The following is a 57,671-nucleotide window of genomic DNA, read 5'->3' on the forward strand; positions in this document are numbered from 1 at the left end:
CCATTGCGATCTTTCCGCAGGCGGACGATGTTGATCAGCGTCCACGACCCCACGTAGGCCCAGCTGAAAGGCCACCTCAGATTCCTACGTGCCAGCCAAACACGGTTTCGGGCGTTCAGCCGATAGAATTCGCCGTGCCGTCGTGGATCTACCACCGGGTGGAAGACTTGCAGGTCCCCTGCGTACCAGACACGATGCCCTGTGTCCCACACACGCCACGCCAGCTCAATTCCTTCATGGGCGTACCAAAACCCACCAGCCCAACCACGGGTCGCCTCAAAAATCGCCCTGGGTAGGAGAAGGCAGGTCTCCCCAACATGGAAGATATTGCTTGACTCCCCCGCCGTCCTTTTATTCAAGCGAGGAATCCAACGACGGGGCGATTCCTCGTTTTCCGGATCGGCGATGCGCGGCATCAACATCCCCATATCCGGGTACTTTCGGAAACGGGCAACGGCTTTTTGCAGAAAATCGATGTCTGGAAGCCACGAATCATCGTCGAGGAAAAGGATGAATTCGCCACGAACGTGCGGCACGCCGGCATTGCGGCCAGCTGGGATGCCTAAATTCTCTTCCAAGTAGACCGGGACAAAACCTTCCGGTAGTCCTCCCGGCTGTGTTGCCGGGTCCCAACCATTGCCGACAACGGCAACATCCAAGCGGACGCCTTCTTGTAATTGAAGCGAACCGAATGCGCGCCGAAGATCCTGCGGCCGGTCCCCCATGGTCAGGATCACGACTCCGACACTGGGATCTACGTTCGTTGTGCCCATGACTGCCTCCTAGGCCTTGAGCCTGGATGATGCGAGGCTGGCCGCAAAATGCCCGCAATTAACGAAAAGTGTGACCGGCACAAGCAGCCACAACAACCAGCTTTCGGCCAGTCCGGAACTCCCGAAAATCGTGGATACGATGGTCGCTACCAGAAACAAAAGGCTCAATTCCACAGCGTGCAAAAGCCGGTGAAAAGGCAGGAAACCAGCGAGTTTCCGCAATTTACCCAACAAGGACGTCGGGGGGATTGCCCGCGCATCCCCGGTATCGGGAAGCTTGCCGAGTCCAGCCATTCCCCGAGCAGCATGGACCATCAGGCTCAAGGAACGGTTGAGCACCAGAAGCAAGGCCACGAGTGCGCCGATGAACAGCACCTGGTCATCGAGCCCGGCGGGGAGCCCCGCTTCGTTTCCACGAGAAATCCGAACCGCAAGGGCGATGGGTAGTAGCGCCTCGGTAGTATGGTGGCCAACCATGTCAATGAAGATACCCTTGGGTCCCTGGGTTTGCCGCCATCGAGCGACTTCTCCATCGCAACAGTCAAAATAGAGCTGCAGTTGGGACAGCACGACAGCGAGTACGGGGCCCCAGATACCCGGAATCAGCAAGGCTGCGGACATACCCCAGCCAGCCAGAATCATCAGTCCCGTGACTCCATTGGCACTGATCGGGGTTCGAACCAGTAATGCGGTGAGATAGATGGAGATATGTCGAAGATATAGTTCCGCAGTCCAATGCTCGGCGTTACGTCTGGATCTGACCTCCGGAGGCTGACATACGGCACGAAGCTCATCAAACGACGGTCTGGCCGGTCGTGTTTCCGACGGGGTCATTCTGTACCCTCGGAGTTTTCTTCCAAGTTCTTTACCGGTCGGCTCTGATCCGTGGTCTGGCCGGCCCCAAGAATTCTTCCACGCACAAAGCCGAACGCCCACGGAAAGTGGATGGTCGGTAAGACACGCAGCAGTTGGAGCCGCTCCAACCCGTTACAGCACTTCGTCTGGACTGAAGCCGCTATGATCATCGCTCCATAGACCGCAGGGGCACTGCGCACGGCTCGTTGAACGAAGCGTCCTAGGCCACTGACATGATCTGAACGCACGAGCCACGACACGACCCCCGCCGCAACCGATACGGCCATGATTGGCGGCGCGAAATGCCTAATTGACTTTCCTTCCGGATACCTACGAGCCAATTCCCCTCGCCAAACCCCGGAAGCGTAGCTTTGTGCGGCCAACCGACGGTAATCATCCCGAGGAAAATACGTCGTCTTCAGCAGTGGATCAAACCACACTTTTTCACCGGCCTGTCGGATGCGGAGACACAGTTCCCAATCTTGCCCACGCCATAAGGACTCATCGTAGAAGCCGACTTCGTCGAAGATCGAGCGGCGAAAAACTCCAAGGTACGCCGATTCAGCCGGGCCTTCGGGAGCACCCGAGTGGTAAGCAGCTCCCCCCAGTCCCAGAGGAGAATTATAGGCTGCCGCGACGGCGCGTTGCAGAGAGTTGCGGCCTTGCGCGTCCATACGACCGCCGACATCGGCCGCCCCACTGCGCAACAAGGTATCCACGCCGCGACGTGTGTACTGGGGATCCAGAACGCTGTGCGCATCCACCCGGATGATGATGGGAGCCGTAGACGCCTTGATGGCCAGGTTCAGGCCTGCTGGAGTGCGTCCAATGGGGTTGTGAACCCACCGAATCCTCGGGTCTTCTAGTGCCATCTGCTCCACCACGGTCTCAGTCCCATCGTCGCTTGGGCCCAGAGCAAGGATGATTTCCTTGGGCCCATCGAAATCCTGGGCGAGAATCCCTTGGACAGCGTCTTTGACGTACTCAGCCTCGTTCAGGACAGGCATGACGTACGAAACGGCTGTCCTTCGGTCGGGGAAATTCATTTTTTCGATTCCCTGTACGCCTTGACGACTTCCTCGGCGTCCCCGTCCATTTCCAGAACACCCTGGTTGATCCATAGCACCCTGTTGCAGGTATCGAGGATGGACTTCATGGAATGCGATACCAGGAAGACTGTTCCGGCCTGTTCGCGGATCTGCCGGATACGAGCTTCACTCCGCTTCCGGAAACGGGCGTCGCCAACCGCCAGAGCTTCGTCAACGATGAGAATTTCGTGCTGCTTAGAAGCCGCGATCGCGAACTTCAGACGAGCCGACATCCCGGAGGAGTACGTCCGCATGGGCAAGTCGATGAAGTCCTCGAGTTCAGCGAATTCAATGATATCGCTCCTCATCGCTTCGATTTCTCGGCGGTTATAGCCCAGGGCGAGCCCCCCGAGGGTGATGTTCTTATCCCCTGAAAGATCAGGAATGAGCGCGGCCCCCACGCCCAACATATTGGGACGAGAAGTCGCGTAGACGGCGCCCGATGCTGGAGGGGTCAGGCCCACGATGCTGCGCATCAGGGTGGACTTTCCTGAACCGTTTGAGCCGATGATCCCGATTGACTCGTTCTCATAGGCCGTGAAGGAGATCCCTTTCACTGCGTGCACCTCCCGCAGCCCGCGGGTTTTCGTCATCAGACGTCGACCACCAGCCGAACCAGCGGACTTCCCACTGGAATAGACCTTGTACCGAACATGCAGGTCCTCCACGACCACCACTGGATGTCGTCCGTCCGGGTGTGAATCAGCGGATTCGGGTACTGGAGAAACTGTCGCGGATTCCGTCTCCAGCGTCGCGGGGGTGGACTCTGCCTCTGACGATGCCGAGACACGAGACGCCGTGTCTTCAGGTGGGATCTCGCTAGGAGGACCGCTGGGTGGTTCGACCTGGTGGTGGTTTCCCATGGAGTTCCGGCGTCTCCCCCGGAATCCTTCAGAGGCAGTATCCGCGTTCGTACCGGCGCCGTCGGTTTCGACACGGTCCGCAGAACGTCGCCTCGGACGAATCAGATCGTCAAAATCAATTGACTCGGCCATAACGCTCCTCTGCTACCCAAAAGAAAATGATCCCGAAAATCAACAGCAGTACCGACCAAATGGACAGGTATGCCCAATACTCAATGGGGTATTCGGTGCCCATGATGCATCCGCGGGCGATCTGGAGCGTTTGGTAGATCGGGTGGAAGTCGAACAGCGTCACCATAACCGGGAGCATGCTCAGAATGCGATCCACCGAAAATAAAACACCGGACGTATAGAACAACAGCCTATTGATCAACGGCAAAAGCTGAGTCAGGTCCCGCACATGCACGGTCAGTCGTGCAGCAACGAGGGCGACCCCGGTATTGAACAAGGTATATATACCTACGAGCGGCAAAACCAGAAGCCAGCTCCATGACGGTTTAGCACCCAGAATGAGGCAGTAGATATACATCACTCCCAGCATGGGCGCCAGAGTGAGTAGCTGCTGAAGAACGGTAGCCAAGGGAAGCGTAATACGAGGGAATGAGAGCGACTGCACCAGCGCAGTGTTTCCGGTAATCGACTTTGCGCCCTGGTTCATGGACTGGCTGAAGAACTCGAAGAGGAAGACACCGATGACGACATACATCGGAAAGCCTGGCGGCCTGCTGTCACCCTGTAATAGCCCAAAAATAGCGCCATACATCAGTGCGTTCAAAGTCGGCTTCAGAACGACCCACAACATACCCAGGCGGTTACGCCCGTTGCTGGCCTCGATCCGGCTACGCGCCAGTTCGAAGGCGAAGTCACGCCGCTCCCAGGCTTGCTTCAGGTAGGTAAGGAGGCGGGGTCTGGCTCCCACACGGTGAAGCCCTTCGGGTCCCACTGAACCAATGACCGTCATGCCTGCAAACTCCTCATTTGGTCTTGGCTTCCAACTCGTCGAAATAGGAGCCCATCGTATCCTGAGTCAAGGCCTCACCGACGTCGGCAACGGCCTGCTCGTCTTCCAACACTATGGACTGTCCGTCCGCGCTGGTGGATGTGCCAGCCGTGGGGAGCGTGAACAGATGGACATCCCCGGACCGCAATCCCTTGAACTGGACAGCCAAGCCGGCGACGGTGCCGGCGTCCAGTGAATCGTCGAGTGAGACGTAGGGCGAGACCTTGTCAATGACCCTATAGACCTTGCTGGGGTTCGTGAGTGTTTCGGCTCTGAGGAGCTTATCCATGACGGCCTTCAAGAATGTTTGCTGGTTCTTGACCCGCTGGTAGTCACCATCGGAAAATGACTTCCGTTCCCGAACAAAACGAAGTGCCCGATCCCCCTCCAACTCGAGGTTTCCCACCGGATAGAAATAGTCGGTGTCATTTGCCGTGAAGGGAATCTCATTTTTGACCGTTACGCCGCCCAGCGCCGTGGTGAGGTCCCGGAATCCTTGAAAATCCACGACAGCAACGTGATCAATCTTGGAGTCAAACATTCCTTCTAAGGTTTGGACCACCAGGGGAACGCCACCAAAAGCCATTGCAGAGTTGATCTTGTGCTTTCCATGGCCCGGAATCTCCAGCCAGGTATCGCGCATGACAGACATGACGTAGATGCCGTCGCGGTCCGCCGGAACATGAACGAGCATCATGGTGTCCGAGCGTTGCCCAGTGCCGCCGGTGTCGATGACATCGTCGGTGACCTGGTTCGCTCCCCCATGATCCGCTCCCATGAGCAGGATGTTCATGGATCTATCACCAGGGTCCTTCACTGGCCGCAGCGACTCCTGGGGAAACGCGGAACCGAGTTCGGGAGTTTTGTCGTCGAACGTGTTGGCGAGAGTGAAGAGATACCCCCCAGCGACCATAGCGACAACGACCAGCACCGCCAATAGTGACAGAATGACGGCGCGGACTGGATGCTTTTTCCGCGGCGCCATACGGCGGGGGGCATACCCGGATTCAGGCTGCGTTCTGTTCAAGTCTTCTCCCGTGGGGGGACGCCGGCCGTGAGATGGCCCGAATTTGGCCGCGACGATGCCCGAATCAAATAGTTGGTCGTAGCAAGCAAGTCTAACGTCATTCGATAGCTAGATTTACTTTGGCTAGATTCAGCTGAATCTAGGCTTCCAGCTCCGCAACGAACTCCTTGAGCCACGGAACAAGTCGTTCCCCGATATCCTGCCGCTCTGCCGCGAGAGTGATGACCGCTTGAATATAGGACAGCTTGTCGCCCGTGTCATATCGGCGACCGCGGAAAACGACGGCATGAACACCACCGCCCGGTTCATCCGACTCCGCCAGCTCCTGCAGTGCATCGGTCAGCTGAATTTCATTGCCACGTCCTGGTTCCGTCCTCTCCAGGACGTCGAAGACGGCAGGATGCAGGACGTATCTCCCGATGACTGCCAGATTTGAAGGCGCCTCGGCGGGTTTTGGTTTCTCCACCAGTCGATTCACCTTGACATAGTCTGCTCCGTCCACGGCGCTGACATCGGCACAACCATAGGCACCGATCTGAGCGGGGTCGACTTCCATGAGCGCGATCACCGATCCGCCCGTTTCCTGCTGCACCTTGATCATTTCGCTGAGCAGCTCATCGCGTTCGTCGATAAGGTCATCGCCCAAAAGCACTGCGAAGGGGTCATTTCCCACATGCAGCTTGGCGCAAAGGACAGCATGCCCCAGCCCTTGGGGGTCTCCTTGGCGAATGTAGTGGATCTCACCGAGATCAGTCGCCTCTTGGATCAACGCAAGTTTCTCGGTGTCACCTTTTTCCGTCAAGACCTGCTCGAGATTGGGGACGCGGTCAAAATGATCTTCAAGGGCACGCTTGCTGCGTCCGGTGATCATCAGGACGTCGTCCAGTCCTGCGTCGGCGGCTTCTGCCACGACGTATTGGATGGCTGGCTTATCGACCACGGGGAGCATTTCCTTGGGCATCGCCTTGGTCGCCGGCAAAAAACGGGTCCCCAATCCCGCCGCCGGAATCACTGCCTTGGTGATGCGCTTAGTTTCACTCATGATTCGACTTTACAAGACCGATACCGTTTCGGCCTGCAAGCACTAACGACCATTGCGAAAGCGGCTGACGACCGAGCGTGGAAGATATTCATCCACGTCACCGCCCAACGCCTGTACTTCCTTGATCAGGCTCGACGAAAGATGCGCATACCTGTTATCCGCAGACAGGAAAACCGTTTCGACCCCGGTCAGATGTCGGTTCATGGCCGCCATCGGGATTTCATATTGATAGTCAACAACTGAACGCAGTCCCTTGACGATCGCGTCGGCTCCGACTTCGCGACAGAATCCTGCCAAGAGGCCATCGCCCATGGCCACCACACTGATCCCTGCCAGCCCGGAAACGGTTTCCCGGGCCATCGCGATCCGCTCCTCCTGGTCAAAGCGGTACTTCTTGGAATAGTTCGTCGACACGGCCACCACGACCTCGTCGAAGAGGCTGCTGGCACGGGCAATGATTTCCACATGGCCCTTATGGATGGGATCAAAGGATCCGGGGCAGACGGCAAGACGCATACCTGCAATCTATCAATGGCAGGCGCCCTTGGCTTGCAATAGTCGTCATGTTGGCCGCGTCCTTGCCATACTGGGTTCCATGTCCCACAGCTTTCCCTGGCAACGTGCCGCCCATGGCGCCAATCTCCTCGGCTCCGACGGCCACCTCGCAGCGACCATCTTCGAGGAAATTACTGTTTTGGCGCGACAACACGAAGCAGTTAATCTCGGTCAAGGCTTTCCCGATGCAGACGGGCCCGCCTTCATGGCCGAAGCAGCCGCCCGAAATATCCATTCGGGTCATAATCAATACGCGCCGGGACCGGGCATTCCCGAGCTCCGCACGGCCATCGCCGACCACCAGCACCACTTCTACGGGCTCTCGCCTGACCCGGAGACAGGAGTGGTCGTGACCACGGGCGCTACTGAGGCGATTGCCGCGTCGGTCCTGGCCCTGGTCAATCCCGGGGACGAAGTACTCACCTTCGAGCCGTTCTATGACTCCTATGGGGCGACCATCGCTCTGGCCGGAGGTGTCCACCGGACGGTTCAATTGCGGACTCCTGACTTCCAGCCCGACCCGGACGAGCTTGAACATGCCATCACCGATAAGACGCGGATGATCCTGCTCAACAATCCGCATAATCCTACGGGGACCGTCTTTGAACGCGAGGTCCTCGAACACATAGTTCAACTCGCGGAACGTCATGACGTGCTCATCGTGTCCGACGAGGTCTACGAACATATGACCTTCGGCTGTCAGCACATCCCAGTGGCCTCCATCGCCGGCGCTTGGGACCGGACGATCAGTATTTCTTCTGCCGGCAAGACTTTTTCCTTCACCGGGTGGAAAGTCGGTTGGGCCAGCGGCCCGGCCGACCTGGTTGCTGCCGTACGCACGGTGAAGCAGTTCCTTTCCTATAGTTCGGGGCCGGCCTATCAGCCTGCCGTGGCCGAGGCGCTCAGGCTTCCTGACGAGTACTTCGCCAACTTCGCTACGGACTTGGCAGGACGTGGCCAGTTGCTGGCCGACGGTTTGGAAGCCGCGGGCATGACGGTGTACCGACCGTCGGGCACGTATTTTGTCGTCGCCGACGTAGCGCCCCTGGGAATCGATGACGCCGCGGATCTGGCGCGGCGGCTGCCCGAAATCGTCGGGGTTGCCGGGATTCCACTCTCGGTCTTCTGCCACGAGGAGGGTGCCGCTGCCACCCGTACACTGATCCGCTTCGCTTTCTGCAAGCAACCCGATGTCCTCGCCGAGGCGACGAAACGCCTCAGCGGATTGCGCGGAGCGATCATCCGGTGAACACCCCGCAGCATAAGACGCATCGACGTTGGTTGTCCGGTGTGGGGCAGCACGCCGAGTTGATTCCCGACACGTGGATTCCCGGGGCTTGGGTTCTCTCCATCGGAGGGGCCGAGCAGTCCCATGTCAACCCGGCAGCTCCCCACGAGATCTTCTACGAGTACCTCCGGCGGACCGCCAACCATCTGGATCTGCTCGGGTCTCCGGGCACCGCCTTGAAGGTCCTGCATCTGGGGGCAGGAGCACTCACCCTCGTCCGTTATCTCTCCACGACACGCCCAGGCAGCAGCCAGTTCGCCGTGGATTCCGAGCGGGAACTGATGGGCTTCGTCACCGAGTCCCTTCCGCTGCCGGCCGACACGAATTGTGAGCTCATGATCGGCGATGCCCGTGAAGTTGTTGCGGACAAACTGGCCGGAGAGGCTTTCGACGCAGTCATTTTGGATGTCTTTGCCGGTGCTGATGCTCCGGAACATCTGCGGGCGGATGAATTCCATCGCGAGATCCGGGATCTGCTGGCCCCTGAGGGGATATCGTTGGTCAACGTCGGGGATGATCCGCCCTTTGCCTTCATCCGCCAGCAAATCAACGCCATGGAAGAGACGTACCGGCAAGTCACCGTCGCCGCTCCCCAAGAGCTGTTCAGCCGACGTGCCCCAGGGAACTTCATACTCATGGGAACGGATACGGCATGGGACGGCTCTCGGCTGGATGCCTTGCGAAGCATGGGCCCCCACCCCGGCAGCGTCCTCTCAGGGGTCGATCTGGACGGTCTCCGCAAACCATAGGGTCGTCTCCCCGTATTTCTTCGCCGAGAGGCTGGCCAGCCCCTCCGGCCACGATGGTTCAGGGGATCGCGTGGAACGCTCCAACACCACCAGTGCCCCTTCGTTCAAGACCGGTACCAGTTCCAATAACGTGGCCGAGAGTTCGGTATCCGTGAGCGGGTAAGGCGGGTCCAGGAATACCAGGTCCCAGCCACGCCCCGACTCGATTTCGGCCGCCAGGAAAGTCTTGACGGATCCTCGTCTGGCCGCGACCGCTTCCCTGCGAAGGTGCTTGTTGACCAATGCGGCATTGGCTTGGCAAGCTGCCAAGGCCTTGGGGGCCTGTTCAACGAGCACTACCGTCCGTGCCCCACGGCTGGCCGCCTCGACCCCGAGCGCCCCGGACCCGGCATAGAGATCCAGGACGCGGGCACCTTCAAGTTCGTCCTGACTCTCCAACCGCGAGAAGAGAGCTTCCTTCACCCGGTCGGTTGTCGGCCGGGTGGCATCCCCCGGGACGGAAGTCAGTCCCAGTCCCCCGGCTGCCCCGGCAATAACACGTCCCATGTACTACTAACCCCGTTCCAGGAATGCTTGCATGTCATCATCCACCCAGCTGTGCACCAATTGGCGAAGTCCCGGATGCCCAGCGAGTCCTCCGAGGCTTTCTACGATCTGTTCGGCATCGGTCCGGGCCGCAGTGATGATCTTCCGTTCTCGGACGACTCTGAGGATCTTCAGGGTGTTCTGTGTTCCCGACTGACGGGCACCCAGCACGTCGCCTTCGCGGCGTTCCGCAAGGTCGACTTCGGCCAGTTCAAAACCATCCGTGGTGTTGGCCACGGCAGCGAGCCGTTGCAAGGAAGGATGCCCCGAAGGAAGCCAAGATGCCAGCAGACAAGTCCCCGGCAGTCCACCACGGCCAACGCGCCCGCGGAGCTGGTGCAACTGGGACACTCCGAAGGAGTCGGCGTCGAGGATGATCATCGCGGTGGCGTTCGGGACATCGACGCCTACTTCGATGACCGTCGTCGAGACAAGGATTCCGGTTTCCCCCGACTCGAATCCCGACATGGCTCCTGTCTTCTCCTCGGTCGTCATCCGGCCGTGGAGCATGTCGATGCCAATTCCCTCGAAAAGTGGCATGCCTCCCAACCGCTGGTACATTTCTTCGACCGTCGCCTTCGGCGGTGCGGGTGGACCCAATCGGTCGGCTCCACCGGATCCTGCCTCTGGCCCTGTCCCCTCGGATGTACTCGACTCCGGCCCCATGCCCTCTTCGGCCGTCTGCTCGGAAATGCGCGGACAGACCAAATAAACTTGGTGCCCCCGATCCACTTCTTCGCGCATCAAGGCGAACATCCGATCGCGGTAGCGTTCGTCGTGCAGATCCACGAGATAGGTGCTGGTCGGGGCCCGGCCGGCCGGCAGTTCAGATAGAGTGCTGATCTCCAGGTCCCCGAAGACCGTGATCGCGACGGTCCGCGGAATGGGTGTCGCCGTCATGACCAGCATATGGGGCTGCACACTGCCCTTGGCTCGCAGAGTGTCTCGCTGTTCCACACCGAAGCGGTGCTGTTCGTCGACCACGACGAATCCCAGTTCGGCAAAAATGACATTTTCCGAAAGCAAGGCATGGGTTCCGATCAGGATCCCGGTTTCGCCGGAAGCGACCCTGAGCAGTACCTCCCTACGCTGGGCGACCGGCATGGATCCGGTCAGTAGATCCACACGCGTCCCCTTCGGATCTCCGTCAAGCTGTCCGGCCCGTCCGAGTGGGCCCAGCATTCGGGAGATCGAAGCATAGTGTTGCTGGGCGAGGACCTCGGTGGGCACCATCAGTGCCGTCTGCGCTCCGGCGTCGATCACCTGAAGCATGGCACGCAATGCGACCACGGTTTTACCAGACCCGACTTCTCCTTGGAGCAGGCGGTTCATCGGATGTTGGCGTGCCAGATCCGCGGAGATTTCCAACCCCGCTCGGACTTGCCCCTCGGTCAGTGTGAAGGGCAAGGATGCTTCAAACTTATTGAGCATGCCGTCCACTCCCCCGACACGTGCGGTCGCCGGTTGGCGGAATCGATGAGCCCGCCGCTCAGCCAAGGCCAGCTGGAGCACCAAGGCCTCGTCGTATCTGAAGCGTTTCTTTGCTGCTTCGCCATGGGCCACGGTATCCGGTGCGTGGACCGCATAGAGCGCCCGGGCAAGTTCAGGGAGGCGGTGCTTCTCGCGGAGGGATGCAAGCAACGGATCAGGGTAGGTCTCGGGTGACACGCCAGCCAACACCAGCTCCATCATTCCGCGCAGCGCCTGGCTGCTCACGGCGGCGGTTGCCGGATAAATCGGGATCGGACGGGGTTCGGCGTCATCGGCGGTTTCCAGGAGGGCATATTCGGGTTGGGCCAGTTGGAGTGTTTGCCGGTAGGCACCGACTTTCCCGCTGAACATGGCCACCGTGCCGGTGGTCAGTTCCCTGGCTGCCTTATATCCGTTGAAGAAGGTCATGTTGAGACGTCCATGCGTTTCTCCTAGTTCGTCCTCGACGGCCACTTGGAGCAGCATGCCCTTGCGTCGCTGCATCCTGCGTTGTTCCGATGAGACGACCCGGGCCACCACGGTGACGGTTTCACCGAACGGAAGTTGGTCGATACGTGTCAGCTCGCCGACATCGAGATATCTTCGGGGGAAATGATGGAGCAGTTCACCACAAGTTTCAAGCTGGAAGGCCTTGGCTACTGCGTCGGCTGCGCGGCTGCCGATGGCTGATCGCAACGGTGTTTCCGGGCCGAAGGATGTCGAGTCAGCCACTGTGGGTGCACAAATCCGTGATGGAGACGTTCACTGGCTCACCGGCTTCCCGTATGGCCTCCAGCGCGTCCTCGGCGTGATCGACGTGCACATGGACCCGCCACCTGTATGCTTCGTCGGGCCCGTTGACGGCGCTCATGATCACCGAGTTGCCGAGTGAGTCAAGGCGTGCCCGCAGCGTTGCTGCTTCCAACGCACCCAACGTGATCGTACACATGACCTCGACTCCTTCCTCGTTGGAGGACGTGGCATGAATGTGGGGATCCTGGATCCCATAGCCGTGGAGCGGCGTATAGCGGGATTCATCGGGTTCTTCACCGGTCACCGCCGCACAGAGCGTGTCGAGCACCAGCATCATGCCCACGGCGCCGGCATCGACCACCTTGGCTTGGGTGAGTGCCCCGAGTTGGTCCTCCGTGCTGACCACGGAACGGAGGGTGACATCCTGCACGGCAGCCAGGACCTCTCGCAAGTTCGCCCGGCTGGACGGGTCGGCATTCGACTCTGCCACCGCACTGCTCGCGGCCCGGGCCGCGGACTCCGCAACGGAGAGCATGGTCCCAGGAACCGGATCGCTGAGCGCCGACCAGGCACGGACCCTTCCGCGCTCCAGCGCCGCCGCAAGCAGCGGCCCGGTCAACCGCGGCTGTCCCAGCAGAGGTTCTGAAAATCCGATGAGGAACACCGACAGCAATGTGCCCGAATTTCCACGGGCGGATTCCATTCCTGCGCGCCCTGCCGTTGCCAGGTATTCACCCAGATCTTCCGACTCGAGCACAGACACGGCGTCCTGGGCCGTACGCGCGGTCAGGTAGAGGTTGGACCCGGTATCCCCGTCAGCCACGGGAAAGATGTTGATGGCGTCCAGACGGTCGCTGTGGTTGGCCAGGGCACCGACCATCGATTCGAGCCAGGTGGCTGCCGCGGGCACCCCTGAAGCGATCTTGGCGGTCATGTTCGTTCCCCTTACGGGTTGCTTAGAGTCCGTGCGACTGCACGAACTCGTCGACGTTGTCATCCTTCAGTGCAGCAGAGAGCTCCTTGATGGCCGCGTCGTCGGGCACGACGATGGATTGGCCGTCGTCGGACCATCCGGTCCCCTGGTTCGGCAGGGTGAAGAAGTGCATGTCGTTGCTCCGCACACGTGCCAGGGAAGCACCCAGCATGCCCACCTCCACGGCACCGAACTCGTCATCGACGGCGATGTAGGGCGAGATCTCGTCGACCACATCGGACATCTTGGCCGGGTTGGCCAACGTTTTGGGAGTGAGCACCTTCGCTACCACTGCCTTGATGAAGGTCTGCTGGTTCTTGACCCGCTGGTAGTCGCCGTCCTTGAAGGATTTTCGTTCCCGGACGAAGGCCAGGGCTTTGTCTCCCTCGAGATGCGTCTGGCCCTTGGTGAAATCGTAGTGCCCGTACCCGGAGGTGAAGTTGGAGGGGACATCGACATCAACGCCGCCGATCGCTTCGGTGAGTCCCTTGAAACCCTCCATGTCAATGGAGGCAACATGGTCGATACGTGTGTCCAGGAGTGTCTCCAGCGTCTGTACTGCCAGTGGGACCCCACCATAGGAGAAGGCCGCGTTGATCTTATGACTGCCCTTACCTGGAATGGGCACCCACGTGTCCCTCATGATCGACGTGACAAACACATTCTTGCGGTCAGCCGGCACGTGGATCAGCATGATCGTATCCGACCTGCCGGCATTGGGAACGCCCTTGAGGTTCTCGGAGTCACCGGAGCCACCACCGGAGTCGCTGCCCAGAAGCAGGATGTTGACGGCGCCCTTCTCCGACGCATCGGGACGGACGGATTCGGCGGGGAAGGCCGACTCGATCTTGGAACTATTCGAATCGAAGTTCTTGGCCAGCATGAAGACATAGCCACCCGCGACGAGAGCGGCAATCACGACCAGGGACAAAAGGGTGATGATGGTGGCCCGTACCGGGTGTTTCTTTTTCGGTTCGGGGTCCCCGAAACCAAAATCCATGTTCTCTCGGGACATGTCAGCCTTTCATCGCCGTGGTTGCCGTCCCATCCTAGCCGCGGCCACGCAGGTTAGAGTGGAGGGGTGCGTTTTCCTGTTGATTTTTCTGTTCAGCGCCGGGTCATTCCGGCGGCCGTTCTGCTTCTGGCAGGCCTGTCACTCGCCGGATGTTCCAGTCCCGCTACCGTTCAGTCAGCCGATGACGCAGCCAACCCGCTTTGCGCGGACATGATGGTTGCGATGCCCGAGGAGTTGGCCGGCTATGAGCTCCGCGCCACGACCAGCCAGGCGACCGCCGTATGGGGGGACCCTGCGAAGATCATCCTTCGGTGCGGGGTCAATGTTCCGGGCCCGACGACCGACCAGTGTGCCGGGGTAAACGGCGTGGACTGGGTGGCCAAGGAGGGCGAGGTTGCCTGGACGTTGACCACCTACGGTCGTACCCCCGCCACCGAGGTTCTCTTCAACCCAGATGAAGTCCCGTCGAGCACCGTGTTGTCCCAGCTCGGCTCCGCCGCCGAACGTATTCCCGCCCAAGGCGGATGCAGTACCCAGGACACGTCCGAGGACCTGCCTTAGGTCCCTGCCGGGACTCATGGGCTGCTAACGCAGCCCGGTTTTCCGGTTCAAGGCCAACCAGATGAGTTCATCCACGAGGTCTGCGTAGCCGATTCCTGTTTCCTGCCAAATACGCGGATACATGCTCACCGGAGTGAAACCGGGCATGGTGTTGATCTCGTTGATGATCCACCGGCCATCATCGGTGTAGAAGAAGTCAACCCGCGCCAGGCCTTCACCGCCGATCGCGTCGAAGGCCGTGGCTGCCTGTTCCCTGATGATCGAGATCTGGTCTTCGGGCAGGGCAGCCGGGCAGGTGAGCTCCGCTGCACCCCCGTCGACATACTTGGCATTGAAATCATAGAACGTATCGGCGCCCGCCGTAACAACGATTTCGCCGGGCAAAGAGGTTCGCGGCGCATCGGAGCCGCGCCCTTCCAGAACGCCACATTCGATTTCGCGGCCTTCGATGCCTTGTTCGATGATCACCTTGGGATCGTGCTCGCGTGCGGCATCGATGGCTTCAACCAGGCCCGCTTGATCAGCCACCCGGCTCACGCCCACGGAGGATCCGGCCCGGGCAGGTTTCACGAAGATCGGATATTCCAAGCGCGACAGCCGGTCCAGACAGGACTGGCGATCACGCTGCCATTCCTTGTCGGTGATCACTTCGTAGGGACCGATTTCCAGCCCGGCGGCTTCGAAAACAAGCTTGGCGAAGTGCTTGTCCATACCGATCGCACTGGCGGCAACGCCGGAACCTACATAGGAGATATCCGCCATTTCCAGCAGACCTTGGACCGTCCCGTCCTCACCGAAGGATCCATGCAGGACCGGGAAGACTGCGTCTACTCCCCCAAGGCTCCGCATGGCCCCGGATTTGCTGTGTCCAACGAGTTCGCTCGCCTCGTTGGTGTGGGAGAACTGCAGGGACTCGTTGCTGGGCTCGACCTCAGGTGCTGCGCCCGATCTCAGCGACCAGGACTCCGGGTCGGCTTCCTCGATGGTCCACTGTCCTTGACGGGTGATACCGATGGGGATGACTTCGTATTTCTCCGGGTCCAGGACCCGGAGGATCCCGGCGGCAGTGACACAGCTCACGGAGTGTTCCGGCGACCGGCCGCCGAAGAGCAGTGCGATCCGTGTTCTGGTCTTCTTGGTCTCGCTCATGAGCCCTCTCCCTCGGATTTCAGTTCGCGGCCCAGCAGGCGTTCGGCCATGGCGGAAACGGTGAGCTTGCCTTCGAGGACCATGACGACGGCCTCGGTGATCGGCATTTCCACCTGCACGTTCCGCCCTAGGTCCAACACGGCTCGGGCGGACTTGATGCCCTCTGCCGTCTGCGTCATCGTGTCGTTGACTTCTTCGAGGGTGAGCCCGTTGCCCAGATACCTACCGGCCGTGCGGTTGCGTGAAAGCGGCGAGGAACAGGTGGCAACCAGGTCTCCCAGACCGGCAAGTCCGGACATGGTTTCCAGTTTTCCACCGATGGCCAGGGCCAACCGGGTCGTTTCGGCCAATCCACGGGTGATGACGGAGGCCTTGGTGTTGTCTCCCATCCCGCGGCCGTCGCAGATGCCGACGGCCAAGGCGATGACGTTCTTGACGATGCCACCGATTTCGACTCCGATGAGGTCGGTGTTCGTGTAGGGCCGGAAGTAGTCGGGAGAGCACGCGTTGGCGATCCATGCCGCGGTATCCCCGTCCGGGCAGGCAACCACCGAGGCGGTGGGCTCCTCACGCGCAATTTCCATGGCCAGGTTCGGGCCGGAGACCACGGCAATTTCGTCCTGGGTTCGGTCGAGCTCCTCGGCAATCACTTCCGTCATCCGTGAATCTGTGCCGCGCTCGAGTCCCTTCATCAAGGACACGATGACGGCGCCTGCCGGAATGAGGCCTGCTACGTTCCGGAGTTGTTCGCGGAGTTGTTGGGCCGGCACCGCCAGCACGACCATTTCCGCGTCGGCCAAGACGGCTGCGGCATCCGAGGAGGCGATGATGTTGGCCGGAAGGACAGTCTCCTTCAGATAGGTCGAGTTCGTGTGCTTCGAGGTGATTTCCTCGGCAACCTCGGCACGACGCGCCCAAAGTTGGACCGTGGTTCCGTTGTCGGCACAAGAATCCGCCAGGACCTTGGCGAAGGTCGCTCCCCAGCTCCCCGCTCCGAGAACGGCAATCTTCTGCGGTGTTGGCCTCATCGGTCCCCTCCCGGTCGGTCGTCTTCGGTGCCGTTCTTGTCTTCTGACTTCATACGTCCTGTCGCAGCCTGTCCGTGCGCGGCCGGGTCCCAGGGAGTTTCCGGTGGCTGCTCGCCACGGAGTTCCCCGACCTCGACCGACACGGCGGCAATGATTCGTGTGGTTGCCTGGTCGAGAACTGCGCGAGTCATCGGCTGGTCCCGCAGATCATCGAGATCCACCGGCTCGCCGGCCCTCACATAGACCCGCTTCCGCGGAAGGATCTTCAAGGATTTTCCGTACCGGGGCAGCACCTTCTGGGCCCCCCAATGGGCGATCGGGACCACCGGAGCGCCGGTCTGCAAGGCGAGCCGGGCGGCCCCGGTGCGTCCGCGCATGGGCCATTCCTCGGGATCGCGGGTCAGGGATCCTTCGGGATAGATGATGATCACGTCCCCGGCCTCCAACACCTCCTGCGCGATAGCGAGGGATCCGCTGGCACCCAAAGTGGCTCGGGAAACCGGAACCTGTCGGGAAGCCCGCAAGGCTGCCCCCAGGAGTGGAACCTTGAACAGCGAATCCTTCGTGAGGTACCGCGGAAGGCGCCCTTGGTTGTAGAAGGCATGGCCCACCACCACCGGGTCGAGCTCCGTGACATGGTTGGGGCAGGCGATGAATCCGCCTGCCGGCAGGTCATCGAACCCGATCCAGGTTTTGGCCATCAGCACGTTCATCAGGGGTCTGGCAATACCGGCCAGCACCCCGAAGACCAGTCGCTGTCCCCGTTCTTCCTTCATGCGGGCCCTAGACGATTTCGCTGATTTCGACGCGCGCTCCGAGGCCCTGGATCTTGTCCAGGAAACGCTCGTAGCCACGGCTGATCAGCTCGATACCGGTCACGTGGCTGGTCCCCTCGGCAGCCAGGGCCGCAATCAGGTGCGAGAAACCTCCGCGTAGGTCCGGAATGTCGATATCGCGGCCCATGAGCTGCGAGGGGCCGGTGATCACTGCCGAGTGTTTGAAGTTTCGTTGTCCGAAACGGCAGGGAACCGCGCCGAGGCATTCGCGGTGCAACTGGATGGTTGCTCCCATGCGCACCAAGGCCTCGGTGAACCCGAAACGGTTTTCATAGACAGTCTCGTGGACGATCGAGACCCCATGGGCCTGGGTCAGGGCAACCACCAGGGGCTGCTGCCAGTCGGTCATGAATCCGGGGTGGACATCGGTTTCGAGAACCAGAGGCTTCAGTTCCCCTCCGGGGTGGAAGAAGCGGATCCCATCATCGTGCACCTCGAAGTCCCCACCGATCTTGCGGTAAGTGTTCAAGAAGGACGTCAGGTCCTGCTGGTCCGCTCCCTCGACATAGATGTCTCCCCGCGTGGCCAACGCCGCAGAGGCCCACGAGGCCCCTTCATTGCGGTCGGGAATGGCACGATGGTTGTAACCATGGAGCGCGGCGACCCCCTCGATCCGGATGACCCGGTCGGTCTGGACCGTGATGATGGCACCCATTTTCTGCAGGAGCGCAATCAGGTCCATGATTTCAGGCTCCACCGCAGCACCGGTGAGTTCGGTGATGCCTTCGGCACGGACGGCCGTCAGCAGGACCTGCTCGGTGGCACCGACACTCGGATAGGGCAAATCCACCTTGGCGCCCTTGAGACCGTGCGGCGCACTGATCGAAATGCCATTGGCACGCTTATCGACCACCGCACCGAAGTTGCGGAGGACGTCCAAATGGAAATCGATAGGGCGGTCCCCGATCCTGCATCCCCCGAGATCGGGGATGAAGGCCTCACCGATGCTGTGGATCAACGGGCCACAGAACAGGATCGGAATACGAGAGTCCCCGGCATGGGCATCGATCTCATTGGACGGGGCCGTCTTGGCGCCCTGGGGGTCGAGGGTGAGATCACCGGATTCAGGATCCTTTTCGACCGTGACGCCGTGGATCTGCAACAGACTCGTGACGACGTCGACATCCTTGATTTCCGGAACGTTGCGCAGTACCGAGGGGGTGTTTCCCAAAAGAGAAGCCACCATCGCCTTCGGAACTAGATTCTTGGCCCCCCTGACCTTTACTCTCCCCTGTAGCGGGACGCCGCCGTGGATAGTCAGGACCTTGCCCATGTATCAAAACCTCACACTTGTATGGTTCTTCGAGTTCTCCGAAGGTTCTCGGCAAGCATACAGCCACCAACCCCGACGACCTTTGAACGCGCGGCGGTTCGGCGTGCGCGATTCGCTGTCGGCGGAAGTGTGGAACACCTACGCTCAGGAATATTTTGCGGGAAGCGTCTTCGGCTTCCAGCTCGGTCTGGTCTGCTCGTAGGCGGTGATATCCGGCTCCTGTTGCAGGGTCAGGCCGATGTCATCCAGGCCTTCCATGAGCCGCCAACGCGTGTAGTCGTCAATCTCGAAGGGTGCGACGAGCGATCCGCAGCTGACGGTCCGCGATTCCAGGTCCACGGTGACCGTGGTCCCTGGATGATTATCGAGTTCCTTCCAGATGAGCTCGATATCACCCTGGTCGACCTGCGCAGCGACCAGCCCCTGTTTACCGGAGTTGCCCCGGAAGATGTCGCCGAAACGCGACGAGAGGACTGCACGGAAACCATAGTCCTTCAGCGCCCAGACGGCGTGCTCACGGGAGGAGCCGGTCCCGAAGTCCGGTCCGGCCACGAGGACGGAACCCTGGGAGAAGGATTCCTGGTTCAACACGAACTCGGGATCCTTGCGCCAGCGGGCAAACAACGCGTCGTCGAAGCCCGTGCGGGTGATCCGCTTGAGGTAGACGGCGGGGATGATCTGATCGGTGTCGATATCCGACTGCCGCAGCGGAACGCCGATACCCGTATGTGTGGTGATCTTTTCCATGTCTGCTTCCTTAGGCTGCTGAGACGGTTGCACCGTCGGCTGGTTCCAGGTCCGAGGGCGAACTCAGGGTTCCCCGAATGGCGGTGGCTGCTGCCACCAGCGGGGAGACCAGGTGGGTGCGACCGCCCTTACCTTGTCGGCCTTCGAAGTTGCGGTTGGAGGTGGAGGCACAGCGCTCTCCTTCGGCCAGCTGGTCCGGGTTCATGCCCAGGCACATCGAACAGCCGGCAAAGCGCCATTCGGCGCCGAAGTCCTTGAAGATCCGGTCCAATCCTTCGGCTTCGGCTTCGAGGCGCACGCGCGCGGAACCGGGAACCACGATCATGCGGATCTCCGGATCCTTCTGCCTACCGTTAATGATGTTGGCGGCAGAGCGCAGATCCTCCATGCGGGAGTTGGTACAGGAGCCCAAGAAAACGGTATCGACTCGGATGTCCTTCATCGGGGTGCCCGCTGACAGATCCATGTAGGTCAAGGCCCTTTCGCAGGCGGCACGTGCGTTCTCGTCCTGGAAGTCCTCGGGGGCGGGGACCGATTCGGAGAGTGAAACTCCTTGGCCGGGGTTGGTCCCCCAGGTGACGAAAGGCTCGAGTTCATCGGCGTTGACGTTGACCTCGGCATCGAACCGGGCGTCTTCGTCGGTACGCAACGTCTTCCAATAGTCCACGGCAGCATCCCAGTCTTCGCCCTCCGGGGCGTGCGGGCGGCCTTCGAGGTAGTCGAAGGTGGTCTGGTCGGGGGCGACCATACCTGCGCGGGCGCCGGCCTCGATCGACATGTTGCAGATCGTCATGCGGGCTTCCATGGACAGCGCACGGATGGCCGATCCACGGTATTCCAGCACATATCCCTGTCCGCCGCCGGTGCCGATCTTGGCGATGACCGCCAGGATGATGTCCTTGGAGGTCACACCCGTACGCAGCGTCCCCTCGACATTGATGGCCATCGTCTTGAACGGCTTCAATGACAGGGTCTGGGTCGCCATGACGTGCTCGACTTCGGAGGTGCCGATGCCGAAGGCCAGCGCGCCGAACGCCCCGTGGGTGGAGGTATGGGAATCACCGCACACCACGGTGACCCCGGGCTGAGTCAGGCCCAGCTGCGGCCCCACAACGTGGACGATTCCTTGCTCCTGATCGCCCAACGAGTGCAGCCTCACACCGTACTCGGCGCAATTGGCCCGCAGCGTCTCGATCTGGGTACGGGACGTCGGGTCCGCGATGGGCTTGTGGATCTCCAATGTCGGAGTGTTGTGGTCCTCGGTGGCGATGGTCAAGTCCGGCCGACGCAGCGGTCGGCCGGCCAGTCGCAGTCCTTCGAAGGCCTGCGGGGAAGTCACTTCGTGAATCAGGTGCAGGTCGATGTAGATGAGGTCCGGGCGTCGTGCCGAGCCCTCACCACCACCTTCTCGGACCACGTGTGCGTCCCAGACCTTTTCGGCCAGCGTCTTGGGCGTGGTGGGTGCCGTGGATCGTTCCTGTTCAGACATTGGGTTCCTCCTGGATTCTTCCCTCGCTATCTAGGACACCACCAGCGACACTCCGCACGCTAGCAGAATGACGTGCATCTCATATGTTGAGACGCTAGTATCAATAGATGGACACATCAAGCGGGGTCGGCGTCATCGACAAGGCAGCTTTGGTTCTCGATTCGCTCGAGGCCGGACCCATCAGTCTGGCTCAATTGGTCGCAGCCACGGGACTCTCACGCCCCACGGTCCATCGGTTGGCCCAGGCCCTGGTGCACCATCGGCTGGCGGGAAAGGACATCCACGGGCGCTTCATGCTCGGGAGCCGGCTGGTGGAACTGGCCTCGGCAGCCGGTGAGGACCGCCTCATCGCCGCCGCCGGCCCCCTCCTGGTCCAGTTGCGCGACGCCACCGGAGAAAGCTCGCAGGTGTTTCGGCGCCAGGGCGAGAACCGGGTCTGCGTTGCCTCGGCAGAACGCCCCGTGGGTTTGCGTGACACCATTCCGGTGGGAACCCAGCTTTCGATGAAGGCCGGTTCCGCCGCCCAGGTCCTGTTGGCGTGGGAAGACCACGAACGGCTTCTGCACGGACTCAGCCACGCCCGCTTCTCCCCCACCATCCTTGCCGGCGTACGACGGCGCGGGTGGGCCCAATCCCTGGGGGAACGGGAACAAGGGGTGGCTTCGGTTTCGGCACCCGTCCGCGGACCCTCCGGCAGGGTCATCGCGGCAGTGTCGATCTCGGGTCCCATCGAACGCCTCGGTCGTCAGCCGGGCAAAGCCCATTCGGAAATCGTGTGCCGAATGGCCGCCCAACTCAGCGATGCCTTGAAGAAGCCAACGGTCTAGGTGCGACTTTCCTGCACCTTATTCGCTGAAATGGTCGAATCCTTCGGGGGAACCCTTCACGACTCCTGAAGGATACCGCTGGCCATCCAGGAATATCCGCTGCCGGGGTCCCTCGCCGGTCTTCTCGCGGCCCACCTGGCCGACGGGCACGAACCCCTGCGGCAGAGCGGTCTCTCGAGGGAAGGTTGCCAGCAACCCGTGGTCCTCTCCCCCACCGAGAACCCAACCCAAGGGCTCCCGCTCCAACAGTTCCGCAACGGCCCCGAGATCGAGGCCTTTGTGCCCCATCAAAACGAGGTGGGCCCGAAGCGCCATGGATTCCAACTCAATCAACACCCCGCTGGCCTCTGCCAACCGACCCGCGTCACGGACCAACCCGTCGGAGAGGTCCATCGCCGCCGTGGCTCCGGCGGCTGCTGCCCGGGGGCCTGCGTCCAAGGGCGGCCGCGGCCGGCACTGGCGTTCAACGACGGTCGAGCATGATGGACCGAGCGCAGCGTAGTCATGCTCGGATTCCAACAGGTCCAAGCCGGCCGCGGCAGCACCCATCACCCCGCAGACGGCGACGATGTCACCTGGACGGGCCCCGCTCCGTAGTAGCTCGGAACCAGGAATCATACCGGTCAAGGCGGCCGTGATCGACAGCTCACCGCCCGAGCTCAGGTCCCCGCCGGCCAGCGCACAGTGGTCGGCGCCGAGTTCCCGCACGGCGTCCGAGAAGCCGTCGGCAATCCCCTCGACCCAGGACACCGGTGTCTCCGGGGGGAGCGTCAGGCTAATCACTGCGGCCGTCGCCACGGCGCCCATGGCGTTGATGTCCGAGAGGTTCTGCGCCGCCGATTTCCAGCCGACGTCATATCCTGTGCTCTGATAGCCGTTGCGCCAGTTCAGGCGGAAGTCCTGATCCTGGACGAGGGTGTCGATGGTCACCACGAAGCGTCCTCCCGGTGCGGAGATGATGGCCGCGTCGTCCCCGGGGCCCAGCAGCATGTCGGCACCGCGCAGGCGCGGCAGGATCCGCTTCAGGACCCCTGCTTCGCCGATCCCGGCCACCGTGCGTTCCTGATCCGGAGTCTCAGCCACGGGCCCTCCGAACGGCAGAACCGAAGTTGTTGAAGCGACTGACTTCGGCATTCACCGGTTCCACCACCAGGTCCTGCGCCACGCGGGTGATGGATGCCCTGAGTTCCCTACGCGCCCTTCGGGCCCTCCCGGAAGCCGCTGCCCGAGCCAGGAGACCGGTCACCAGACCGAGGACGATCCCCAGCAGCACTCCCCCGACCAACATCAACGTCGGCACAGGAAATCCCTCAACCCGGGGTGCCGCAGGGGCGTCGAACTGGAGATATCCCATGATCGCCAGCACGGCCAGCCATCCAGCCCCGGCCAGAGCCACAGCCAAGGCGGCCCACTGCACGACCGATACGACGGGCCACCACCAGGACCCGCGCCCTGCCGAGATATCTGTTGAGGCTATGGCCTGATCCAGGGCATCGGGCAGATTCTTTGAGCTCGCTCGGGCGGCACGCCGGATCGATCCCCGCCAGGCTTCGGGAGCACCCTTGCTTGCCCCGTCGGCGAAGACCCGCACCGCGGAATCCGACTGGGCCCGTTGGGCAGCACCGGGCGCCGGTAACGACGTCCTGTTCACTGCAGGGTTGACATCACGGCTGCGCAGGTTGAGCCGCCGCAAGGGATCGGGGCGAAGCTTCGACAACCACCGGGTCACCGGCCAGCCGGTCCGTCCTCGAGCTTGGAGCCGGTAGGAGGTCCGGGTCGCGGCAACCACGGTTTCCACGCCGGATGCATCCGCCAAGTGATCAGCCAGTGCTCGTTGCTCAGCAGTGCCGGGTTCGGGCAACCCCCTCCCGATGGCCCATGCCGGGTCCTCTCCAGCTCCCGATTCAGGAGCCGCCGCTGGGTGTGTTGGTCCCACCAGACCGTCCGCGGCAGCCGCCACGTCCTGAAGTAGGCGATCCGTCGACGCCGATCGGGCGACCGCGACATCGGCAATTGCTTCACGCAACCCATCGATGCCCTCCCCGGATTTCGCCGACACGGCATGGAGCCGTGGACGGCGCAGACCATCGGTCTCCAGAATGCCGCGGAGCGACTCGATGACTGCCGTGCGATCCGAGGAATCCAGGAGATCTATCTGGTTCAACACCACGAGCGTGATCCCGGCATATGCGGCCAGTGGACGGATGAATTCGTGATGAACCGCGGCATCGGCATATTTTTGTGGATCGAGAACCCACACCAGGACATCCACCTGGCCGGCAAGTCGCTCCGCGGTTTCACGATTCCCTGCCGTCGTGGAATCAAAATCCGGAAGGTCCACCAGGATCAGCCCGCTGGCCTGGCCGCTTCGTCGTCGCAACAGCCCGGCCCGGCTCGTACCCAACGGCTGATCGAGTTGGTGGCGTTCCGGAACCTGCAGCCAATCCAAGAGATCATCACTGCCCTCTGCCTGCCACACTCCGGCCAAGGGCACGCTGGTCGTCGGACGCGTGGCCGCGGCACGGGCCAGATCCCTACCGGTCACCGCGTTGAAGAGCGAGGACTTGCCGCTACCGGTGGCACCGAAGAATCCAACGACGGTGTGCTCGGCGGACAGGGACCTGCGGGTGGAAGCCTGTTCCAGCACGGCGTCCGCTTTCTCGATTTGCGCCTGGGGCACCCGGCCCGTGCCTAGCTCGGTGGCATGTTGGAGCGCTTCGAGTCGTTCGATCAACGGTGTGGTCACCGCTTCCTTGCCCCGGCGGCTCATTTGAACTCTTTCGCAGTGGTCTGTGCCAGTTGTTCCAGCCGCCCGGACACATCCTTCAAGCTGGCGATCTCCTCCATCGTGGGGATGTCCCCCAACAAGTCGAGGAATCGGGTGCCTTCCTCGTCGAGTAGTTGCCTCACGCGTTCCTCGAGCCCTTCACGCGCCGTTTTGGCCAAGCGACGAACGGCGTCTTCACCGAAAATAGACTCGAGCAGCTTTTGCCCGACCACGGCGGTACCACCGGCGATGCCGACCTCGAGTCCGGTCAATCCAGCCGTGGTGGCAAACACCACAACCATCAGGGCGACGGCGACACCGTTGACGCCGAAGGACACCATCCTCGCGGTGAAGCGCTTTCCGGATCCTTCCGATCTGATCAGGGCCAACAGCTCGTTTTGCCAGTCACGGATTTCCGCGGCCACGCGATCGCTGAATCCCTCGGAGGTCGATCCGTAATCCACGTCGCCGAGAAGTGATCGGGCCGCAGGATCCGCCCGCCAGAAGTTCTCCGACTGTTCTGCCGCCTTCGCCGCTTCGTCGACGATGACGGCGTGCAAACCAGTTTCGATGGCTTCTTCGACGGTGCTGACTGGCTGTGGCCTCCCGGCGAAAAACGCCCCGATGCGGTCGCGGACCTTGCCGATGCTCGATTCCAACGAGCGGAAGAATTCTCCGGTCCCCACGAAGTCCTGCCACCGGGCCAGGACCTCGCCCCGCAACAGCGTTCCTTCGCTGGTCGCCTCGGCAATGCGCTGCGCGGCACCGGCGTAGGCGTCGGTGACATGGGCGGTCAGTTGGTCTCCGGCAGCATGTTGCGCCTCCTGGGCCTCGACGACTTCTAATAAGTGGCGGGCGAGGCTGGCGATCACCCCACTGAGGGTCTTGCGCGCGATGGCGGCCCGGCCGGCACTGTCCTGGGCAATTTCGGCCAACCATTTCCTCACGGGTGCCACGGCTGCGTCGGCGAGCATGCCGTGCCCATCCAGCGTGGATTCCTGGACAACGAAGAGTTCGGCGGCCGCCAGCCCCTTTCCGTCGAGCATCGCCCGCAGATCGGCGGCGACTTCGTCGTGCACACCCGGAGGGACACGGTCCAGGACAATGGCCACGGTGATCTCGCGGGAGGCTGCGTCCGTCAGAAGTTGCCAGGGCACGGCATCGGCGTATCTGTTGGCGGTAGTAACGAAGATCCAGAGATCGGCTGCCGAAAGCAGCTGCCCTGCCAGTTCACGGTTGGCGTCAGACACCGAGTCGATGTCAGGTGCGTCCAGCAACGCAATCCCTTGCGGGATGGTTGCGTGGCCGAGGAGCAGCAACGATGGCCGCCCCATGGTCGCTGGGCCTTCATCCGTCCCAACGGCCTTGGTGATTGCCGCCCCGGGAAGTTCCGCCCCTGGTTCGGCGCTGCCGCTCACGCGTGGAAGACCGGGCAGGATACGGCTCCCATCGAACCAGTCTCGCTCATCCGGATGATGGACGAGGATGGGCTGTCGCGTGGTCGGACGAATGGCGCCGGCCCGCGTCACCGGATGACCGACCAACGCATTGACCAGGGTGGACTTTCCGGCGCCCGTTGAACCACCGACCACCGCCAGAAGCGGGGCGTCGAGGCTGCGGTAGCGGGGCAGGACGTAGTCGTCGAGTTGGACCCTCGCGTCCAGCACGCTGGTGCGCACCCGGTTGGCCTCTGGAAGGTCAAGTGGCAAGCGCACCGCTTCAAGGGCGGACCGGCACTCATGGAGTAGTCCGAGGGCCGGCGGTCCTGCTTGGCCATCGCTGTCTAGGGAAGTCACGACTACATCATGCCAAACGAGGCGGCGGAACAGTGCAACCAGCTCAAAGGAACCGCGCCGCGCGTGGCCTTGGGGTACAAAAGAAAATCGCGGCACATCATGATGATGTACCGCGAAATTCGACAGGTGACCCCAGCGGGATTCGAACCCGCGTTACCGCCGTGAGAGGGCGGCGTACTAGGCCGCTATACGATGGGGCCGCATAGCTCGCATCGTTGAGGGCTGATGCCGCCCTGTTCTGGTGAACGTGACCCCAGCGGGATTCGAACCCGCGTTACCGCCGTGAGAGGGCGGCGTACTAGGCCGCTATACGATGGGGCCATAGCTTGTCCTGATTGCTCATCGGACAATGCCAGCCGGCGCAGAATCTGCCCCGGCTGTAGCGCTGGGATACCAGGACTCGAACCTAGAATGTCGGTACCAGAAACCGATGTGTTGCCAATTACACCATATCCCAATGGTTTGCCGGACTACGTTCACATCCTTTCCGGGATGTTCCGTATGCCTCGGCACGAGAAATAACTTTACCCGAGGATTCCGACAAAACCAAAATCGGCTGTTCGCGCCCAGGAGTGGACGCTCAGACCAGCGTGGTCCTGAAGTTCTGCAGGCGCTTCAGGGATGAATCCTTGCCCAGGATGACCATGGATTCGAACAACGGAGGCGAGACACGCTTACCTGACATGGCGGTACGCAGCGGACCGAAGGCAAGCCGCGGCTTGATACCCATGTTCTCGATCAGCGCTGCGCGCAAGACCCCTTGAATCGATTCCGCGTCCCAGGCGACCAGTTCCGTCAGCTCGGCCAGGGCCGCGTCGAGAACTTCGTCGGCATTTCCGGGCATGCCCTTGAGAGCTTCCGGTTGGATCACGATCTCGTCATCGCCACGGAAAAGGAACTCGAGCATCTCTGGTGCCTCACCCAGCAAGGTGATGCGTTCCTGGACCAAAGGCGCCGCCTGGTCCAATATGTGCTCCTCCTCTGCGGTCAGCGTCTCCCCCGTGACTCCGGCAGCCCGCAAATAAGGAACCAATCGGTCGCGGAAATCCCGCGCTTCAAGCATCCGAACATGGGTGCCGTTGATGGCCTCAGCCTTTTTCACATCGAACCTGGCCGGGTTGCCGAGTACGTCGTGGATATCAAAAGCCGCCACCAGTTGGTCGCGCGTGAAGATGTCTTCGTCTGCCGACAGACTCCACCCCAGCAACGCCAGATAGTTCAACAGGCCTTCGGGGATGAAACCCCGGTCACGGTGGAGGAAGAGACTGGCCTCGGGGTCACGCTTGGAGAGCTTCTTCTTGCCGGCACCCATGACGTAGGGCAGATGCCCGAAGAGGGGCATGTGTTCGGCGATTCCCACATCGATCATCGCGCGGTACAGGGCGATCTGTCGTGGCGTCGAGGAGAGGATGTCCTCGCCGCGCAGGACGTGGGTGATCCCCATGAGGGCATCATCCACGGGGTTCACCAAGGTATAGAGTGGCTTCCCGTTGGCGCGGACAACGGCAAAATCGGGGACTGACCCGGCTTTGAAGGTGATCTCACCGCGAACGAGGTCGGTAAACGTCAGATCGTCATCCGGCATGCGCAATCTCAGGACGGGCTCCCGCCCCTCGGCCCGGAAGGCGGCGATCTGGTCCTCGCTGAGGGTCCGATCGAAGTTGTCATAGCCGAGCTTGGGGTCCTCCCCCGCCGCACGGTGGCGTGCCTCGACTTCCTCAGGGGTGGAGAACGACTCGTAGAGGTGCCCGGCGCTACGCAACTTCGCGATCGCGTCCTGATAGATATCTGCGCGCTGGGACTGCCGGTAGGGCTCGTGCGGGCCGCCGACGTCGACACCTTCATCCCAGGTGATGCCTAGCCAGTCGAGCGCGTCGAGGAGCTGACGATAGCTTTCCTCGGAGTCACGCTTGGCGTCGGTGTCTTCGATCCGGAACACCATTTTTCCGCCGGTATGCCGGGCATAGGCCCAGTTGAACAGTGCGGTGCGGATGAGTCCGACATGTGGGGTCCCGGTCGGGGACGGGCAGAAACGGACGCGGACAGGGGTCTCGTCGGTGACGATGGGAATCTGGGATGGCTCAATCATGATGCCACCCATCCTAATACGGTCAGGGGAAGTTGATCCGCGTCATCGCTCTGCGGTCCGACTCCTGCCACGTACCGCTGTGACAATACGGCGGGTCAATAGTGCCACGGCCACCACGATGGCGATGACCAACAACGTGGTGGTGACCGGAACAGGCCATCCTGCCCGGTAGGAGATCCGTGAGCAGACGGCCAATGCCCATGCGGTCGCCCAAAAAGCGGAGCGACGCCTCTGCCAGGCGGGGCGGGCCGCCCGGCTCCGTTGGGTCTCCGTCATCGACTCCCTGATGGCCCGTCCGACGCGACGCTTTCCGTACATAGCAGCTGCCGCTAGCGACGGAACGTGTTGGTGAGCGTGCCGATGCCCTCGATCTCGACGTCGAAACGCTGTCCTTCACGGAGCAGCCCGACCCCGGCAGGTGTCCCGGTCAGCAGGATGTCGCCGGGCAACAGCGTGAACGCCTGCGAGGCATAGGCCACCAGATCGGGAACGCTCCAGACCATCAAGGTGGTATCCGCGTCCTGGACGGTGTCGCCGTCCAAGCGTCCCTGGATCCGCACGTCTTCGACATCCAGTTCCGTTTCGATCCATGGGCCGATGGGACAGGCGCCATCCCAGCCCTTGGCGCGGGCCCACTGGTTATCGGTTCTCTGCACGTCACGGGCCGTGAGGTCGTTGGCACAGGTGTAGCCGAAGATCACATCCCCGGCCTTGTCCGCGGGAACGTCTTTGCAGATGCGTCCGATCACGACGGCCAGCTCGGCTTCGTAGGACACTTCTTCGGAAAAGGCAGGAAGGGTCACCGGGTCACCAGGGCCGGCCACCGAAGTGTTCGGCTTGAGGAACATCAACGGAGTGACAGGTACTTCGTTGCCCATTTCCCGGGCATGTTCAGCGTAGGTGCGGCCGAAGCAGACGACCTTCGAGCGCGGGATGATCGGGGCCAGTAGCCGGACATCGTCGAGCCGGTGGCGGGCACCGGTGGGCTTGATGCCTTGGAAGAAGGGGTCACCGGCGATGACGATGACGTCTTCGCCGTCGACTACGCCGTACATGGGGTCATCGTCTAGTACAAACCGAGCAATACGCATGGGTTACAGCCTAGTAGAGGAATCGTGGTCGTCGCGATCCGCGTTCCCGGGGGTAGGGCGTTTTCCGCTCAAGTTAGCTCTTCGAGATTTCGAATGGGATTCAGCCGGGCCCGTCTCCTCGGGAGCCAGTTCCCGGTAGCCTTCCGGGTTGGCTGATTGCCAGCGCCAGACATCAGCCACCATGTTCTCGAGCCCACGCTCTGATTTCCAACCGAGTTCCTCTCGAGCCAACGTGGGATCCGCCCAGTACGCCGGCAGGTCCCCAGGTCGGCGATCGGTGACTTCATATGGAACCTCTTTCCCCGAAGCACGGGAGAAAGCCTGAATCACATCCAGGACGGATGTCCCGACACCGCTACCCAAATTCCAGGAGTGCAGTCCGTCGTGGGCCACGAGGTATTCGAGGGCCTTGAGATGCCCTGCCGCCAGATCCACTACGTGGATGTAGTCCCGGACACCGGTGCCGTCCGCGGTGTCATAGTCATTCCCAAAGACATTCACCTTCTCTCTGCGCCCAACGGCAACCTGAGCGACGAAAGGCATCAGGTTATTCGGTAGCCCCTGCGGGTCCTCGCCGATTCGGCCGGATTCATGGGCTCCAACGGGGTTGAAATACCGCAAATTGGCGATCTTCCAACGTTCATCCGATGCCGCTAGATCCTGGAGAATCTGCTCGATATGCATCTTGGTCCGCCCATAAGGGTTCATGGCGTCCAGTGGCAAGGCTTCCGTGTACTCCACGGTGCCTCCTGCTCCGCCATAGACCGTGGCGGATGAGCTGAAGACGATGGTACGAACGTCGTGGGCTTCCATCGTCTCAAGCAGGTTGAGCGTCCCCACGACGTTGTTTCGGTAGTACCAGAGCGGTTTCAGCGCCGATTCACCAACGGCCTTCAACCCGGCAAAGTGAATAACTGCTTCGGGGTCCGCCTCGGTGAATACTCGATCAAGTGCTGCCGGATCCAGTAGGTCCGCCACGTGCAAGGAGGCTTCACGTCCCGCTAGTTCCGCAACCCGCCTCAGCGCTTCGACGGATGAATTCGACAGGTTGTCCAGAACATGGACATCATGCCCGTCTTCAAGTAGTTGGAGAACAGTATGTGAGCCGATGTACCCGGCTCCGCCGGTAACGAGAATGCGCATGTCCCAAGTCTATGAGGTTCGTCTCGGTCTCGGAGATGATTGCACCGACGCTAGCCCGATTCATTTTTCATCGTTGCTCTCAGGCCCAGGCAGTTTCGCATGCTTCTCCACTCGCCAAGTCCGGTCCGGCACCACCGGTTCAATGCATGTAGCGTCACCGCGCAGGTCCCCGAATTGGGGCTCGGAGCAGGCCGGCGAGCGAACGGCAGGGACAGTTCGCCTGCTTCGAGTCATCCCTGGAGAGACGCGTGGTGACCCTGGCCTACTTCGCCAGTTCGGTAACCATGCGGGTTTGGTGCTGGTCAGTTCCCATGGGACCTGCCCAGCCCGCCTCCACTTGACCAGGCCCCTCCTGGTGCACCGTCGTCCACGCGCGCTCCAGGGCATCTGGACGTTTACCTGGAAACTTCGACTGTTGTCAGCGTGGCTCCTCCACGGACGCCATGCCCGACACCTGCGCGGGCCACTGCTTTGCGCTGGTGCCGGGCCAGATGAGTCCGATTCGGAATACGTCTTTCCTAAACGAGGCGGGTGAGCCAGCCGTGGGTGTCTTCGACGGTTCCGGTCTGGATGCCAAGCAGCTGTTCACGGATGGCCATGGCCACCGAATCCTTGCCGGTTTCCGGCGTCACGATCGATTCATCAGTGGTCTTCAGTTCCCCGATGGGAGTAATGACCGCAGCGGTACCGCAGGCAAAGACCTCGGCGAGGGAGCCGTCTGCTGCCGCGGTTCTCCATTCCTCGATGGTGATCTTGCGTTCCTGCACCGTCAGGCCACGCTCACGGGCCAGCTCGATCACCGAGGACCGGGTGACGCCATGCAGGATGTTCCCGTTCAGTTCCGGGGTGACCAGCGTGCCATCGGTGAAGACGAAGAAGACGTTCATGCCGCCCAATTCGTCGACGGCGAAGTCGTTGGTGGGATCCAGGAAGAGGACCTGCTTGCAATCGTTGGCTTCTGCTTCGAGCTGGGCGGCCAGCGATGCGGCGTAGTTGCCACCACATTTGGCTTCACCGGTGCCCCCATGGCCGGCCCGGGCATAGCTCGTCGATAGCCAGATGGAAACCGGCTTGAGCTCTCCCCCGAAGTAGTTGCCCGCCGGTGACGCGATGACACGGTAGGAGACCTCATGGGAGGGGCGCACGCCCAGGAAGGCTTCCGTGGCGATCATGAATGGACGCAAGTACAGCGCCTCGCCCTCGCCGGTGGGAACCCAATCAACATCGACGGACACCAACCGCTTCAGTGAATCAATGAACACGTCGGTGGGCAGTTCGGGCAGGGCGAGCCGACGGGCAGAGGTGTTGAAACGTGCCGCGTTCGCTTCGGGCCTGAACGTCCAGACACTTCCGTCCGCGTGACGGTAGGCCTTCAATCCCTCGAAGATCTCTTGTCCGTAGTGCAGGACCGATGCCGCCGGGTCCATCATGATCGGACCATAGGGTTCGATCCGGGCATCGTGCCAGACCCCCTTCCCAGAGGCATCCTGGGTCCAGTCGACGATGGCGGTATGGTCGGTGAAGAAGTCGCCAAATCCGGGATCTGCCAGAATCTTGGCGCGTTCTTCGGCGCTCTTGGGGGTGGTGGAGAGCTGTTGTGAGAATTCCATGGTGCCTACGCACTTCCTCTGCAAAGTTTTCGTGCCGCCCCTCACACGGGACGTTGTTCCGGCACCAGCTTATGACAGCTCCAGCGTGATCGCGTCTCCGACTTCCGCAGTTGATCGCGGATCGGTCAGTTCCGCGCGTGAATCCAGGTCCTTTTCAACGGCGGCTTCGACCCGGCAGGCAGCGTCGGCCAGGCCCACATGTTCAAGCAGGAGCGCCGCGGAGAGGATTGCCGCGGTCGGGTCCGCGATCTGCTGTCCCGCGATGTCCGGAGCCGAGCCATGCACCGGTTCGAACATAGAGGGACCCGTGCCGAGCATGTTGATGTTTCCGGAGGCCGCCAGTCCGATCCCCCCGGTGACCGCTCCCGCGAGGTCGGTGAGAATGTCGCCAAAGAGGTTGTCGGTGACGATGACGTCGAAGCGTGAAGGGTCCGTGGTCATGAAGATCGTGGCGGCATCGACGTGCATGTAGTCGTGGGTGACCTCCGGATATTCGGTGGCGACGGCCTCGACTGTTCTGCGCCACAGGTGCCCTGCATGGACGAGTACGTTGTGCTTATGCACCAGGGTGACATGGCGTTGCGGACGCTCATTGGCGCGGCGGAAGGCCTCTCGGACGACCCTTTCCACCCCATAGGCCGTGTTGACGGAGACCTCGGTGGCGATCTCATGTTCGGTGCCAACACGCAGTGCACCACCGTTGCCGACATAGGGCCCCTCGGTACCCTCGCGGACGACGACGAAATCGATGTCCCCGGGATGTGCCAGTGGACTCGGGACCCCGGGATACAGGCGCGATGGGCGCAGGTTGATGTAGTGGTCGAGGCTGAAGCGCAGCTTGAGCAGCAGTTCGCGTTCGATCAGTCCCGAGGGAATGCGGGTATCCCCCGGCGCGGCACCGACGGCGCCGAAAAGGATCACCTCGTGGGCACGCAGGGCTTCGAGGGTCTCATCGGTGAGGGTCTCGCCCGTTTCCAACCAATGCTGTGCGCCCAGGCTGTAGTTGGTGAACCGCAGTGAACGGTCCCCGCCTTCGGTTGCCTTCTTCAGGACCTTGAGGGCTTCGGCAATGACCTCCGGGCCAATGCCGTCGCCGGGGATGACGGCCAAATCAATCGCGTTGCTCATGCTTCCAGAATATTGCGCTGTCCGAATGCCGAACAAACCGTCTCGCTATTTGAGATCAGTTCGTAGAGGTCGCTTCGTCACTTAGTTCAAGCTAAGCCGTTTTGTGATGTCTGAGTCCGTTTACTGGCGGTTGTTTGGTGGGAGCAAAACGAGAGCACAGTGGGTCCCAACGTTCGGGATTTTTCGGGAGATCCGGTCAACTAAACCACCTCGACGATTCAGTTCCCATCCGCACTTACCCTGGGCACATTTTATTTCATTCGGATACTTGGCGAGCCTTGCCCGGGCTCACGGCAAACTGTCGACGGCAACCGATTCTAAAGAGTTCACAGATTTCACGGGGGCTTCTACGCCATCTATCAGCCCTTCACACGCTAGACGAAACTGGTTCGAATACTGGGCTTGGTCAAACTCCCCCAGGTAGTAGTTGCGTATTTCAGTCCTCAGCTCGGATTTCGAATCTTCACCCAACAGCTGATCCAGGACCTCCGGGAGATTGGACTGGTCTTCTTTGAGAATGTATCCGGCAGCGGTAGCAGGTAGCTCACTTTTCAACTCTGCGGGAGTTTTCTTCATCGACACGACGGCAAAGGGCTTTTCGGATTGCAGGTAGTCCGACACGACTGCCGACACGTCTGAAACCATCGCATCAGAGGAGTTGAAGCAGTCAACGATACTCATTTTGTTTTCTGCCTTCCGACCCCACTTATGGTCTCGGCCGGTCTTTGCGGCGTTCTTGCGAAGAAGCCGGCAAATCCGCTTGATAGTTTTCACGTCATCCTGGAATTGGTAATTGAGGATGTGAGCGCGAAACACAACGGTGCAACCGCGCTGTAGCAAGGCGGAAACGATCTCTTCACCATGGCGAAGTGAATAGACTTCGGTGTCCTTATACGGGCCCCGCCAGGTTGGTGCATACAGGACGGTCTGGGAGCGTCCCCGTTCCTGCTGGTGGCTTTGACGCAACACTTCCCGAATCTGGGGACGGCCGACGATCTTGAATTTTTCCGCGGGAATGGAAACTCCATGACGGGCATAGCGATCCACACCAGCCTGTCCGGCAGAAAAAATGTAGTCGTAGATGTTGTGCACCGGGTTGTAGCAGGCCGGCTTCTCGGAATCCCCGTGGTTGAGCCACACATGTTTGAGGTCGCGTCGTTCGATGAAATGGGAATTGTTCCCGGCATTGTTGACGTAAAAAGCGACTTTCAGCGATGGCGTAATGACCTCTTCCAGACTGCGCAGCGTCCTCCGGTAGATCACCGGTGCCGTGGTGCGCGGCCAAATTTCGCGCATCATGACGATATTTCGGGTCACGATGATGAACGGTTTGTTCATTTCCTCAAAATATTCCAGCCACATGCCCAGTTGGTAATCGATACCCGTTTTTGCCCCGAAGTAGACGACGAACTCCGGAGAGATGGACTCCAAGACGTCCGGCAAGGAAGTCTCCAGCTTGGCGCTTCGCACCCCTCGTTCCAAGCCGCTGCAGAAGATAAATACGGAGAACAGGAAAGGACCTGCAGAGACAATGAAAATCATGACCGGGTGGGATCCCACGTAGGCGAGCATCCAGCACAGAGCGATCGCGGCGCTGGAAATGAGAGTTGCGTATCCCCGAGCAATCGGCTGATAGCCGCGGGTCTCGACCCCCCGGACGTTCCGGCATTCGAGACCACTCACACGCCAGGCTTTATGGATGCTCGTTTCCATCACGATGGATAGGAGGAGCAGGGTTGCGGCACCAGCAAGCCACCAGGACCAGCCATACCTGCCCATGAGCGTAATGCCCAGTGCCGCTACTCCGAGCGAGCGAGCACCATTGACTGCCCTCAGCAGCCGATTTACGGTTCTGGAATCCCCGGCTGCCTGCTTGTTCTGGAATAGATAGGTGGCAGATGCGGCCACACCCAGAGCGGCCACGAAGAGAGGGGAGGCACCCAGGACCGCAAACGCAAAGACCGCCACATTCAGACTGACCGGTAATACGGTCCGCCCCGAGTCCCTTTTCCAGATCCTTCCAGCCAGGTGAACTATGAGATTCTCCTTGGGGGCCGCCATGGCTGAAACCACCGACTGCCCCGGCTCGCTGGCCGCGCCTTCGAATGTCATCCCCGAGGGGATTCCTACTCGTAGCTCGGGCCCATCCGGCGTGGAGGTTCCGCCGGTATGCGATCCAACGATGGCCTCTGGAGGCAACGTTCCTGAGTCTTGCTGGCCAGGTCGATTCGCCGCGTGGGTTGTCGGCCGGCTCTTCTTCGCTTCACCTGCGTTGGGTTTCTGCCCAGCCACCGCCGAGTGGACCTTCGTCGTCGCGGCACCAGCGACCGATGATGTTTCAATACCCGCCGGGTTTATCAGCGACCGCGCGGCTTCGACGAAATTCGAAGCATAATTTTCAAGGGGAAAGTCGCCCAAATAGTCAGCTCGCAACCTTCTGCGCTCGGACTTGAGTGGATCACTGCCGAGCATGGCATCAAGCGACCCCGAAAGCGTAGTCAGGGATTCGTCCACAACATATGCGGCCGCACCGACCGGATACAGCTCCGAGAACCGGTCGGCTTCAATCCCAATCGACATCATCGCGAACGGCTTCTCGGAATACAGGTAGTCCGATACCACACTGGACACATCCGAAACCATGGCATCGGACTCGTTGGTGCAATCGGTGATTGAACGCAACGTTTCGGCTGCATCCCCGTATACGTGCTGCAGGCCACTAATTCTGGAGTCCGATATCAGGCGTTCATGGATCCTGGAGATTTGTTCCCTGTCTTCGGGGAACTGATAACTGAACGGATGTGGCCTGAAGATCACGCGGCATCCACGGTCCAAGAGGCCCGAAACGATCTCGAACCCTACGGCCAGGGAAGACAAACTCGTCTCTTCGACGTGTCCACGCCACGTTGGAGCAAAAAGAACTGTCTGCGGTCCCGTGCCGGCGTCCGATCGGACGTTGCGGATCACGGTCTCCAGCTGGGGGCGACCGACGACAACAAACTTCGTGGGGTCAATATGGATGTCGTGCGCGGCGTATCTTCTGATGGCAGCTGGTCCTGCGGCAAAGATCTTGTCATACATGGCATGCAACGGGTTATATGAGGTTGGTTTGTCCGAATCACCATGTCCAAGAAAGACATGGGTGAGATTCGTGTACCGAACCATCGTGCTGTTGCCGGACGAAGCGTTCACGTAAAAGACTGCTCGCATTGATTCCACCATGACCTCTTCGAGTGCTTCGATGGAGCGGCATAGGAGAACAGGGTGGGTTGTCAGCCCAGCAAGATCGCGAGCGGTACGTTCGGTGCGGGCGACGAGCACAAAAGGCAACCCGGTTCGCTCCAGGTAGGGAAGCCACATCTTGACCTGGTGAGCAGCTGGTTCCGCCAACGAGGTGTAGATCATGAATTCCGGTGCGAGACGCAGCAGTGCGTCCCCCAGATTTCGTTTGACAAGCGTTGACTGCCGAAACTGGGCAAAGGCGTGCAGAAAAACCAGCGCATAGAACATATCCAGTACGCCAACGGCTGCGATCCACCACCAGAGCTGATGTCCACCGCCTTGCAGGACTCCGCCGGCCATGATCACGATTGAACTAGCGGTGAGCAGTTGACGATCGATGGTGATCGGCTGTCTCGTCGTCGGAACCCCTGGCAAATGCGCGACAAACGGCAGGCGAAGAGTGATGGCCCGCCTGAGAGAAGGCTCGAACAGTACTGGCAGCCCAATCCCAATAAAGCCCAGTACGGCTAGATAGGGTGCTTCCGGACGACCATCTGATAAACCGACAGTGGCGAGATTGGCGGCGACAGCGGCAGCGACGAGGATGCGGATGACTGGGCGGTACCCGAGTTTCCCGTTTTTTCGCCAGAACCCCAGAACATGGACCGCCAAGGCGAAGGCCAACAGTCCGATGAAAAAACCCTGATGCCCTGGACCGGACGCGACGAGAATTGCCAGGGAGGCGGCAATGGCACTGACGGCATAGGAAATAAGCGGCGTAAAAACACCTTTGACATACGTTCCCGCAATCGACTCTGGTCGTTTGCTTTCCCTATGTCGCTTGAAATTCACCGCGGCTTCCCCCATGATTTAACGCTTTGACAACTAAACAATGCTAGAGGAGGGCATGGCTCAAGTGAAATTGACGGCCGTCTTCTCACGTTTACTTCTTTGGACTTCGGTCGATTCCCTCTATTCACGTCCTGCGGTCTGTCGTCCCATGCTTCCCGCCGAGACCATACCGGGGTATGACGATGTACGGCACCGCACAAAAGTAGAGTAGTCCCATGACCCCGCACCGCATCCTGGATGTTTGGATCCGTAACCACCCGGGCAAAGTCGATGGGGCCCTGGCGATCGGACTGTGGCTGCTCCTCACGCTGTCGGCCTTCCTCCTGGGCGGATTCTCCGGACAGCACCGCGTCCTCGAATTCATCATCGCGTCGTTGCAGGTCCTGCCGCTGATCTGGCGGCGCTCCCATCTGCTGCTGAGCAGTTCCGTCGTCGTGCTGGGATGCCTGCTGCAGGTCGTCCTAATCCCGACGTTCCTTCCCTCCCAAGTGACCGTACCGATCGTGGTATTTACGTTGGCGAAGTACGGCAAGCGCTGGGCCTCCTCCGCCGGTCTCGGCGCCGGCATGCTCGGAGCCCTGCTGGCCACGCTGCGCTACGGAAACCCGACCGGGCAGGCATTGGGCCTGCACCTGTTGCCCAACCTCGTGGGCCTGGCCCTGATCGTGCTGGTCGCCTGGACGTTCGGTGACCTCGCCCGCACCCGACGTCTGGCCATGCAGGCCCTGTCCGACCGGGCCAGCCGGTTGGAGATCGAACGCCAACAGGAACGTGACCTCGCCGCCTCCGATGAACGCGGCCGCATCGCCCGGGAGATGCACGACATCGTCGCCCATTCGCTCTCGGTCATCATCACCCAGGCCGATGGTGCCCGCTACGCGAGCGAACACGATCCGCTGGTCGCCCGCGAAACGCTGGGCACGATCTCCGAAACCGGACGCAAGTCGCTGCGCGAGATGCGCCGGCTACTCGGTGTCCTGCGGGGCGACGAGCAAGCCTCCACCCGCCCGTTGCCCACGCTGGCCGATATCGAATGGCTTCTGGACGAAACCCGGACCGCCGGGTTGGACGTTTCCTCCTCGATCACCGGGGCGCCCCGCCGTGAGCTCCCGCCGGGGGCGGAATTGACCGCCTACCGGGCCATCCAGGAAGCGCTGACCAATACGATCAAGCACGCCGGGCCGGCCGCTTCCTCGCAGGTCCGGCTGGAATGGACCTCCACCGGATTGGACGTGGAAGTCACCGACGACGGGCGCGGTGCGGCGGCGACCGAAGACAATGTCGGGGCCCGCCAGGGTCTGGTCGGCATGGCCGAGCGGGTGGGCCTCTACGATGGACGCATCGAGACCGGTCCGCGCAGCACCGGTGGATTCTCCGCCAGCATCTTCATCCCCTACACCGAGGACTAAGTGGACACCGAGCCCAACACCCCGATCACCGTCGCTCTCGTCGACGACCAGCTCCTGGTCCGCAGCGGATTCCGTATGCTGATCAATTCGCAGCCCGACCTGGAGGTCGTGGCCGAAGCCACCAATGGCCGTGAAGCCCTGGCCTCCCCCGCGCTGGCCCGCGCCGACGTCGTCCTGATGGATGTGCGCATGCCCGAAATGGACGGGATCCGGACGACGGCCAAACTACTCGAACACGGGCCGGGGGCTGACCCCCGCATCATCGTGCTGACCACCTTCGATCTGGACGAATACGCGTTGGCGGCCATCCATGCCGGGGCCAGCGGGTTCCTGCTCAAGGACGCCCCGCCGGAGGAACTCCTCGAGGCCATCCGCACCGTCTTCCGCGGGGATGCCGTGATCGCCCCCTCCACCACCCGGCGGCTGCTGGACCATGTCGCCCCGATGCTGCGCCAGCCGGCCGCCACCACGTCGGGGCACGAGGCAGCAGTGGCCTCACTGACGGCCCGCGAGGCCGAGGTCTTCGAACTCATCGCCTGGGGCAAGTCGAACCCGGAGATCGCCGCCGAACTCTTCCTCTCCGAGGCCACCGTGAAGACCCACGTGGGCCGGATCCTGTCCAAGTTGCAGGCCCGCGACCGGGTCCAGGCCGTGGTCATTGCCTACGCCACCGGGGTCGTCACCCCATGATCGCTTTTCAGCGACGGTAGCGGGGTTTTTCCTTGGGCTGATGAATGAAGACGAAGAAGTACCAGAGCCCGCCCAGCGCCAACAGGGCACCCAAACCGACGGCGGGGGCCGATGGCGAGGTGACCAGATCCATCACGACAGAAGGGCGGTCGGCGGAGTGCCCGGCTTGGCTCGTGGCCTTCGAGGTCGGGACGACGGCCGCGGCGTTCGTGCCCCCGACCCCGGCCCCGGCCGAAGGGACCGGTTTCGCGGCATCGGAGCCGCCACCGTCCTGTTCGATGGAGAGCTTCACGCTCTGTGAGGCCTGGTCATAGACGAAATCACTGGCCTCCAACGATCCACGCACCAGCATCCGTCCGGTACCGGGTTCGATGAGCAGCCCGGTCTTGGGGTGGATCGGATATCCGGTGGCCGGGTCGATGAGGAACCCCGTGGCGGCATCGCGGACGCCATACCGCGCTTCCGGGTGCGGGGTCCTGATGTTCTTGGAGGACTGGCCGGGCCACGGGCTCCTGGTCGAGCTGCCGGGTTTCGAGGGATACCGCGGGGGCTTCGGTGGTGCCGGAATGACCCCCGGGGTGGTTTTCGACGGCATCGTCGACGGTGCCGGGGCCGGAGGCTTCGAGCTCGAATCCGAGGACGACCCGCTGGACCCCGAGGAGGAGCCGGGCTGCGACGGGGACGTCGACGAGGGCGGCGGGGTCGTGGGATCCGGGCTGGAGGGCTCCGTCGTGGGGTCGGTCGTCTCCGTGGGGTCAACGGGCTCAGTGGGTTTAGTGGGTTCCGTCGGCTCGGTGGGCCCGGGGGATTCATCGGGGTCCGGCGTCTCGGAAGGGGTTTCCGTCCCGGGAGATTTCGATGGCGTGTCGCTCGGGGTGATCGGCGATTCCGGGGTGACCTCGGGGGTCTCCCCCGGCGTGTCGGTGTCGGTCTGGTCCGCGGTGTCGGCGGCGTTGACGCTGACTGCGGTGGATGTTTCAGCGGCGGAAGCGGGCGCGATGGCGAGGGAACCGCCCAGCACCAGGGCGCCGGCGATGGCGGCCCAGCGCAGGGTGGAGCGCGGGGTCGAGTATGGGGTCGTCGCGCGCATCCGCCTCCTTCACCGGGTCAGACGCCAAACGACGCCTCTGCCATTGTAACGAAAAGGACACGATTGGCGATATTTTTTGTTACTTCGACAGATTTCCGTCCTTGAAGTCCGCGAATACCTTCCGGGTTGCGCCGGTGATCTCCAGGATCGATTGGCCGTCGGCACTGCGTCCGTAGTCGGCCGTGGGCACCTGGTGGCCCATCTTCTTCAACTCGATCCGGTAGGCCCAGGCCCCGAAGGTCAGCGCCTGTGCTGCCGTCAGATCGGTGGAGACGTGTTGATCGGCGATGTCGAGGATCTTCGCCAATCCGGCGGGCCCCTCGGCCACCGCCTTGGCCCCGATCCCGGCCAGCGCGATCCCCTGGTTGGAGGTGCGGTCGAAGTCGCCGTTGGGCAGCGTCTTGCGTTCGCGGGTGAACCAGAAGGCGTCGTACCCGTCGACCTTCTGCGTGCCCTTCTTCACCGCCCGCACCTTCATCGGGGCCTTGATGGTGATCCCGCCGAGCTCGTCGATCATCTTCTGGAATCCGGTGAACCCAGTCAGGACGTAGCCTTGGACCGGCAAGCCGGTGGCCTTCGAGACGACCTTCGTCTGGGCTTCGGGCCCGCCGGTGGACAAGGCGCTGTTGATCTTGGCGTTGCGGCCATTGGCCTGGGGTACCCAGAGGTCACGCGGGATGCCCATGACCCCACCGCCGCCGTGGCCATCGACCCCGACCAGCTGCAAGGCATCGGCTCGGGCCTCTTCGATCTTCTCCCCCTGCTTTTCCCGGGCGTCGGAGCCCATGAGCAGCACATGGCGTTTTCCGCCCAATGCCTCCTTCGGGATCCCCAACGAGGGCCACCAGCCGCCCACCGCGGTCCAGCTGCCCTTCTTCTTCACCACCAGGGTGACGTCCTTGCCACTGGTGAGCACGGCGAAATGTTCCTTGTTCCAGGTCCCGGTCGCCGCCTTCACCGTGGCGGTCTTCTCGGGTGCCTGGGCCTTCTTCAGCGCCTGGGCCGCCGGTCCGCTGGCGGGCACGGATTCCCCGGTGTAGAGGCTGGTGGCGAATCCTGCGAGGTCCTTCTTCATCCCGGGGGTCTTCACCGCCGGGGCGGAGGGGCTGGGCGTGGACGACGCCGAGGAGGCGGCCGGGCTCGGGGAGGCTTCCGGCTCGGCCGGGGTGCTGCAGCCGGTCAGCAGGGCCAGGGTCATTACGGGGGCCAGCACGGCGGCGGCAGTGGAGGAACGCACAGTCATGGGCTCATTCTGCCGTTCTGGGGGTTCGCGGGCCGTGATCGCCACACCAAAAAGCCCCGGCGGGTGGTCCGGATCCACCGCTGACTGGTGCCGATGTCATACCCCGGTATGACCTGGCGGGCCTCCAAGACCCTCCACCGGGTTGATCCGGCAGGGGCACCCGGGCCAATAGGTTTGGAGCATGACGATCACCAACACCCCCACCACCACCCAGGCAGTCTCCGCCCGCGGCCTCACCAAGGTCTACGGCAGCGGCAGCACAGCGGTCCACGCCCTGGCCGGCGTCGACATCGGCTTCACCGCCGGACGCTTCACCGCCATCATGGGCCCCTCCGGTTCCGGGAAGTCCACGCTCATGCATTGCCTGGCCGGACTGGATTCGGCCACCAGCGGTTCCATCACGATCGCCGGGCAGGAGATCACCTCGATGAACGACAACGAGCTGACCCGCCTGCGCCGCGAGAAGATCGGCTTCGTCTTCCAGTCCTTCAACCTGGTCCCGACCCTGGACGCGGAGCAGAACATCCTGCTGCCGCTCCAACTCGCCGGGAAGAAGCACGACGCCGCATGGCTCGCCACCGTCGTGGACACCCTGGGCCTCGGGGACCGGCTGGGCCACAAGCCGCATGAACTCTCCGGCGGACAGCAGCAGCGCGTCGCCGTCGCCCGCGCCCTGCTCACCCGCCCCGCCGTCGTCTTTGGTGACGAACCCACCGGCAACCTCGATTCACGCACCGGTGCCGAAGTGCTCTCGCTGCTGCGCTCCTCGGTGCGCGAAATGGGCCAGACCATCATCATGGTCACCCATGACCCGGCCGCCGCCCGCTACGCCGACGAAGTCGTGCTGATGCGCGACGGCGAACTGGTCGGCCACCTTCCGGATCCGACGCCGGAAGCCGTGACCTCGGCACTGGCCGGTCTGGGGGCCTAGGATGTTTTCACTCGCCCTGGCCAACATCCGCATGTATTCGCGGCGTTTCATCGCCGTCACCCTGGCCGTGATGATCGGCACCGCCTTCCTGGCGGCCACCTTGATGGTCAACGCCTCCACCACCGCCTCGCTGGAACGCAGCATCGGCGTGGCCTATCAGAACGCCGATCTGGTCGCCGGCATCAGCCCCGATGAGACCGACGACAGCGTGGGACTGGGCCCCGAGCAGCTCACCGCGGTCCGCCAGGCCCCCGGCGTCGCCGCCGCGGAGGCCCAAAGCAGCGCCGGAGCCAGGATCGAAACCGGCTCGGGCGACTATAACGCCATCGTGCAATCCTTTGGCTCCGACGAACAGTTGCGCACCACCAAGCTGGACTCCGGTGCCGTTCCGGCCGGCCGCGAGGAAATCACGGTGGACGATCAGCATGCCAAGACCTACCACCTGAAGGTCGGCGACGAGGTCGGGATGTCCGGGTCCTCCGCGGACGGCTCCACGGTGGACTTCACGGCCCGGATCAGCGGGATCACGACCTCCAGCAACAGCCCTTTCATGGGGTCAAATCTGCAGGTGACCGTCTCCCCCCAGCGCTACTCCACCCTGATCGGCTCCGACCCGCAGTATCAATCCCTGCTCGTCCGACTGGATGATGGAACCGACCCGGCAGAGGCCACCTCGGCCGTCACTGCCGCACTGAAGTCCGCGGGTGTCCCCCAGGCGTCGGTCATGACCGCGCAGGAACGCACCGTCGAAGACCTGGCAGGTTTCACCGGAGGCCAGGATCAGCTCACCGGGGTGCTGCTGGTCTTCGCGCTGATCGCCCTGGTGGTCACCGGGCTGGTGGTCATGAACACCTTCGCGGTCCTGGTCGCCCAGCGCACCCGCGAACTCGCCCTGCTCCGCACCCTGGGTGCCCTGAGCTCCCAACTGCGCCGCTCGGTGCTGGTCGAGGCCCTGGTGGTAGGGCTGGTCTCCTCCGTCCTGGGCGTGCTGCTGGCCATCGGGGTCATGGCCGGGCTGGTCGGCTACGTCTCGACGCTGCCTTCGGCTTCCTTCGCCGTGTTGGCGGTGCCCCCGGGCGCGATCATCGCCGGTCTTCTCGCCGGCACCGTGATGACCCTCTTCGCCGCCTGGGCCCCGGCCCGCAAGGCGATGAGCGTGGCCCCCCTGGCCGCCCTGCGTCCTGCCGAGAACGCCACCGTGCACAACCGGGTGGGCAAGGTCCGTCTGGTCTTCGGGGCCCTCCTGCTGTTGGGCGGCGGAGGGTTGCTCATCGCGGGAGCGGTGCTGGGCCTACTCCTGGTAGGTTTCGCCGGAGGCCTGTTCTCCTTCATCGGGGTACTGATGCTCGCCTCGCTCTTCCTGCCCGGTGCCGTCCGCGGCGTGGGACGGCTGATCAGTGGATCCTCGGTTCCGGCGAAGCTGGCGTCGTTGAACTCGGTGCGCAACCCCGGGCGCACCACCGCGACCGCAACGGCGCTGCTGATCGGCGTCACGCTGGTGTCGATGATGATGGTCGGCGCCCAGACCACCAAGCAGTCCTTCAACGACGAGCTGGCCCGCAACTACCTGGTCGATGTCACCGTCGCCTCCCCCGCCAGCTACGGTGAGGGCTTCGACGGCGGCGCCCAGCCCGGCCCCGATGCCGCGCCGGGGGTCGGCCAGCTCGGTACCGAACAAGCCAAGCTCGCCGCGGGGGTCGACTCGATCGAGGAGGTCGCACTGCTCAAACCCGTGGGGCGGAACGCCGCCGGGGAGCCGGTCTACGCCGCAACCGCCGAGCAACTGGCCCGGGTCCTCAAGGACCCGTCGCTGGTACCGGGCACCGGCGAAGTGTTGGTCGGCCAATCAACCACCAGTGACGACGTCGAGGTCACGGCGTTCGAGGGATCCACCGCCAGCTCCTTGGCGACCAAGCATTCCCAGTCGGAGATCTCGGCACCGCTGATGAGCCTGGAAACGGCACAGCAGCTCGATGGATACACCACCGGCGCTTCGGCGGCCCGTGCCGCGGCCGAGGCGGGACCCGATCAGGTGGGCGCCTATCCGCTGCTGTGGCTCAAAGCCGCCAACGGGCTGAGCACAGATCAACTGCAGGAACTGAGCAGTACGTTGGCAACCGAACTACACGTGCAGGACTACCAGGTCGCCGGTGGCGCCCTGGAGCGCTCGCTGTTCAACCAGGTCATCGACACGCTCCTGCTCGTGGTCTCCGGGTTGCTCGCCGTGGCGGTGTTCATTGCGCTGATCGGGGTGGCCAACACCCTGAGCCTGTCGGTGCTCGAACGCACCCGTGAGTCGGCCCTGCTGCGGGCCCTGGGGCTGACCCGGGGCCAGCTGCGCTCCATGCTGGCCCTGGAGGCGGTCCTGATCGCCGGGGTGGCCGCGGCACTGGGGATCGTGTTGGGTACCGCCTATGGCGCCCTGGGGGCGCAATCGGCCCTGGGCGCCTTCACCGACGTGACGCTGTCATTGCCGTGGGCCCAGCTGGCGCTGGTCCTGGGGGTCTCCGTGGCCGCGGCGCTGGCCGCCTCGGTCCTGCCCTCCCGCCGGGCGGCCCTCCTCTCCCCCGTGGAGGGCCTGGCCACCGAATAGGCCCAGGACGGCCGGAAGCCCCGCCCCTCGTGCTATCGCCAGGAGCGGGGCTTCCGTTGTGTCGGATCCGGGTGGTCCGGCCTCGGAGAAGCCGGGCCTTGCCTACTTCGAGACCTTCCCCATCAACCCGGCCACTGGACGGAGGAATAGGGGCCTGGCCAGGAGCCAGGCGGCGACCATGACGGCCAGCGAGGCAGCGAAGAATCCGAAGCCGAGCCATCCTGCCCCCTCCCTCGCGGCATACATGTGGTTGAGGTTGGCCAGCATCCCGGTGGAGAACACCAGCACCACGTGCACGATGACGAATCCGACGAAGAAGACCATCACCGGAAAATGGATCCTGCGGGCGAGTTCGATCGGGAAGGCCTTATCCAGCCTACGGTGGCCCTTGGGCCAGGCAGAGCTCATCCGCACGCCGGTGATCGCTGCGAGCGGAGCAGCGATGAACACGATGGCGAAATACGCCAACAGTTGCAGCGAGTTGTAGTTCACCCAGCCGTTCTCGATCGGCCAGTTCAACGAGGCATATTGCAAGGCGGCACTGAGCGCATTCGGGACCACATCCCAACTCGTGGGAACTATCCTCATCCAGCCACCGGTGACGAAGAGCAACAGCACGAAGACCAGCCCGTTGAGCAACCACAGCACGTCCAGGCTCAGGTGGAACCACAGGTCCAGGCTGATCTTGGTCGGCTTGTTCCGGGTCTTGAACAGTCCGGTGTTCCGGCGCGTCCAATGACCCGGGGGTCGGGCGGTGTTCCTCACCTGCCAGCCCGTACGGATGATCAGCACCAGGAAGAACGCGTTGAGGAAGTGCTGCCACCCCAGCCAGGCCGGTATCCCGACCGGGGCCCCGTCGGGAAGTTCGGACCGTCCGGGGTAGGTGAGCAGGAAGTCCTGCACCGGTTCCAACCCCCGGATCCACCGGGCCAGCACGACGACGACGGCCAGGGTCACCATGGCCACACCGATCCACAGCAGAATCGCCTTCACCCCGGTGGGATGCCTCCGGGTCCCGGGCTTTGTCCGGCCGGGCTCGGTCTTCAACGTCATCTCCGGTCCCCGCCCTAGACGCCCGCGCGGTCGGCGAGGCCCTGCTGGAGCTGCGGAAGGATCGTGAACAGGTCACCGACGATGCCGAAATCGGCAATGTCGAAGATGGGGGCGTCCTCGTCCTCGTTGATGGCCACGATGCGTTGGGCGGTCTGCATGCCGGCGCGGTGCTGGATCGCCCCGGAGATGCCCACGGCCAGGTAGAGGTCCGGCGACACGCTGACACCTGTTTGGCCGACCTGGTGGTTCTGCGTGATGTAGCCGGCGTCGACGGCGGCCCGGGAAGCCCCCAGGCCGGCACCGAGGGCGTCGGCCAGCTGTCCCACCAGGGCGAAGTCCTCCTCCGAGCCCAGTCCCCGTCCACCGGAGACCACGATCTTCGCCGACGCCAGATCCGGGCGACCCGAGGTCGCCGGGGCGGGGTGGGTGGCCATGATGGCAGCTGCCGTGCTGGTCTCGACCTCCAGATCGAGGGTTTCGACCTTCGGGGTGTCGACGGGGGCAGGGGCGGCTTCTCCACTGGAGGAGACGGTCACCAGCGCAATGCCGGAGCCGACGGTGGACTCGGTGGAGTAGTTCCCTCCATAGACCGAATGCGTCGCGCGGACCCTGCCGTCCGCGGTGGTGACGTCGATGGCTTCAAGCATCACGGGGTTCCCCGTGCGGGCAGCCAGGCGGCCGATGGTCTCCCGGGCATCGGCCGTGGTGGAGGCCAGAACGGCGGCCGGTGCGTACCGGGTCACGGCCTCGGTGAGGGCGGCGACCGCGCTGGCGGCCACATGGCTGGTGGCTGCCGGGGTGTGGCCGATGAGGATCACGGGGGCGCCCCAGGCGGCGAGATCGGCACCGACCGTGGTCCCTGCAGGGGCGGCCACCACCGCGACCGGTTCGCCCAACCGGGCCGCCAGGGCCAGCAGATGGGCGGTATGGGGGCGCAGCGCGCCATTGGCCGCTATTTCACAGTTGACGAGAATCTTGCTCATGGTGTCCAGTCCCTTCAGATCAGGTGTTCGGCGCTGAGGTAGTCGATGAGTTCCGAGGCCGCCTGGCCCTCGTCGATGATCTTCGGCCCTGCGGTCCTGGCCGGACGTCTGCTCGAGGCGAGGACCAGGTTGCCGTCGTCGTGCGCGAGATCGGTAAGGCCAAGGGTAGCCGCGTCGCTCACGGTGACCGGCTTCCGTTTGGCGGTCATGATGCCCTTGAACTTGGGGAAGCGTGGTTCGGCGGCCCGTTCGGTGATCGAGACCACGGCGGGCAGGGGCGCGCTCACCGTCTCGGTGCCCTCGGCGGATTCGCGCTCGCCCGTGATCGATCCGCCGGTGAAATCAGCGGTGTTCAGCGGGCCGGCGAACGGGATCCCGAGCAGTTCGGCGATCATCGCCGGGACCACGCCGCCGCGGCCGTCGGTGGATTCGTTGCCGGCGAGGATGATGTCGTAGCCATCGTCCTGCAGCCCGGCGGCCAGTGCGCGGGCTGTGGTGAGGGCATCGGCACCGGCCAGCGTGTCGTCGTTGATGTGCCTGGCTGAGTCGGCTCCCATCTGGAGGGCCTTGCGCAGCGCATCACTGGCCTGGGCAGGACCCATCGTGACGGCCACCACCTCCACCGATTTATCGGCGTCCTTCTGGAGCAAGGCGATCTCGAGGGCGCGTTCGGTGATTTCGTCGGCAATGCGCTCGCTGGCGGCCCGGTCGACGTGGCCGGAGGCCGTCAGTTGTCTCTCGTCCCACGTGTCGGGGACCTGTTTGATCAGAACGGCAATCTTCATGGGGTTTCCTCCCTGCTGGTTTCCGGCGGAGCCGTGACTGCTCCCGCCGCGACGGTCCGGTCCGCTCCGAGGGATCGGTGGGTGTAGGTGCCGCGGTCCAGGACGACGGTGTCCCCGACGCGGACCTGGAACACGGCGCCGGTTTCGGTATGCCAGATGTTGGTCGTCAGTTCATCCCCGGGCACCACGGGGGAAGCCAGACGGACGCTGATGGCACCGAAGCGGTCGGGATCCGCATCGGCCACCTCCTCGAGCACGGCCACTCCGGCGAAGCCCATGGTGCACAACCCGTGCAGTATCGGCTTCTCGAAGCCCACCATGCGAGCCAGCTGCGGGTCGGAGTGCAACGGATTGCGATCCCCGTTCAGCCGGTAGAGCAGGGCCTGGTCCCGGGCAGTCCTGCGGGACACACTGATATCCGCCGGGCGGTCGGGGACGGCCCAGGTTTCCTTGAGTCCCGGATCCCCACCAAATCCGCCTTCGCCCCGGATGATCATGGTGGTGATGCTGGTCGCCAGCGGTTCACGGGTCCGGGCATCCAAGAGCTCGGTGGTCAACTCGATCACCGCGTGCTTGCCCTTGTCGTGGACGGAAGTCATCCCGCTGACCGGGATCACGGTGCCCGCCGGCTCCAGGGTGCGGTGCAGGGTGATGGTCTGGCCGCCATGGAGGATCTGGGAGAGCTTGAAGTCCCCCAGCTCCTCCATCGAACCACCCGAACCGCCCAGGACGACGGCGAAGGTCGGCAGGACCTGCTGGTCGATGCCGCGGGAATTTTCTGTGGTGAACGCCAGGTTCTCCCCCGGGTTCGACGCCCCGGCTCCGACACTGAGCGCATAGAGCAACGCATCCCGGGATTCCCAGCTGTAGGGCTCTCCCTCAGTGGTCTTCCCGATGTTCTCGACGTTGATCGTCATGGGGTTCGCTCCTTCCACGGGGATCCCCCCGTGCTGCTGTGGACACGCACCGGGACGGTGGTGCGGATCACGTACTTATAAATACTATAACCAGATTCTAGTTCTTGTCTATCTGTGATGTTCCGCCGGCACGGCCATGGCGCTCTTCCCACGGCGCGCGTCCCTCTCGGCAGCCGTCTCGGGAACCCATTTCATCGGGTGTCGTTTGAGCATCAGCCCCAGTACGACCGACAGAACCGAGAAGGCCAGTACGAACAGGAAGGCTGCGCTGACGCCGGCCTGGTTGACCAAGGTCGTGCTGGGGTCCTGGTAGCTGGCCAGGATGTAGGCGCCGATGGCTGTCGCCGCCGACTGTCCGACGTTGCGCACCATGGTGTTGGTCCCCGCGGTTTCGGAGGTGTTGGCTTCCGGAATGGCTTCGATGAGCACATTGGGCAGCGCGCCGAAGGTCAGCGAGATGCCGATGCCGTTGATCCCCTGGGCGATGATGAACAGCGGGGCGTTGCCGAAGGACAACAGGATGATGGCCAAGGCCGCTGTCATCAACGTCAGCCCGCAGACGAAGACCGAGCGGGCACCGAACCGATAAGCCATCCGTCCGCCCAACGGGGAGAACGCGTAGCCCAGCAGCGCCGTGATGCAGCTGAGCACCCCGGCCGCCGTGGCGCTGAAACCCAGCCCGAACCCTTCACTCGTCGGATATTGCAGGACCATCTGCGTGGGCACTGCCAATCCACCGATCGGCCCGATGGCGGCACAGAGGGTGGCCGTCATGACCAGGGCGATCTGCCGGTTCTTGAACATCCGCAGATTCACGATCGGGGATTCCACGCGCAGTTCCCACCAGGCCCAGACCGCGGAGACGAGCAGGCCGGTGCCCATCAGACCGATGAACTGGGCCGAGGCGAATCCGGTTTTGGAACTGCCGGACAAGGCCAGCAGGACGGCACTGACGGCGATGGGCAGCAGCAGGGCCCCCAGATAGTCGGGTTTCTCCGTCGTGGGGGCGGTCGTGTCCCGGGGGATGACAATCAGGATGGTGACGATCGCGACGCCGGCCAGCACCGCGGCGAAGGCGAAAATCCCATGCCAGGAGAAGGCGTCGATCATGAATCCTGCAATGAAGGCACCGGCGGCGCCGGCGATCAGGGCCGAAGCCCCGATCATGGAGACACCCACCGGAACGCGTTCCTCCTCGAGGTGTTCCCGGGCCAGGCCGAAGGCCAGCCCCATGACCGCGCCGGCAGTGCCTTGAATGGCGCGGCCCAAGATGATCATCCCCAGGGTTCCGCCCAGCAGGGAGATCAGCGAGCCGACCCCGGCGATGGCCAGCACGATGAGCAGGACCTTACGCCGGCCGTAGAGGTCCCCGAAGCGTCCGCCCATCACCCCGGCGGAGGCGGAAACCAGCAGGTATGCGGTCACCACCCAGGCGACGGTGTTGGCGTCGACCTGGAATTCGGTGATTAGCGTCGGAAGGGTGACGTACATCATCGACAGTTCGAAGGCCGAGACGATCTCCGCCAGGATCAGCACCACCACGACGGCGGCGAATCCCGGTTTCTTGAGTTGTTTGATCAGGGTGGCCTGGCGGCCAGCGGGTGCGGACATCGTTGTCCCAACCTTTCAGGTAAGCGGCGAAAGAAGCATGGTGCAAACATTCCGTGGGTCCGCAACCCGCTCCGGTCAGGAACGGTCACAGCCCACCGGTGGCCCCACGGCTTTGAGGGGGACCACCGGTTGTGACTCGTGGGTGGTGGCTGGATCAGCCGTTTCCGTAGGCGACGGATTTGGTCCAGAAGAACTCCTCCAGGCCTTCCACCCCGCCTTCGTTGCCGTTGCCGGAGTGCCCGATCCCGCCGAAGGGTCGTTCGGTGACCGCATTGGGGGCGCCGTTGACGATGACTTCGCCGGTCTCGAGCTCTTCGGTGATTCGGATCGCCCGGCGCGTATCCGCGGTCCACAGGTAGCCGGAGAGCCCGTAATCGGTCCCGTTGGCCAGTTGGACCGCCTCTGCTTCGTCGCTGAACCGCATGACGGCCAAGACGGGGCCGAAGACTTCCTTCTGGGCCAACTCGCTGGCGGGGTCGACGTCGTCCAGGATGGTGGGCAGATAGTAGAACCCCTCGGCTAGTTCCCCCTCACCTCGGGAGCCGCCCATGACGAGCCGGGCGCCCTCGTCCTGGGCCCGGCCGACCATGCCCTCGATCCTGTCGATCGCCGCCTGGTTGACCACCGGCCCGCAGATCGTTGTCGGATCCTGGGGATCTCCGATGCTGAAGGAGCCGGCGATGGCGGCGACCTTGGCCAGGAACTCGTCGTGGATGGAGTCCTGCACCAGCAGCCGGGTCGGCATGGCGCAACCCTGCCCGGTCATGATCGCGAAGGCCATGACCGCCGCCTGCTGGGCTGCGGCATCCAGATCGGCGTCCTCGAACACGATGTTCGCCGATTTGCCCCCCAGTTCCAGCAGGACCGGCTTGAAGGTCTGCGCGGCGGTGGCGGTGATCTTGCGCGCGGTCTCCGGGCCACCGGTGAAAGACACCTTCTTGACCAGCGGGTGTTCCACCAGGGCTGCGCCCGCGTCGGCTCCGCCGGTGACGACGTTGAAGACGCCGTCGGGGATGCCTGCCTCCTGGACCAGGTCGGCGAAGAGCATGACACCCAGGGGCGTCAGTTCGCTGGGTTTGACGACGACGGTGTTCCCGGCGGCCAGGGCCGCGGGGACCTTCATCGCCAAGGACATCAGCGGGGCGTTCCAGGTGATGATGGCCCCGATGACACCGTAGGGCTGACGCAGGGTATGTCCGAAGACCCCGCCGGCACCGACCGTAGAGGAGATCCTGCCCAGCGGCAGCTTATCGGCCCATCCCCCGTAGTACCTGATCCAGCTCACGGCAGCATCCACCGAGAGCCGGGCGGTGGTCCTCGGGGTCCCGTTGTCGGCGATCCCCAGTTCGGTGAACTCATCGACGTGGGCTTCGATGAGCCCGGCGAGTTTGAGCAGGGCCCGTCCGCGCTCGGCGGCGGGCGTGGCTTTCCACGTGGCGAAGGCCAGATGGGCGGCCTGGACGGCCTCGTCGACCTCTGCCGGTCCGGCCATCGGGACGCGGGCATCCATCTGGCCGGTGGCCGGGTTCACGTGCTCGTGGACGCCCTGGGCGTGCGTGCGGATTTCGGAGCCGATGCGCAGCGTGACCGCTGGCAGGGCGTCGGTGGTTTCTGTGCTCATTTCATACCTCCGGTTCGTAGCGCAGCATGGTGATGTCGGATGCGGGGTAGTCGCAGAAGACCGGCTTGACGCGCATGCCGATCGTGAGGTCTGCGTGGTCGATGTTGATCAGTTCGGTGGAGAACTTCGGGCCCTCATCCCATTGCACGACGGCCAGGACCATGGGGCCCTCGGCCGCGAAATGTGGTGACACCGGCCGGGTGGTGATCGTGTAGGTGTAGAGGGTCCCGGTGCCGGGGATCTCCCGCCATTGAAGGTCGTCGGCCAGGGTGCGCGGGGCCAGCGGCCGGGGGTAGAAGACGTATTCGCCCAGTGACGGGGAGTACTGGATGCGGACCTTGTGTTCGGCCAGCGCATCCCAGAACGGCTGGGTCAGCGGGGTCGGGACGGGCATGGGCCGTTCGAAAACGGGTGCTGTATCTGTGCTCATGGTCAAAGCTCCTATTCGCCTTCGAGGATCAGTGCGGTTTGTTCGCTCATGATGCCGCCGTTCCCGGAGACAAACGCCCGGTTGCAGTCGTTGACCTGGGCTTCTCCCGAGCGGCCCATGATCTGTCGGACGCCGTCGATCACGTGGTGCATGCCTCCGGCGATGCCCGCCTGGCCGAAGGAAAGCTGGCCACCGGCGGTGTTCATCGGGAAATCACCGCGGAAGGTCAGGTCGTGTTCGTTGACGAACTGCATTCCCTTGCCCTTCTCGGTGAAGCCTGCGTCCTCCAAGGACATGAGCACGGTGATGGAATAGCAGTCATAGATGGAGACCATGTCCATATCGCCCCGGCCCAGGCCCGCCATATCGAAGGCCTGGTCGGCGGCGTGGATCATCGGCGAATACATCAGATCGTGGGCGTAGGTCGGCGTCTTATAGGGCACGCGTTCCCCGAAGCCCTTGATCCAGGCCGGACGGTTCTTTGACTTTTTGGCCTGGTTCTTGTTGCCGATGACGACCGCGGCGCCGCCCTGGCACGGCATGACGATTTCGAGTTTATGCAGGGGATCGGCGACCATCGGCGACGCCAGGACGTCCTCGATGGTCAGTGGCTGGCCGTGGAAGATGGCATCCGGCGTGGAACAGGCGTTGGTGCGCTGGTCGACGGCGATCTTGGCCATCGCGCGTTCGTCGTAGCCGAATTCATGTCCATAGCGTTTGGCGATCTGGCCGTAGGGCCCGTTCTGGCCCAGATTGGCATACGGGATTTCGAACTCCGCCTGCGGGGATCCGTAGGCGTTGGAGGAGGCCCCGAAGAGCATGCTGTCATCGAGGACGAACGGCCGACGCTCGTGGGTGGGCACCTCGTGGGTCCCGGGGAAGGTGACCAGGACTGTTTCGCACAATCCCAGTTCGACGGCGGCGGCAGCACGCCAGACGGCGGCAGCGGAGCCGGCCCCACCCAGGTCCACTATTTCGGCGAAGTTGGCGTTGATGCCCAGATATTCGGTGATGGTGGAGGGGACGAACATGCTGGCTTCGCCGATGAGCGGGGTGACGATTCCGTCGACGTCCGTGGCATCCAGGCCTGCGTCGTCCAACGCCGCCTTGGACAGGCGCGCCCACTGTTCGAGGTTGAAGGTCTTATCGCGGGTCAGCTTGCGCTGTGGCGGCAGTTCGTGGAAACCGAGAATCGCGGCTTCTGCTTTCAGTCCCATGGTGTTCTCCTGAGATCGGGGATGGTTAGTTCGGTGACGCGCCGATGGTCCGGCGCCTGGCTGTGGTGGTCGATGGTGACAGCTGGCGACGGTGGGATCTCGCTGTCCGCCGACACCGTTGCGGAACGCAGTGCGACAATGCGGATCCCGAGTTCGGGATGCCCGGTGCCCTCGCCCAGCTGCGCGGTCAGGTCTGTGGGGTAGTCTCCCGGCGGCCAGAAAGTCTCGGCTGGCAGGATGCCGATGGCGTCCACCCCGATGGCTGTTCCTTGGCTCAAGACCAGGTCGGCGCCCTCGTTCCAGCCGAAGCCCAGAACATCGCTCTGGCCGCGGGGTGCGGGACCGATGCCGAAGGTGCGGGCACCGAGAACGTCCACGAGGACGGTGCGGGCGAGAGGCAGGTCCTCGACGACCCCATGGATGAGCTGGACCCGCACCGGATCGGTGTTCTGCTCATCCCACGGGCAACCACCGGTGGAATGGGGCAGTTGCTCCGCCGACGCGTCGAGGATCGTTGTGCTCTGGACCAGTTGGGCCAAAAAGCCCAGCCCGGTGTCCCGAGGGTGGAGGAAGGCCTCCTGCCATCCGGGGTGCTGCAGGTTCACCAGGATCGGCTCGATCCCTGCCTCCTGCGCCGCGGCGATGGCCGAACGGATGTCGTCCACCTTGAAGGTCACATGGTGCGGGGCCGCTGAGCCCTCGTGCTGGTCAAGGAAACGCTGGATGAAGGAGTGTTCGGACCCGCTGGGTTCGAGTAGTTCCACCCGCATGTCGTCGACCACCGCCAACTGGCAGGGGTTGAAGGCTTCGGTGGTGAATCCTCCGCCCCACCGGGCACCCAGCTCGCGGTTCAGCACCGGGCCGGCGGGCGCCCAGGCGGGCACCGCGATGGCCAGATGATCCAATTCGTGGGCGCTCATGAGAGCACCCCAGTATCCGTGGCCGAAGCCGCAGCCGGACTGAGAAGGGCTGCGCCGGTTAGGCGCCCTCGGCCTCGAACTGAGCGACCCGCAGGCCGATCATCCGCACGAAGCTGTCGATCACCCGATGGGCTTCGGGAATCGTCTTGTCGCCGGTGATCAGCCGGGCCACCAGATCCATCAGCACGCACCACACCATGGCGGTGATATCGGCTGCCTCCTCGTGACCGAGCATCGCAAAGTCCGCGTGGATGGGTTCCTCCAGCACGACGCCGAGTTGCTGCATCAACGCCGAAACCTGAGGGTCCGAGGTCGAGCGCAGCAGCCAAATGGCCTTGTAAAAGTTCGGCTGTCGTTCGAAGGCCGCCAGCGCCGAGCGCATCCGATACTGGACGCGTTCGGTGGTGCTCAGGCCCTCCGCCCAGGACTGGTCGGCCGAGTTGAAGGGCACGCTCCAGTCGTAGACGACGTTCGCATACAGGTGCTCCTTCGAGGAGAAGTACCGGTATAGAGTGCCCAGTGCCACGTTGGCTTCGGCGGCGACGTCCCGAATCTGGATGGAGTCGTAGTCGGTTCCCACCAGTAGGGTTTTCGCCGCGTCCAGGATGCGCTGCCTGCGCATCACCTGGTAGGCGGGAAGATCGACGAGATCCGCGGAGAGTTGGCCGGACATCGTGCTCCTTCTGCTGCCGGTCGGAATGGGACTCCAACGCTATCACCGGGCTACGTCCCCATGGCCCAGCTCCCCCGGTCATGCCCGGTCCTTCCACCGGACCAGTGCGTCGAGGGCTTCAATCTGGTTCCCCGCCACCCTCAGCGGGTTGATTTCCAACTCTTCGAGTTCATCGCCCAGCCCGAGAGCGACCTGGGAGATCCTGAAGATGACCTCTGCCAGCTGGTCCAGATCGGTGGCCTCCCCGCCACGGAACCCGGTCAGCAAGTCGACCCCCTTCAGGGATTCGAGCATCCGTCGAATCTCTGCAGGGCCGACGGGCAGCAGCCGCAGGGCCGAGTCCTTGAGAATCTCGACCATGACGCCGCCGAAACCGACGGCCATCACCAGCCCCCACTGCGGATCACGGATGATCCCCACCAGCAGCTCGGTGCCGGCCGGGCGCATGGGTGAGACGGCGACGCCCTGGACGCGGGCTTCGGGGGCCAGATCGGCGACGGAAGATCTGATCGATTCGTAGGCGGCCGTGACCGCTTCCGCATCCCGCAACATCAATTTGACGCCGCCGACCTCCGTCTTATGGGCAATATCTTCAGAGGCCACCTTCAGCACCACGGGGTAGCCCAGGTCTTCGGCGACGGCGACAGCCTGTTCGGCCGAGCCCACCATGGTCGCCGGAACGTAGGGCACGCCATGCTCACGCAGGAAGCCTCCGGTCTCGATTTCGGTCCAGGTGTCCGTTCCGGCGGGTTGGTCGATGGCCGGCGCCTCTGGCACCGCAGGGTCGGCCGCCAGTTCCGCGGTGCGCCGACCCCACCAGGCGCTGCGGGCCACGGCAGGGATGCCCCGGTCGAAGGAGTCGGAGGCGTGGGGGTAGCCGTATTCGGTGGCGAAGGCCCGCCCGAATTCGGTGACCTCGGTGGGCAGGAAGCTCATCGGGATCACCGGTTTGGGTGAGGAGGTGAGCTGGGCGAGCAGCGTGTCCTGGGTGGACCTGCCCATATCGGCCATCATCTGGTTGGCCGGCCAGGAGGCGTTGATCACGACGAAGTCGAAGTTGGGGTCATCGATGAAGCATTGGTTCGCCTTGGTCAGGATGGACGGATCCACCGAGATGTAACCGGTGGTGTCCATGGGGTTGTTGACCGTCGAATACTCCGGCAGGCCTGCCTCGTGCAGAGCCCGGACCGTGGAGGGCGAAGGCGCGGGCATCTGGAGGCCGAGTGCCTCGGATTTATCGGCGATCAGGGCGCACATCGCGCCCGAGCCGGTGACCACTCCCATCCGGTTTCCGTCCACCGCCCCGTAGGATTCGATGATGCCTGCGGTGGCGATCAGATCCTCGATGTTCTCCACCCGGATCACCCCGAATTGCCGGCAGGCGGCATCGATGACGTTGTCGTCACCGACCAGGGAGCCGGTATGGGCGGCGGCGACACGGGCCGAGGCCTCGGAGCGTCCGGCCTTGAAGACCACTACCGGTTTGCCGGCCTTTCGGGCCCGTGCGGCGACGTCGAGGAACTGCGCGGGATTGGTGATCTGTTCGAGGTAGGCGGCGATGACGGTGGTGTTCTCGTCATCGACCAGCAGGTCCATCACGTCGATGGCCGAGACCATTGCCTCGTTGCCGACCGTCACCGCGGTGGAGCATCCCACCCCGCGTGATGCCATGTAGGGCAGCAGGTAGATGGCCAGGGCGCCGGACTGGCTGGCGATCCCGACACCCCCGGAAATCATCGGCATCTGCGTCATGTGGCTGAATGCGGCGACCTTGGCATGGGAGTTGATGAAGCCCAGGTTGTTGGGTCCCAGGATCAGTTGGTCTGCCGCCCGGGCCCGCTCGACCAGGCTCTCCTGTAGG

The 57,671-nt window shown here is 62.9% G+C and carries 49 protein-coding genes and 3 tRNA genes (1 of these 52 running past the window's edge); 8 read left to right on the top strand and 44 right to left on the bottom strand.

Annotation, left to right across the window (positions count from 1 at the left end; genetic code table 11):
* The 8 genes from ACT3S6_RS01660 to coaD all read right to left on the bottom strand — a co-directional run.
* Positions 1-773 (bottom strand): glycosyltransferase family 2 protein (locus ACT3S6_RS01660; RefSeq protein WP_444553432.1); only part of this gene is annotated, 773 nt, incomplete at its 3' end.
* Between the two features lie 9 nt (positions 774-782).
* Positions 783-1,607, bottom strand: a complete 825-nt coding sequence (locus ACT3S6_RS01665; protein ID WP_444553433.1) for a CDP-alcohol phosphatidyltransferase family protein — start codon at positions 1,605-1,607, stop codon at positions 783-785.
* Entirely contained in the window at positions 1,604-2,674 is a 1,071-nt protein-coding gene (locus ACT3S6_RS01670; protein WP_444553434.1) for a glycosyltransferase family 2 protein, read from the bottom strand. The genes ACT3S6_RS01665 and ACT3S6_RS01670 overlap by 4 nt, the downstream gene beginning before the upstream one ends.
* On the bottom strand, positions 2,671-3,384 hold the full coding sequence (locus ACT3S6_RS01675; RefSeq protein WP_444553435.1) for an ABC transporter ATP-binding protein: 714 nt from the start codon (positions 3,382-3,384) through the stop codon (positions 2,671-2,673). Before ACT3S6_RS01675 ends, ACT3S6_RS01670 begins: the two co-directional genes overlap by 4 nt.
* Before the next feature lie 310 nt (positions 3,385-3,694).
* Complete coding sequence (locus tag ACT3S6_RS01680) at positions 3,695-4,540, bottom strand: ABC transporter permease (RefSeq protein ID WP_444553436.1); 846 nt, start codon at positions 4,538-4,540, stop codon at positions 3,695-3,697.
* Positions 4,541-4,553: 13 nt separating this feature from the next.
* Positions 4,554-5,606 carry an LCP family protein gene (locus ACT3S6_RS01685; RefSeq protein ID WP_444553437.1) on the bottom strand — a complete coding sequence of 351 codons (1,053 nt, stop codon included), beginning with the start codon at positions 5,604-5,606 and terminating at the stop codon, positions 4,554-4,556.
* Between the two features lie 139 nt (positions 5,607-5,745).
* Positions 5,746-6,648, bottom strand: a complete 903-nt coding sequence (galU, locus tag ACT3S6_RS01690) for a UTP--glucose-1-phosphate uridylyltransferase GalU (RefSeq protein ID WP_444553438.1) — start codon at positions 6,646-6,648, stop codon at positions 5,746-5,748.
* A gap of 42 nt (positions 6,649-6,690) precedes the next feature.
* The gene (gene coaD / locus ACT3S6_RS01695) at positions 6,691-7,164 is read right to left on the bottom strand and encodes a pantetheine-phosphate adenylyltransferase (RefSeq protein ID WP_444553439.1); all 474 of its coding nucleotides are present in this window, start codon (positions 7,162-7,164) and stop codon (positions 6,691-6,693) included.
* A gap of 79 nt (positions 7,165-7,243) precedes the next feature.
* On the opposite strand from coaD, the gene ACT3S6_RS01700 reads away from it, so the two are divergent.
* Together ACT3S6_RS01700 and ACT3S6_RS01705 are read left to right on the top strand one after the other, a co-directional pair.
* Complete coding sequence (locus ACT3S6_RS01700) at positions 7,244-8,452, top strand: aminotransferase class I/II-fold pyridoxal phosphate-dependent enzyme (RefSeq protein WP_444553605.1); 1,209 nt, start codon at positions 7,244-7,246, stop codon at positions 8,450-8,452.
* Positions 8,449-9,240 carry a spermidine synthase gene (locus ACT3S6_RS01705; protein ID WP_444553440.1) on the top strand — a complete coding sequence of 264 codons (792 nt, stop codon included), beginning with the start codon at positions 8,449-8,451 and terminating at the stop codon, positions 9,238-9,240. The genes ACT3S6_RS01700 and ACT3S6_RS01705 overlap by 4 nt, the downstream gene beginning before the upstream one ends.
* Here the strand turns inward: ACT3S6_RS01705 and rsmD are convergent.
* From rsmD to ACT3S6_RS01725, 4 genes are read right to left on the bottom strand one after another with little or no spacing between them, the layout of a single operon-like run.
* Positions 9,205-9,786, bottom strand: a complete 582-nt coding sequence (rsmD, locus tag ACT3S6_RS01710) for a 16S rRNA (guanine(966)-N(2))-methyltransferase RsmD (RefSeq protein WP_444553441.1) — start codon at positions 9,784-9,786, stop codon at positions 9,205-9,207. The two genes, ACT3S6_RS01705 and rsmD, sit on opposite strands and share 36 nt — an antisense overlap.
* A gap of 6 nt (positions 9,787-9,792) precedes the next feature.
* Positions 9,793-12,027, bottom strand: coding sequence for an ATP-dependent DNA helicase RecG (locus tag ACT3S6_RS01715; RefSeq protein WP_444553442.1), 2,235 nt, complete (start codon positions 12,025-12,027; stop codon positions 9,793-9,795).
* A complete protein-coding gene (locus tag ACT3S6_RS01720; RefSeq protein WP_444553443.1) occupies positions 12,020-12,982 on the bottom strand; it encodes a DAK2 domain-containing protein in 963 nt (320 codons plus the stop codon). Before ACT3S6_RS01720 ends, ACT3S6_RS01715 begins: the two co-directional genes overlap by 8 nt.
* 22 nt (positions 12,983-13,004) lie before the next feature.
* Positions 13,005-14,036, bottom strand: coding sequence for an LCP family protein (locus tag ACT3S6_RS01725; protein WP_444553444.1), 1,032 nt, complete (start codon positions 14,034-14,036; stop codon positions 13,005-13,007).
* A 66-nt stretch (positions 14,037-14,102) separates the two neighbouring features.
* Here ACT3S6_RS01725 and ACT3S6_RS01730 point away from each other — a divergent pair, with 66 nt between their 5' ends.
* Positions 14,103-14,597 carry a DUF3515 family protein gene (locus ACT3S6_RS01730; protein WP_444553445.1) on the top strand — a complete coding sequence of 165 codons (495 nt, stop codon included), beginning with the start codon at positions 14,103-14,105 and terminating at the stop codon, positions 14,595-14,597.
* Positions 14,598-14,621: 24 nt separating this feature from the next.
* On the opposite strand, the gene ACT3S6_RS01735 is transcribed toward ACT3S6_RS01730, so the two are convergent.
* The 6 genes from ACT3S6_RS01735 to leuC form a co-directional block, all read right to left on the bottom strand.
* Entirely contained in the window at positions 14,622-15,746 is a 1,125-nt protein-coding gene (locus tag ACT3S6_RS01735; protein WP_444553446.1) for a D-alanine--D-alanine ligase family protein, read from the bottom strand.
* Entirely contained in the window at positions 15,743-16,774 is a 1,032-nt protein-coding gene (locus ACT3S6_RS01740; RefSeq protein ID WP_444553447.1) for an NAD(P)H-dependent glycerol-3-phosphate dehydrogenase, read from the bottom strand. Before ACT3S6_RS01740 ends, ACT3S6_RS01735 begins: the two co-directional genes overlap by 4 nt.
* Entirely contained in the window at positions 16,771-17,550 is a 780-nt protein-coding gene (locus tag ACT3S6_RS01745) for a lysophospholipid acyltransferase family protein (protein ID WP_444553448.1), read from the bottom strand. The genes ACT3S6_RS01740 and ACT3S6_RS01745 overlap by 4 nt, the downstream gene beginning before the upstream one ends.
* Positions 17,551-17,557: 7 nt before the next feature.
* Complete coding sequence (gene murA, locus ACT3S6_RS01750) at positions 17,558-18,883, bottom strand: UDP-N-acetylglucosamine 1-carboxyvinyltransferase (RefSeq protein WP_444553449.1); 1,326 nt, start codon at positions 18,881-18,883, stop codon at positions 17,558-17,560.
* A 144-nt stretch (positions 18,884-19,027) separates the two neighbouring features.
* Entirely contained in the window at positions 19,028-19,630 is a 603-nt protein-coding gene (gene leuD / locus ACT3S6_RS01755) for a 3-isopropylmalate dehydratase small subunit (protein WP_444553450.1), read from the bottom strand.
* Positions 19,631-19,640: 10 nt separating this feature from the next.
* A complete protein-coding gene (gene leuC / locus ACT3S6_RS01760) occupies positions 19,641-21,119 on the bottom strand; it encodes a 3-isopropylmalate dehydratase large subunit (RefSeq protein ID WP_444553451.1) in 1,479 nt (492 codons plus the stop codon).
* 107 nt (positions 21,120-21,226) lie between these two features.
* Between leuC and ACT3S6_RS01765 the strand changes: the two genes are divergently transcribed.
* Positions 21,227-21,946, top strand: coding sequence for an IclR family transcriptional regulator (locus ACT3S6_RS01765; protein WP_444553452.1), 720 nt, complete (start codon positions 21,227-21,229; stop codon positions 21,944-21,946).
* Positions 21,947-21,964: 18 nt separating this feature from the next.
* Here ACT3S6_RS01765 and thiL read toward each other — a convergent pair whose 3' ends face one another.
* From thiL to ACT3S6_RS01830, 13 genes are all read right to left on the bottom strand, one after another.
* Positions 21,965-23,029 carry a thiamine-phosphate kinase gene (gene thiL / locus ACT3S6_RS01770; RefSeq protein ID WP_444553453.1) on the bottom strand — a complete coding sequence of 355 codons (1,065 nt, stop codon included), beginning with the start codon at positions 23,027-23,029 and terminating at the stop codon, positions 21,965-21,967.
* The gene (locus ACT3S6_RS01775) at positions 23,022-24,716 is read right to left on the bottom strand and encodes a GTPase family protein (RefSeq protein ID WP_444553454.1); all 1,695 of its coding nucleotides are present in this window, start codon (positions 24,714-24,716) and stop codon (positions 23,022-23,024) included. Before ACT3S6_RS01775 ends, thiL begins: the two co-directional genes overlap by 8 nt.
* A complete protein-coding gene (locus ACT3S6_RS01780) occupies positions 24,713-26,509 on the bottom strand; it encodes a dynamin family protein (RefSeq protein WP_444553455.1) in 1,797 nt (598 codons plus the stop codon). The genes ACT3S6_RS01775 and ACT3S6_RS01780 overlap by 4 nt, the downstream gene beginning before the upstream one ends.
* Before the next feature lie 127 nt (positions 26,510-26,636).
* A tRNA-Glu gene (locus ACT3S6_RS01785) sits at positions 26,637-26,709 on the bottom strand.
* Between the two features lie 48 nt (positions 26,710-26,757).
* A tRNA-Glu gene (locus ACT3S6_RS01790) sits at positions 26,758-26,830 on the bottom strand.
* A 64-nt stretch (positions 26,831-26,894) separates the two neighbouring features.
* A tRNA-Gln gene (locus tag ACT3S6_RS01795) sits at positions 26,895-26,966 on the bottom strand.
* Between the two features lie 123 nt (positions 26,967-27,089).
* Positions 27,090-28,598, bottom strand: a complete 1,509-nt coding sequence (gene gltX / locus ACT3S6_RS01800; protein WP_444553456.1) for a glutamate--tRNA ligase — start codon at positions 28,596-28,598, stop codon at positions 27,090-27,092.
* Between the two features lie 42 nt (positions 28,599-28,640).
* On the bottom strand, positions 28,641-28,874 hold the full coding sequence (locus ACT3S6_RS01805) for a hypothetical protein (RefSeq protein WP_444553457.1): 234 nt from the start codon (positions 28,872-28,874) through the stop codon (positions 28,641-28,643).
* Positions 28,875-28,927: 53 nt separating this feature from the next.
* Positions 28,928-29,689, bottom strand: a complete 762-nt coding sequence (locus ACT3S6_RS01810; RefSeq protein ID WP_444553458.1) for a fumarylacetoacetate hydrolase family protein — start codon at positions 29,687-29,689, stop codon at positions 28,928-28,930.
* 3 nt (positions 29,690-29,692) lie between these two features.
* A complete protein-coding gene (gene galE, locus ACT3S6_RS01815; protein ID WP_444553459.1) occupies positions 29,693-30,832 on the bottom strand; it encodes a UDP-glucose 4-epimerase GalE in 1,140 nt (379 codons plus the stop codon).
* A 518-nt stretch (positions 30,833-31,350) separates the two neighbouring features.
* On the bottom strand, positions 31,351-32,442 hold the full coding sequence (locus ACT3S6_RS01820) for a branched-chain amino acid aminotransferase (RefSeq protein WP_444553460.1): 1,092 nt from the start codon (positions 32,440-32,442) through the stop codon (positions 31,351-31,353).
* A gap of 69 nt (positions 32,443-32,511) precedes the next feature.
* Complete coding sequence (locus ACT3S6_RS01825) at positions 32,512-33,570, bottom strand: 3-isopropylmalate dehydrogenase (RefSeq protein WP_444553461.1); 1,059 nt, start codon at positions 33,568-33,570, stop codon at positions 32,512-32,514.
* Between the two features lie 288 nt (positions 33,571-33,858).
* Complete coding sequence (locus ACT3S6_RS01830; RefSeq protein WP_444553462.1) at positions 33,859-37,644, bottom strand: CDP-glycerol glycerophosphotransferase family protein; 3,786 nt, start codon at positions 37,642-37,644, stop codon at positions 33,859-33,861.
* Between the two features lie 215 nt (positions 37,645-37,859).
* Between ACT3S6_RS01830 and ACT3S6_RS01835 the strand changes: the two genes are divergently transcribed.
* Entirely contained in the window at positions 37,860-39,053 is a 1,194-nt protein-coding gene (locus ACT3S6_RS01835) for a sensor histidine kinase (RefSeq protein ID WP_444553463.1), read from the top strand.
* Positions 39,054-39,743, top strand: a complete 690-nt coding sequence (locus ACT3S6_RS01840; RefSeq protein WP_444553464.1) for a response regulator — start codon at positions 39,054-39,056, stop codon at positions 39,741-39,743.
* A gap of 7 nt (positions 39,744-39,750) precedes the next feature.
* On the opposite strand, the gene ACT3S6_RS01845 is transcribed toward ACT3S6_RS01840, so the two are convergent.
* Both ACT3S6_RS01845 and ACT3S6_RS01850 read right to left on the bottom strand, forming a co-directional pair.
* Positions 39,751-40,833: a hypothetical protein gene (locus tag ACT3S6_RS01845; RefSeq protein WP_444553465.1), complete on the bottom strand. Its 1,083-nt coding sequence runs from the start codon at positions 40,831-40,833 to the stop codon at positions 39,751-39,753.
* Between the two features lie 79 nt (positions 40,834-40,912).
* Complete coding sequence (locus ACT3S6_RS01850) at positions 40,913-42,076, bottom strand: LCP family protein (protein WP_444553466.1); 1,164 nt, start codon at positions 42,074-42,076, stop codon at positions 40,913-40,915.
* Between the two features lie 181 nt (positions 42,077-42,257).
* Here ACT3S6_RS01850 and ACT3S6_RS01855 point away from each other — a divergent pair, with 181 nt between their 5' ends.
* On the top strand, positions 42,258-43,007 hold the full coding sequence (locus ACT3S6_RS01855) for an ABC transporter ATP-binding protein (protein WP_444553467.1): 750 nt from the start codon (positions 42,258-42,260) through the stop codon (positions 43,005-43,007).
* 1 nt (position 43,008) lies between these two features.
* Positions 43,009-45,600, top strand: coding sequence for an ABC transporter permease (locus tag ACT3S6_RS01860; RefSeq protein WP_444553468.1), 2,592 nt, complete (start codon positions 43,009-43,011; stop codon positions 45,598-45,600).
* Positions 45,601-45,702: 102 nt separating this feature from the next.
* Here the strand turns inward: ACT3S6_RS01860 and ACT3S6_RS01865 are convergent, their stop codons facing one another.
* The 11 genes from ACT3S6_RS01865 to ACT3S6_RS01915 all read right to left on the bottom strand — a co-directional run.
* Positions 45,703-46,653: a cytochrome b/b6 domain-containing protein gene (locus ACT3S6_RS01865; RefSeq protein ID WP_444553469.1), complete on the bottom strand. Its 951-nt coding sequence runs from the start codon at positions 46,651-46,653 to the stop codon at positions 45,703-45,705.
* A 14-nt stretch (positions 46,654-46,667) separates the two neighbouring features.
* A complete protein-coding gene (locus ACT3S6_RS01870; RefSeq protein WP_444553470.1) occupies positions 46,668-47,636 on the bottom strand; it encodes an electron transfer flavoprotein subunit alpha/FixB family protein in 969 nt (322 codons plus the stop codon).
* A gap of 14 nt (positions 47,637-47,650) precedes the next feature.
* A complete protein-coding gene (locus tag ACT3S6_RS01875; protein WP_444553471.1) occupies positions 47,651-48,421 on the bottom strand; it encodes an electron transfer flavoprotein subunit beta/FixA family protein in 771 nt (256 codons plus the stop codon).
* The gene (locus ACT3S6_RS01880; RefSeq protein WP_444553472.1) at positions 48,418-49,338 is read right to left on the bottom strand and encodes a MaoC/PaaZ C-terminal domain-containing protein; all 921 of its coding nucleotides are present in this window, start codon (positions 49,336-49,338) and stop codon (positions 48,418-48,420) included. Before ACT3S6_RS01880 ends, ACT3S6_RS01875 begins: the two co-directional genes overlap by 4 nt.
* A gap of 108 nt (positions 49,339-49,446) precedes the next feature.
* Positions 49,447-50,949, bottom strand: coding sequence for an MFS transporter (locus tag ACT3S6_RS01885; protein ID WP_444553473.1), 1,503 nt, complete (start codon positions 50,947-50,949; stop codon positions 49,447-49,449).
* Positions 50,950-51,103: 154 nt separating this feature from the next.
* A complete protein-coding gene (locus ACT3S6_RS01890; RefSeq protein WP_444553474.1) occupies positions 51,104-52,570 on the bottom strand; it encodes an aldehyde dehydrogenase family protein in 1,467 nt (488 codons plus the stop codon).
* 1 nt (position 52,571) lies between these two features.
* Positions 52,572-53,000, bottom strand: a complete 429-nt coding sequence (locus tag ACT3S6_RS01895; protein ID WP_443411176.1) for a Zn-ribbon domain-containing OB-fold protein — start codon at positions 52,998-53,000, stop codon at positions 52,572-52,574.
* Positions 53,001-53,011: 11 nt separating this feature from the next.
* The gene (locus ACT3S6_RS01900; protein WP_086998584.1) at positions 53,012-54,217 is read right to left on the bottom strand and encodes a thiolase family protein; all 1,206 of its coding nucleotides are present in this window, start codon (positions 54,215-54,217) and stop codon (positions 53,012-53,014) included.
* Entirely contained in the window at positions 54,208-55,137 is a 930-nt protein-coding gene (locus ACT3S6_RS01905; protein ID WP_444553475.1) for a VOC family protein, read from the bottom strand. The genes ACT3S6_RS01900 and ACT3S6_RS01905 overlap by 10 nt, the downstream gene beginning before the upstream one ends.
* 58 nt (positions 55,138-55,195) lie before the next feature.
* Entirely contained in the window at positions 55,196-55,810 is a 615-nt protein-coding gene (locus ACT3S6_RS01910) for a TetR/AcrR family transcriptional regulator (RefSeq protein ID WP_444553476.1), read from the bottom strand.
* A gap of 78 nt (positions 55,811-55,888) precedes the next feature.
* Positions 55,889-57,671, bottom strand: the 3' portion of a protein-coding gene (locus ACT3S6_RS01915; protein ID WP_444553477.1) for an acetate--CoA ligase family protein. It continues 374 nt past the right edge of the window; only the last 1,783 of its 2,157 coding nucleotides appear in the window; its start codon lies off the right edge, out of view — the gene reads right to left on this strand; its stop codon occupies positions 55,889-55,891.

Source organism: Arthrobacter sp. AOP36-C1-22 (assembly GCF_052377515.1).
Classification (GTDB): domain Bacteria; phylum Actinomycetota; class Actinomycetes; order Actinomycetales; family Micrococcaceae; genus Arthrobacter_H.

Excerpts from the sequence above, each read along its gene's own strand:
- ACT3S6_RS01910 (WP_444553476.1), bottom strand. The coding sequence starts at position 55,810 with ATGTCCGGCCAACTCTCCGCGGATCTCGTCGATCTTCCCGCCTACCAG.
- leuC (WP_444553451.1), bottom strand. The coding sequence starts at position 21,119 with ATGTCTGAACAGGAACGATCCACGGCACCCACCACGCCCAAGACGCTG.
- ACT3S6_RS01745 (WP_444553448.1), bottom strand. The coding sequence starts at position 17,550 with ATGAAGGAAGAACGGGGACAGCGACTGGTCTTCGGGGTGCTGGCCGGT.
- ACT3S6_RS01885 (WP_444553473.1), bottom strand. The coding sequence starts at position 50,949 with ATGTCCGCACCCGCTGGCCGCCAGGCCACCCTGATCAAACAACTCAAG.
- ACT3S6_RS01775 (WP_444553454.1), bottom strand. The coding sequence starts at position 24,716 with ATGAGCCGCCGGGGCAAGGAAGCGGTGACCACACCGTTGATCGAACGA.
- ACT3S6_RS01870 (WP_444553470.1), bottom strand. The coding sequence starts at position 47,636 with ATGAGCAAGATTCTCGTCAACTGTGAAATAGCGGCCAATGGCGCGCTG.
- ACT3S6_RS01880 (WP_444553472.1), bottom strand. The coding sequence starts at position 49,338 with ATGACGATCAACGTCGAGAACATCGGGAAGACCACTGAGGGAGAGCCC.
- galU (WP_444553438.1), bottom strand. The coding sequence starts at position 6,648 with ATGAGTGAAACTAAGCGCATCACCAAGGCAGTGATTCCGGCGGCGGGA.
- ACT3S6_RS01700 (WP_444553605.1), top strand. The coding sequence starts at position 7,244 with ATGTCCCACAGCTTTCCCTGGCAACGTGCCGCCCATGGCGCCAATCTC.
- galE (WP_444553459.1), bottom strand. The coding sequence starts at position 30,832 with ATGCGCATTCTCGTTACCGGCGGAGCCGGGTACATCGGCTCACATACT.
- ACT3S6_RS01860 (WP_444553468.1), top strand. The coding sequence starts at position 43,009 with ATGTTTTCACTCGCCCTGGCCAACATCCGCATGTATTCGCGGCGTTTC.
- ACT3S6_RS01855 (WP_444553467.1), top strand. The coding sequence starts at position 42,258 with ATGACGATCACCAACACCCCCACCACCACCCAGGCAGTCTCCGCCCGC.
- ACT3S6_RS01765 (WP_444553452.1), top strand. The coding sequence starts at position 21,227 with ATGGACACATCAAGCGGGGTCGGCGTCATCGACAAGGCAGCTTTGGTT.
- ACT3S6_RS01720 (WP_444553443.1), bottom strand. The coding sequence starts at position 12,982 with ATGACCGCCAAGATCGCTTCAGGGGTGCCCGCGGCAGCCACCTGGCTC.
- gltX (WP_444553456.1), bottom strand. The coding sequence starts at position 28,598 with ATGATTGAGCCATCCCAGATTCCCATCGTCACCGACGAGACCCCTGTC.
- ACT3S6_RS01820 (WP_444553460.1), bottom strand. The coding sequence starts at position 32,442 with ATGGAATTCTCACAACAGCTCTCCACCACCCCCAAGAGCGCCGAAGAA.
- ACT3S6_RS01725 (WP_444553444.1), bottom strand. The coding sequence starts at position 14,036 with ATGTCCCGAGAGAACATGGATTTTGGTTTCGGGGACCCCGAACCGAAA.
- ACT3S6_RS01835 (WP_444553463.1), top strand. The coding sequence starts at position 37,860 with ATGACCCCGCACCGCATCCTGGATGTTTGGATCCGTAACCACCCGGGC.
- ACT3S6_RS01865 (WP_444553469.1), bottom strand. The coding sequence starts at position 46,653 with ATGACGTTGAAGACCGAGCCCGGCCGGACAAAGCCCGGGACCCGGAGG.
- ACT3S6_RS01680 (WP_444553436.1), bottom strand. The coding sequence starts at position 4,540 with ATGACGGTCATTGGTTCAGTGGGACCCGAAGGGCTTCACCGTGTGGGA.
- ACT3S6_RS01895 (WP_443411176.1), bottom strand. The coding sequence starts at position 53,000 with ATGAGCACAGATACAGCACCCGTTTTCGAACGGCCCATGCCCGTCCCG.
- ACT3S6_RS01875 (WP_444553471.1), bottom strand. The coding sequence starts at position 48,421 with ATGAAGATTGCCGTTCTGATCAAACAGGTCCCCGACACGTGGGACGAG.
- ACT3S6_RS01850 (WP_444553466.1), bottom strand. The coding sequence starts at position 42,076 with ATGACTGTGCGTTCCTCCACTGCCGCCGCCGTGCTGGCCCCCGTAATG.
- ACT3S6_RS01845 (WP_444553465.1), bottom strand. The coding sequence starts at position 40,833 with ATGCGCGCGACGACCCCATACTCGACCCCGCGCTCCACCCTGCGCTGG.
- murA (WP_444553449.1), bottom strand. The coding sequence starts at position 18,883 with ATGGGCAAGGTCCTGACTATCCACGGCGGCGTCCCGCTACAGGGGAGA.
- ACT3S6_RS01900 (WP_086998584.1), bottom strand. The coding sequence starts at position 54,217 with ATGGGACTGAAAGCAGAAGCCGCGATTCTCGGTTTCCACGAACTGCCG.
- coaD (WP_444553439.1), bottom strand. The coding sequence starts at position 7,164 with ATGCGTCTTGCCGTCTGCCCCGGATCCTTTGATCCCATCCATAAGGGC.
- ACT3S6_RS01740 (WP_444553447.1), bottom strand. The coding sequence starts at position 16,774 with ATGAGGCCAACACCGCAGAAGATTGCCGTTCTCGGAGCGGGGAGCTGG.
- ACT3S6_RS01810 (WP_444553458.1), bottom strand. The coding sequence starts at position 29,689 with ATGCGTATTGCTCGGTTTGTACTAGACGATGACCCCATGTACGGCGTA.
- ACT3S6_RS01890 (WP_444553474.1), bottom strand. The coding sequence starts at position 52,570 with ATGAGCACAGAAACCACCGACGCCCTGCCAGCGGTCACGCTGCGCATC.
- ACT3S6_RS01665 (WP_444553433.1), bottom strand. The coding sequence starts at position 1,607 with ATGACCCCGTCGGAAACACGACCGGCCAGACCGTCGTTTGATGAGCTT.
- ACT3S6_RS01805 (WP_444553457.1), bottom strand. The coding sequence starts at position 28,874 with ATGACGGAGACCCAACGGAGCCGGGCGGCCCGCCCCGCCTGGCAGAGG.
- rsmD (WP_444553441.1), bottom strand. The coding sequence starts at position 9,786 with ATGGGACGTGTTATTGCCGGGGCAGCCGGGGGACTGGGACTGACTTCC.
- ACT3S6_RS01825 (WP_444553461.1), bottom strand. The coding sequence starts at position 33,570 with ATGAGCAACGCGATTGATTTGGCCGTCATCCCCGGCGACGGCATTGGC.
- ACT3S6_RS01905 (WP_444553475.1), bottom strand. The coding sequence starts at position 55,137 with ATGAGCGCCCACGAATTGGATCATCTGGCCATCGCGGTGCCCGCCTGG.
- ACT3S6_RS01735 (WP_444553446.1), bottom strand. The coding sequence starts at position 15,746 with ATGAGCGAGACCAAGAAGACCAGAACACGGATCGCACTGCTCTTCGGC.
- ACT3S6_RS01670 (WP_444553434.1), bottom strand. The coding sequence starts at position 2,674 with ATGAATTTCCCCGACCGAAGGACAGCCGTTTCGTACGTCATGCCTGTC.
- leuD (WP_444553450.1), bottom strand. The coding sequence starts at position 19,630 with ATGGAAAAGATCACCACACATACGGGTATCGGCGTTCCGCTGCGGCAG.